This window comes from Tepidicaulis marinus (assembly GCF_000739695.1).
Taxonomy (GTDB): domain Bacteria; phylum Pseudomonadota; class Alphaproteobacteria; order Parvibaculales; family Parvibaculaceae; genus Tepidicaulis; species Tepidicaulis marinus.
Window position 1 is genome coordinate 55,861 of record NZ_BBIO01000015.1, and the last position, 41,064, is coordinate 96,924.

General features: G+C 55.9%; 32 protein-coding genes and 2 tRNA genes (1 of these 34 only partly in view). 26 read left to right on the plus strand and 8 right to left on the minus strand.

What is annotated here, in order from left to right; all coding sequences use genetic code 11:
- The 3 genes from M2A_RS13245 to M2A_RS13255 all read right to left on the minus strand — a co-directional run.
- On the minus strand, positions 1 to 181 hold the 5' portion of the coding sequence (locus M2A_RS13245; RefSeq protein WP_052379482.1) for a helix-turn-helix transcriptional regulator. It extends 557 nt beyond the left edge of the window; only the first 181 of its 738 coding nucleotides appear in the window; the start codon lies at positions 179 to 181; the stop codon falls past the left edge of the window.
- Positions 182 to 484: 303 nt separating this feature from the next.
- Positions 485 to 1,987, minus strand: a complete 1,503-nt coding sequence (locus tag M2A_RS13250) for an SLC13 family permease (RefSeq protein WP_081875624.1) — start codon at positions 1,985 to 1,987, stop codon at positions 485 to 487.
- Between the two features lie 79 nt (positions 1,988 to 2,066).
- Entirely contained in the window at positions 2,067 to 2,630 is a 564-nt protein-coding gene (locus M2A_RS13255; protein WP_197052937.1) for a MarR family winged helix-turn-helix transcriptional regulator, read from the minus strand.
- A gap of 140 nt (positions 2,631 to 2,770) precedes the next feature.
- Here M2A_RS13255 and M2A_RS13260 point away from each other — a divergent pair, with 140 nt between their 5' ends.
- Positions 2,771 to 4,042, plus strand: coding sequence for a cytochrome P450 (locus tag M2A_RS13260; protein WP_045448435.1), 1,272 nt, complete (start codon positions 2,771 to 2,773; stop codon positions 4,040 to 4,042).
- Entirely contained in the window at positions 4,032 to 4,451 is a 420-nt protein-coding gene (locus tag M2A_RS13265; protein WP_045448437.1) for a nuclear transport factor 2 family protein, read from the plus strand. The genes M2A_RS13260 and M2A_RS13265 overlap by 11 nt, the downstream gene beginning before the upstream one ends.
- A 72-nt stretch (positions 4,452 to 4,523) precedes the next feature.
- On the opposite strand, the gene M2A_RS13270 is transcribed toward M2A_RS13265, so the two are convergent.
- A tRNA-Gln gene (locus M2A_RS13270) sits at positions 4,524 to 4,598 on the minus strand.
- Positions 4,599 to 4,707: 109 nt separating this feature from the next.
- On the opposite strand from M2A_RS13270, the gene M2A_RS13275 reads away from it, so the two are divergent.
- The 5 genes from M2A_RS13275 (at position 4,708) to asnB (M2A_RS13295) (ending at position 9,604) form a co-directional block, all read left to right on the plus strand.
- Positions 4,708 to 4,784, plus strand: a tRNA-Pro gene (locus tag M2A_RS13275).
- 169 nt (positions 4,785 to 4,953) lie between these two features.
- On the plus strand, positions 4,954 to 5,619 hold the full coding sequence (locus M2A_RS13280) for a sugar transferase (protein ID WP_081875625.1): 666 nt from the start codon (positions 4,954 to 4,956) through the stop codon (positions 5,617 to 5,619).
- 8 nt (positions 5,620 to 5,627) lie between these two features.
- The gene (locus M2A_RS13285) at positions 5,628 to 6,230 is read left to right on the plus strand and encodes an acetyltransferase (protein WP_045448439.1); all 603 of its coding nucleotides are present in this window, start codon (positions 5,628 to 5,630) and stop codon (positions 6,228 to 6,230) included.
- Between the two features lie 23 nt (positions 6,231 to 6,253).
- Entirely contained in the window at positions 6,254 to 7,399 is a 1,146-nt protein-coding gene (locus M2A_RS13290) for a DegT/DnrJ/EryC1/StrS family aminotransferase (protein ID WP_045448441.1), read from the plus strand.
- Positions 7,400 to 7,615: 216 nt separating this feature from the next.
- Positions 7,616 to 9,604 (plus strand): asparagine synthase (glutamine-hydrolyzing), encoded by a 1,989-nt coding sequence (asnB, locus tag M2A_RS13295; RefSeq protein WP_045448443.1) that lies wholly within the window; start codon positions 7,616 to 7,618, stop codon positions 9,602 to 9,604.
- A 34-nt stretch (positions 9,605 to 9,638) separates the two neighbouring features.
- Here asnB (M2A_RS13295) and M2A_RS13300 read toward each other — a convergent pair whose 3' ends face one another.
- Entirely contained in the window at positions 9,639 to 10,622 is a 984-nt protein-coding gene (locus tag M2A_RS13300; protein WP_197052938.1) for a glycosyltransferase family 4 protein, read from the minus strand.
- Between the two features lie 691 nt (positions 10,623 to 11,313).
- On the opposite strand from M2A_RS13300, the gene tviB reads away from it, so the two are divergent.
- The 3 genes from tviB to M2A_RS13315 are packed head-to-tail and all read left to right on the plus strand — an operon-like array spanning position 11,314 to position 15,087.
- Positions 11,314 to 12,591, plus strand: coding sequence for a Vi polysaccharide biosynthesis UDP-N-acetylglucosamine C-6 dehydrogenase TviB (tviB, locus tag M2A_RS13305; protein WP_045448444.1), 1,278 nt, complete (start codon positions 11,314 to 11,316; stop codon positions 12,589 to 12,591).
- Positions 12,592 to 12,603: 12 nt separating this feature from the next.
- Entirely contained in the window at positions 12,604 to 13,674 is a 1,071-nt protein-coding gene (locus tag M2A_RS13310; protein WP_045448446.1) for an NAD-dependent epimerase/dehydratase family protein, read from the plus strand.
- Positions 13,675 to 15,087: a TgpA N-terminal domain-containing protein gene (locus tag M2A_RS13315; protein WP_045448447.1), complete on the plus strand. Its 1,413-nt coding sequence runs from the start codon at positions 13,675 to 13,677 to the stop codon at positions 15,085 to 15,087.
- On the opposite strand, the gene M2A_RS13320 is transcribed toward M2A_RS13315, so the two are convergent.
- The 3 genes from M2A_RS13320 to M2A_RS18055 form a co-directional block, all read right to left on the minus strand.
- Positions 15,023 to 16,459: a hypothetical protein gene (locus tag M2A_RS13320; protein ID WP_045448449.1), complete on the minus strand. Its 1,437-nt coding sequence runs from the start codon at positions 16,457 to 16,459 to the stop codon at positions 15,023 to 15,025. The genes M2A_RS13315 and M2A_RS13320 overlap by 65 nt on opposite strands.
- Positions 16,456 to 17,436, minus strand: coding sequence for an FkbM family methyltransferase (locus tag M2A_RS13325; RefSeq protein WP_081875626.1), 981 nt, complete (start codon positions 17,434 to 17,436; stop codon positions 16,456 to 16,458). The genes M2A_RS13320 and M2A_RS13325 overlap by 4 nt, the downstream gene beginning before the upstream one ends.
- 139 nt (positions 17,437 to 17,575) lie before the next feature.
- Positions 17,576 to 17,878: a hypothetical protein gene (locus M2A_RS18055; RefSeq protein ID WP_156101766.1), complete on the minus strand. Its 303-nt coding sequence runs from the start codon at positions 17,876 to 17,878 to the stop codon at positions 17,576 to 17,578.
- 403 nt (positions 17,879 to 18,281) lie between these two features.
- On the opposite strand from M2A_RS18055, the gene wecB reads away from it, so the two are divergent.
- The 16 genes from wecB to M2A_RS13405 all read left to right on the plus strand — a co-directional run bounded on the left by wecB (position 18,282) and on the right by M2A_RS13405 (position 40,721).
- Entirely contained in the window at positions 18,282 to 19,370 is a 1,089-nt protein-coding gene (wecB, locus tag M2A_RS13330) for a non-hydrolyzing UDP-N-acetylglucosamine 2-epimerase (protein ID WP_045448453.1), read from the plus strand.
- On the plus strand, positions 19,351 to 20,595 hold the full coding sequence (gene wecC, locus M2A_RS13335) for a UDP-N-acetyl-D-mannosamine dehydrogenase (protein WP_045448455.1): 1,245 nt from the start codon (positions 19,351 to 19,353) through the stop codon (positions 20,593 to 20,595). The genes wecB and wecC overlap by 20 nt, the downstream gene beginning before the upstream one ends.
- Positions 20,592 to 22,757, plus strand: a complete 2,166-nt coding sequence (locus M2A_RS13340) for a bi-domain-containing oxidoreductase (RefSeq protein ID WP_045448457.1) — start codon at positions 20,592 to 20,594, stop codon at positions 22,755 to 22,757. The genes wecC and M2A_RS13340 overlap by 4 nt, the downstream gene beginning before the upstream one ends.
- 92 nt (positions 22,758 to 22,849) lie before the next feature.
- Positions 22,850 to 24,850 (plus strand): asparagine synthase (glutamine-hydrolyzing), encoded by a 2,001-nt coding sequence (gene asnB / locus M2A_RS13345; RefSeq protein ID WP_045448459.1) that lies wholly within the window; start codon positions 22,850 to 22,852, stop codon positions 24,848 to 24,850.
- 73 nt (positions 24,851 to 24,923) lie between these two features.
- The gene (locus M2A_RS13350) at positions 24,924 to 26,933 is read left to right on the plus strand and encodes an alginate lyase family protein (protein ID WP_045448461.1); all 2,010 of its coding nucleotides are present in this window, start codon (positions 24,924 to 24,926) and stop codon (positions 26,931 to 26,933) included.
- Positions 26,934 to 26,936: 3 nt separating this feature from the next.
- Complete coding sequence (locus tag M2A_RS13355; protein ID WP_045448463.1) at positions 26,937 to 28,217, plus strand: flippase; 1,281 nt, start codon at positions 26,937 to 26,939, stop codon at positions 28,215 to 28,217.
- Entirely contained in the window at positions 28,214 to 29,896 is a 1,683-nt protein-coding gene (locus tag M2A_RS13360; protein ID WP_052379484.1) for a glycosyltransferase family 4 protein, read from the plus strand. The genes M2A_RS13355 and M2A_RS13360 overlap by 4 nt, the downstream gene beginning before the upstream one ends.
- A gap of 1 nt (position 29,897) precedes the next feature.
- Positions 29,898 to 31,382: a hypothetical protein gene (locus M2A_RS13365; protein WP_045448465.1), complete on the plus strand. Its 1,485-nt coding sequence runs from the start codon at positions 29,898 to 29,900 to the stop codon at positions 31,380 to 31,382.
- A 263-nt stretch (positions 31,383 to 31,645) separates the two neighbouring features.
- On the plus strand, positions 31,646 to 32,416 hold the full coding sequence (locus M2A_RS13370; RefSeq protein WP_280113606.1) for a class I SAM-dependent methyltransferase: 771 nt from the start codon (positions 31,646 to 31,648) through the stop codon (positions 32,414 to 32,416).
- Positions 32,410 to 33,276 carry a class I SAM-dependent methyltransferase gene (locus tag M2A_RS13375; protein ID WP_045448469.1) on the plus strand — a complete coding sequence of 289 codons (867 nt, stop codon included), beginning with the start codon at positions 32,410 to 32,412 and terminating at the stop codon, positions 33,274 to 33,276. Before M2A_RS13370 ends, M2A_RS13375 begins: the two co-directional genes overlap by 7 nt.
- Positions 33,277 to 33,342: 66 nt before the next feature.
- Positions 33,343 to 35,499, plus strand: coding sequence for a bi-domain-containing oxidoreductase (locus M2A_RS13380; RefSeq protein ID WP_045448471.1), 2,157 nt, complete (start codon positions 33,343 to 33,345; stop codon positions 35,497 to 35,499).
- Positions 35,500 to 35,678: 179 nt separating this feature from the next.
- The gene (locus M2A_RS13385; RefSeq protein WP_244444456.1) at positions 35,679 to 37,154 is read left to right on the plus strand and encodes a heparinase II/III family protein; all 1,476 of its coding nucleotides are present in this window, start codon (positions 35,679 to 35,681) and stop codon (positions 37,152 to 37,154) included.
- Positions 37,155 to 37,159: 5 nt separating this feature from the next.
- The gene (locus tag M2A_RS13390) at positions 37,160 to 38,416 is read left to right on the plus strand and encodes a glycosyltransferase family 4 protein (protein WP_081875628.1); all 1,257 of its coding nucleotides are present in this window, start codon (positions 37,160 to 37,162) and stop codon (positions 38,414 to 38,416) included.
- Positions 38,404 to 39,132: a class I SAM-dependent methyltransferase gene (locus tag M2A_RS13395; RefSeq protein ID WP_045448475.1), complete on the plus strand. Its 729-nt coding sequence runs from the start codon at positions 38,404 to 38,406 to the stop codon at positions 39,130 to 39,132. The genes M2A_RS13390 and M2A_RS13395 overlap by 13 nt, the downstream gene beginning before the upstream one ends.
- A gap of 30 nt (positions 39,133 to 39,162) precedes the next feature.
- On the plus strand, positions 39,163 to 40,164 hold the full coding sequence (locus M2A_RS13400) for an NAD-dependent epimerase/dehydratase family protein (protein WP_045448477.1): 1,002 nt from the start codon (positions 39,163 to 39,165) through the stop codon (positions 40,162 to 40,164).
- Positions 40,161 to 40,721, plus strand: a complete 561-nt coding sequence (locus M2A_RS13405) for a sugar transferase (protein WP_045448479.1) — start codon at positions 40,161 to 40,163, stop codon at positions 40,719 to 40,721. Before M2A_RS13400 ends, M2A_RS13405 begins: the two co-directional genes overlap by 4 nt.
- The last annotated feature ends 343 nt before the right edge of the window (positions 40,722 to 41,064 follow it).

The window sequence follows — 41,064 nt, forward strand, 5'->3', positions numbered from 1 at the left end:
CGGCTTTGTAATTGGTGGCGAAATACTGATCGCGCGTGGGGTCGCGTCCCGGAAGCACATAGCCAAGAATGGCGTGGTTCATACCCAGGTCGCGCAGGCCAGCCAGCCATATATCGAATGCCGATGCCGTATCTTCCGATTGCTGGATACGCTCGACAAACTCCGCGAAAGACAGCCCCATATGTGCCCCTGCGTTTACGCTGTGCCCCAACACTCCGTTCCAGAGCCGCTCGTTGCCGAGGCGCTGCCGGTACGGAACACACTGACAAGATTATCAGCAAAAGAAATAGAAGGGGAATAAAAGAACAGAAGCAGCCTTACCGATTTGTGGGATGCCGCAATATTTCGGGACAAAGTGAAATAATGCTCTCGTGAAACGCAAGAAATCGCGCTGTCTTCACGCATAAGTGAGCGTTTCATCTTTCGGTTGTGCGCGGGTGCGGCCAATCTCCCATGCTGAGAGGTTGGCGGCCCAAATGCGGTTTTAAAGGAGCATCCAGGCTCCGGCCGTCAATACGGCCATGGCAATCAGGTTGAGCCGCAGCCCGGCGCGCATCATGACATGCATGTCGATATGGCCGGAGCCGAAAACGATCGCATTGGGCGGGGTCGCGACGGGCAGCATGAAAGCGCAAGAAGCCGCCATGGCGGCGGGCAGGGCGAGTGCCTCCGGCGCAAGGCCTGCGGTGAGCGCCAATGCGCCGGTGATCGGCAGGAAGGCGGAGGCCGTGGCCGTATTGCTGGTCAGCTCGGTCAAAAAGACGATGAGCATCACCACGGCACCCGTCAGCACCAGCGGGCGGAGCAGGGCCGCGCCCGTCAGCTGTCCGCCGATCCAGGCCGCAAGCCCGGTGCCGTCCATTGCCTGCGCCAGGCTCAGCCCACCGCCGAAGAGAATGAGAATGTCCCAGGGCGCTTTTTTCGCCCAGTCCCAGTCGAGCAATCTTTCCTCCCGGCCATTCTCCCCCTTTTCCCCGTTGGGCAGCAGAAAGAGCGCCAGCGCGCCGGCAATGGCAATGCCGGCATCCGATATGCCCTCAAGGGGAAGAAAGGCGCTCAGCCAGGGATGCGCGATCCAAAGAAAGGCGATGAGCGCGAGCACCGCGCCCACCCGTTTTTCCGCTGGCCGCATGGCGCCGAGCGCGCGGCGCATCTGGCCGATCAAGGCGGCGCCTTCACCCGCGCTCTCGCCGGCTTCACGGGCGGGCACCTGAAAAGCAAGCCGGGTGAGGGTGAGCCAGGCAAGCGGCAAGAGCACCAGCACGGCGGGCACGCCCACCGCCATCCACGCGGCAAAGCCGATGTCGACCCCGTGATTTTGGCTGAGATAGCCCGCCGCCAGCGCATTGGGCGGGGAGCCGACCAAAGTGCCGAGCCCGCCGATCGAGGCGGCATAGGCAATCCCGAGCATCATGGCTTTGGCAAAGGCGGCGCGGCCCGCGCTTTCCGCCTCGCCTTCTTTTTTCGCGCCTTCGATGAGGGAAAGCGCGATGGGCAGCATCATCATGGCGGTGGCCGTATTGCTCACCCACATGGAAAGAAACGCGGTGGCCGTCATCACACCGGCGATGAGAAGGCGGGGCCGCCCGCCGGCCCGGGCGATGATCGCGAGCGCGATGCGCCGGTGCAGGCCCGCCCGCTGCATGGCGAGCGCCATCCAGAAACCGCCGAGAAAAAGAAAGATGATGGGATTGGCGTAAGGCGCGGCGGCCATGGCAATGGGCGCGATGCCGAGGAGGGGGAATGCCGCAAGGGGCAGTAGCGCGGTGGCGGCCAGCGGCACCGCCTCGCTCACCCACCAGATCGCCATCCAAAGTGCAATCGCCGCCGTCGCCCAGCCCGCGGCCTCGAGCCCGCTTGGGGCGGGCAGGAGGAAAAGGGCAAGTGCGGCGAGCGGGCCGGCGATAAGCCCGGCGCGTGATACCCAGCCGGATTTTTCCTCCGGCGTTTCAGGTTCGCTGTGTTGCATGTCGCGGGATTGAGGCATGGCGGATTGTGGCTCACGGGATCGGTTGGTCTGCTGCCAGCATAATGCGGGAAGGCGGAAGCGGGGATAAGTTGCTGGCCTAGCGCAGCGTATCGACGATTTCGGAGATGCGGCGGAAGAAATGCAGCCCCTGCACGATTTCCTCCTCGCTCATGTTATCGATGATCCGTTGCACATAGGCCTCGCCGCTGGCGATCATCTTTTCCAGATGCGTCTCGCCTTTCGCGGTCAGCGTGACGATCTTCTCCCGGCCCGAGCGCGGGTCTTCTTCCAGCCGCACCAGCGCGAGCGGGGGCTGCGCCATGGCGCGCAGGGCCTTGGTGATGGCGGCGCCGGAAATTTCGAACCAGGCTGAGAGCGAGCGCTCGATGGCCTTGCGGTTCATCGCCCTGCCGTCCCGGCCTTCGGAATGAATGAGCCAGAGGATCGCGACCTGATGGCGGCTCAGCGTGCCGCCGCGCAAGGCATCTTCCAGCGCGATCCCGGCCTTGTAGTGGATGGGATAGTAATATTCGAGGAATTGCAGCGCGGCTCTTTTCGGCCCGCCTTCTGCCCCGCCTTTTCGCCCACCCGGCTTTTTTGCCTTGGGGGCGGGGCCCGCCGCTTTCCCGCCCGAGCCTGAAAATTTGCTCTCTTTACCCATACTTGCCGCCTTTTCCGCCGCTGCTTGCCTGCTTTGCGCGGCCATTCTAGCGGCTGCGCGTCATTCGTCATCTTTCTTAATTGTTTACAAAAGAAACAATTTATTGAATCAATGGTACCGTCTTAAGGGAGGAGGACGATATGGAAAATGCAACGAGCGATCCCGCCGCGCTTCTGGCGGCCTTGCCGGAAGGCGACACGATTGCCGCCCCTTACGGGCTTTATGAAAAACTGCGACCCCATGCCCCGCTTTATGGCTATCAGGATTATCCGCCGGGCACGGTGCCCGATGCCGATGAGCCGGTAACCGCCTGGGTGCTGCTCGATTACGAGCATGTGGCGGCTGCTGCGCGCGATCACCGCGCTTTTTCCTCGCGCGATCCTTTGCAGGAGCAGTCGTCGGCGCCCACCCTCATGCTCGTTAATCACGACAATCCGGACCATGACCGCCTGCGCGCCATCGTCAATCTGGCGTTCTCGCGCAAGCGCGTCGAAGCGCTGGAGCCGGATGTGGCCCGCGTCGTCGAAAAAGCGGTGGCCGAGCTTGGCGCGGGCGAGCGGGAGATGATCTCGACCCTTGCCGCGCATATTCCCGCCCGGGTGATGGTGGACCTGCTCGGCCTGCCGGTGGAAATCGTCGAGCGCTTCAGAGGCTGGGCGACGGCCTTCATGCTCTCCGCCGATCTGAGCCCCGAAGAGCGCGCGGCCAGCAATCTGGAACTTGCCGGTTATTTCGCCGGGCGGGTGCAATCGCTCCATGCCAAACTGGAAGCCGGGGAAGAGATTCCCGACAGCCTGATCAGCGCGCTTTTGAAAGCGGATATGGAGGGCGAGAGACTCAGCCTCGATGAAGTGACGCGCTTCTGCATCACGCTGGTCGTCGCGGGCTCGGAGACAACGTCGTTCCTGCTCGGCAATCTGCTTTACAACCTTGCCACTATGCCGGAGCTGCGCGCGCGCCTTGCCGCCGATGAAAGCCTCATCACGCCTTTCATCGAAGAGACCTTGCGCCATAGCGGCCCGCCGCAGCGCCTGTTCCGCATCGCGCTGAAGGATACGGAGATCGGCGGCAAGCAAATCAAGGAAGGCGACTGGGTGGCGCTCTTCTTTGCCGCGGCCAATCACGACCCGGCAATGTTCGAGGCGCCGGAGCGGTTCGACATTTCCCGGCCCAATCTGAGCAAGCAGCTGACCTTCGGGGTGGGCATTCACCACTGCCTCGGCTCGGCGCTGGCGCGGATGGAAGCCCGCGCGCTTGTTTCGGCCATGGTGAACCAGATGCAGGATATCAGCCTTGCGGGCGCGCCCGTGCCCCAGCGCACCTCGCTCCTCAATCACGGCTTCGATGGGCTGACCGTCAAGCTGACGCCGAAAGCGGCCGGAAAAGAAAAGGAGAAGGCTCATGCAAGCTGAGACGCTGACCGGCGAGGAAAGCCGGAACCTGGAGGCAACGCAGGCCCTTTTCGCCGCCTTTGGCGAGGGGGACGTGCCGCGTATCATGACGTATCTCGCCGAGGACCCGCGCATCGAGTTTTACGGGCCCTCCCTCATCCCTTACGCCGGCATCTATCAGGGCCGGGAGGCGTGCGCGAGGTTCTTCGAAACGGTGCTCAGCTCCGTCGACATTCACATCTTCGAGCCGGAGGAGTTCATCGCATCGGGCAAGAAGGTCATCGTCACCGGGCGCCTGCATTTGACTGCCCGCTCCACGGGCCGCGATATCGTCTCGGATTTCGTCCATGTCATCGACCTTGAAGGGGCGAAATGGACGCGGTTCCGCGATTTCATGAACACGGCGGAGGCTGTCGCCGCCTTTTCGTGATTGGGGGTATTTGCAGGGGCTGGCCGAAGCTAGGGAAGTAAGCCGGGGAATTAAGCCGGAGCTGCGGACGGTTGGCTGGGGCGGCAGGATTCGAACCTGCGCATGGCGGTACCAAAAACCGCTGCCTTACCGCTTGGCTACGCCCCAAGACCGCTCTTTGAGTGGCCGGAACATAGCGAGTGATTTGGGCTTCTGCAACGGTATTTCCCCCCTTGCAGGCCCGCGCCAGCCCCTGTATAACGCGCCCTCGACAAGGCGGAGCGTAGCGCAGCCTGGTAGCGCACCTCGTTCGGGACGAGGGGGTCGCAGGTTCAAATCCTGCCGCTCCGACCATTTCCTAAAGAATTTCCAATTTCTTCTTTTATTGCAGGGTAACATTGAAAATGTTGCATCTGCCTCAACGTGTGAGGGGCCGATGGAGCAGCTAATGTTGCGCGTGCTAACATCATGATCTGTGATAATAATGGGCAAGGGAAACCGTAGGTAGGGCAGGGAGCGACGTTTGGCGTATCGTTACCTCAAGCGCGTCATCGATATTATCGGCGTTTTCACCGCGATCGTAATAGCTGCGCTTCCTCTCGCCATCATTGCGCTTGCGGTACGTTGCTCGCTGGGACGCCCTACATTGTTCAGGCAGGAACGCATTGGACAGCATGAACAGCCGTTCTATCTAATCAAATTTCGCACGATGAAAGACACATATACGCCGGATGGACAGCTATTGGCCGATGAAGAGCGGCTGACAGCTTTTGGCCGCTTTCTGCGAGCCAGCAGTTTGGATGAGTTGCCAGAACTCTGGAACGTTCTCAAAGGCGAGATGAGCCTTGTTGGACCCCGTCCGCTTCTTCCTGAATATTTGCCTTACTATTCCGAGCGCCAAGCACGCCGCCACGATGTGCGCCCAGGTCTAACGGGCTTGGCGCAAGTCAGAGGGCGCAATGCAATCTCATGGGAGACGCGGCTGGAAGCGGACGTCGAGTATGTTGAAAATCTCTCACTTGCATTGGATTGTGAGATTCTCCTGCGCACGATCGCTACGGTCTTTGCCAGAAAAGGTATTTCCGCTGACGGGCATGCTACGATGCCGCGGTTTGACGAGGAAGTTAAAGCAAGGAAGCAGAAATATTCCCGCCCGCAAACTGATGCCATAGGGCACAAGGAAGGTTAGTGACTTCAATGGATCGAATTGCGGTTATCGGTGCTGGCGGTCATGCCAAAGTCCTTGTCGCGGCATGGCTTGAAGCTGGAGGTCAGGTTGAAGTGATCTTGGACCGGGACCCGGCGCGGATTGGCGAAGACTTCTTTGGGCATAGAATTATGCCGCAATCCAATGATGCTCTGAAGGACCTTGCTGCGGTTTTAGCAATCGGTGACAATAAGACGCGTGCGCAGCTTTCGGGCCACCTGAGGCCAGCCAGCTGGCAGACCGTCATTCATCCCAGGGCATGGGTGCATGGGAGTGCTAAGATTGGAGCTGGGACGCTGATTTGTGCGGGAGCCGTTGTGCAGCCGGATGCAACAATTGGTGAGCATGCCATTATAAATACGGGTGCGATTATCGAACATGATTGCCGTATCGGGGCATTCGCTCATATAGGCCCGAGTGCCTGTTTGGGAGGGGATGTAGAAGCAGGTGACGGTGCGTTTGTCGGTCTGGGCGCCAAAGTCTTGCCGCGAAAGCGGCTCGGCGATTGGGCCGTTGTTGGAGGTGGGGCTTGTGTCACGAAGGACGTTGCCGAAAAAGAAACAGTCGTTGGCGTTCCCGCTGCTGCGATTTGACGTGACGATCGAAAGAATAAGAAATGAAAACTCAAACCCAGTCACCATATCGCATCTTGCTTTCCCCGCCTCATATGAGTGGCCGGGAACGCAAGTATGTTGACGAGGTTTTTGCGACAAATTTTGTGGCGCCGGCCGGCCCTATTCTTTCCCGCTTCGAGCAGATGTTCTGTGAAAGAACCGGCTTTTCCCATGCTGTCGCGGTGTCCAGCGGCACGGCTGCACTGCATCTTGCCCTTCGCTGCGCAGGAGTGGAGCGGGGCGATAGGGTGTGGGCGCCCACATTCACATTCATCGCTTCAATTGCGCCAATCATTTATCAAGGCGCAACGCCGGTTCTTTTCGATTGCGATGCGCACAGCTGGAACATCGATCTGGGTCTTGTCGAAGAGGAATTGAAAAAAGCCGCCCAGCGAAATGAGTTGCCCAAGGCAATTATTGCCGTTGATCTTTATGGAATGCCATGTGACCTGGAGCATCTAAAGGCCATAGCCGCTTCTTATGAGGTAGCCGTGATCGCCGACTCTGCTGAAGCAATTGGTAGCCGGCGGGAGGGCAAACATGCGGGTTTTGGTGCAGACTGCGCGGCATTTTCATTTAACGGAAATAAGCTGATAACGACCGGCGGTGGAGGGTTGCTGGCAAGTGAGGATGAAAAGCTTGTCGAATATGCACGTTTCCTTTCCCAGCAGGCCCGGGCGCCGGTTCTTCATTATGAGCACGAAGAGATCGGCTACAATTACCGCATGAGTTCTATCAATGCTGCCGTCGGGTGCGGACAGTTGGAAGTTCTGGAAGAGCGCGTTACCAGGCGGCGCGAGATCTTCGAGAATTATCGCAAGTCACTTGGCTCTCTTCCCGGTATTCGTTTTCCCGATGAACCTGCTGGGGCCAGAGCGAATCGTTGGCTTAGCGTGTTGACAACTAATGGGCGGCCGGATCTCGCCAAATTTATTCTCAGCCTCAACGAGCTTGGTATTGAAGCCCGCAGGCTTTGGAAACCAATGCATCTGCAAGGTGCGCTGAAGGGGGTGAACGTAATAGGAGGAAGTGTCGCAGAGAGACTTTTTGAAACAGGACTTTGCTTGCCCTCCGGAACCGATATGACCAAAGCAGACGAAGAGTTTGTCGCTACGGCTGTAAAGAAAATTGTATCGGAAATTGCGTAAGCAAGAGGCAGGCTGGCGCGTGTAAGAAGCTCTCTGAACGGCGGGCATAATCAAAATACTGTCTGCTCTTCCTCCGCTGCTTCCCGGAACCTCTCATGGAGAGTACGCCGGATGCCCGCTGCGATGGTCAGCGCTTAAGAGGACGGCCCAAGATAAGCGGACGGGGCCTAGCCGGGCGTTGATCGAAAAGACCAGGCCGGTTAGTGGAAAGTTACTATGTGCGGAATCGTTGGGTATCTTGGGGGAAGCGACCGGCACGGGATTGAGCCGGACGAAACCCTTCTCAAGCGAATGGCGGATACCATACGATCTCGCGGTCCGGATGATTGCGGTGTTTGGTTTGACGCGTCAGACGGTGTCGGGTTGGCCCATCGCCGGCTTGCCATTCTTGATTTATCTCCGGCAGGCCATCAGCCGATGCACTCGGCTTCCGGAAGATACGTCATTATTTTCAATGGCGAGATATATAATCACCTTGAGTTGCGCGAAGACCTGAAACAGCTGGGAACAGCACCTCAATGGCGTGGCCACTCCGATACGGAAACGCTGCTTGCCGGGTTCGAGGCTTGGGGCGTTGAAGGCACAATACGCCGCTGCGCCGGAATGTTTGCAATAGCGGTTGTTGATCGCAGGGCGCGTACGCTTACGCTCGTGCGTGACCGCATTGGTGAGAAGCCGCTTTATTACGGTTGGCAGCGGCGTGATGGGCGCGCTTGCTTTCTGTTTGGGTCTGAACTTAAAGCGCTAAAACTCCATCCAAGTTTTAATGCGGATATTGACCATGATGCGCTCTGTCTGATGATGCGCCACAATTATATTCCAGCACCATATTCGATATATCAGGGTATCAGGAAGCTCATTCCGGGCTGCCTGCTGACTATTCCTTGGTCAGCAGTGGAAGGTGATGGTGGGGCGTCGGCGCAATTTGAACCTAAACCTTATTGGTCTTTGGCGCAGGCAGCTGAAGCGGGATGCAGGGAACGGCGCCAAGGCGATGATGAAGAACTTGTCGGGGAACTGGACTCGCTGCTGAAGACCGTAATCGGTCAGCAAATGATTTCAGATGTGCCATTGGGTGCGTTTCTTTCCGGGGGCGTCGATTCATCGGCAGTTGTCGCGCTGATGCAATCGCAATCCTTGCGGCCGGTCAAAACCTTCACGATCGGTTTCGATGAGAACGATTACAATGAAGCCGTTCACGCAAAGAAGGTAGCGGAGCATCTGGGTACCGAGCATACCGAGCTTTATGTGACGCCGAAGCAGGCGCTGGATGTGGTGCCGCGGCTACCGGCGCTCTATGACGAGCCCTTCGCTGACTCCTCGCAGATTCCCACATTTCTGGTTTCGCATCTTGCGCGCCAGAACGTAACCGTCTCCCTGTCTGGTGACGGCGGAGACGAACTTTTTGGCGGGTATACCCGCTACCTGGTAGCAGCTGGCGTTTGGCAGAAGCTGTCGAAGGTGCCGGCGCCTCTTCGGGTGCTTGCCGCGAAAAGTCTTACAAACCTCTCTCCCCAAACTTGGGACGGTCTCGGCCGTATGATCCCCGGGCTGAAGAAGAGGTTAGGCGGGCGCATCGGTGACAAGGTTCACAAGGCGGCCGGTGTCTTTGGAAGCGACTCGATTGAGAGTTTATATAAGGGGCTGGTTTCTCACTGGGATGATCCGGAAAGCTTGGTGCTTGGAGGCAGAGAGCCGCCCACGTTCTTGACGGGGTGCGCACCGGAACTGGCCGGACTGAGTCAGGTTGAACGGATGATGGCCCTGGATATGCTGTCTTATTTGCCGGACGATATACTTGCTAAAGTAGACCGTGCGGCGATGGGCGTCAGCCTTGAAACGCGGGTTCCATTTCTGGACCATCGGGTGATCGAATATGCCTGGCAGTTGCCACAGACGATGAAATTCCGTGACGGGCAGGGGAAGTGGGCTCTTCGTCAGGTGCTCTATAAGTACGTGCCCAGGGAATTGATAGAGCGCCCTAAGATGGGTTTCGGGATCCCGCTCGACTCATGGCTGTCCGGCCCGCTGCGCGATTGGGCGGAAGATCTGCTGGATGAAAAACGCTTGCAGCAGGAAGGCTTTTTTCACCCTCTGCTGGTCCGGCAGAAATGGGAGGAGCACCTCGCCGGCCGGCGCAACTGGTCGTATCATCTTTGGGGCGTTCTTATGTTTCAGGCGTGGTTGGCCGAACAGCGCGGTTAGAAATTTGAAGTTGGAGGAGAAGTCTTCCTCGAATCTATAATTTCATGGCGGTAAGCATTGCCGCGTTAATTTTCCTCACATCGTATTTCTCGACGGCAATTCGCCGCGATTCCTCACCCATCGTCTCGATGATCTGCGGTGAGATGAGAAAATGTTCCATCGCCTCTTTGAGGGCGGAAATATTCTGTACCGGGACCAGGAAGCCGTTCACGCCATTGATGACTGTTTCCCGGCAGCCGGGAGCATCGGTGGTGATGATGGGCCGTCCCATTGCCATGGCTTCGAGTACTGTGCGCGGGGTGCCTTCGCGGTAACTTGGAAGCACATAGATATGAGAAGCTGCAATTGCTTCGCGCACATCTTCCAGCGATCCGTGCCATGTAATATGTCCGGCTTCTTGCCATTTGCGGACCTCGGCCTCGGGGATGCCGTCGGGGTTGGGGTCCAAGCCGCCAACCAAGTGGAATTCTGCTTCGGGCACAGCGACACGCAATTGTGCTGCTGCGGCAGCGTATTCGCGAATGCCTTTGTCGCCGATCAGCCGTGCAATCAACAAAAAACGGCGCGGTCCGCTTGGCAACGGAGCAGGGGTGAAGGTATTCGTATCGATGCCGGAACCGTTTACGATAACAACAGGAACCCCCGCAGGCAAAAGATTCATCCGGGCGAAATCGTCTTTGTCATCCTGATTCTGGAAAAATATCAGCGTTGCGCGGCGCAGTGCATGTTTATAAAGCCCGCGCAGAATTTTCTGAACGAGGGCCCGCTTACCGCGCGCTTCACCCGTAAAGGCATATCCCAGGCCCGTGATAAGGGCTGCGCGATCGGGGACGCGGGTGAGCCAGGCCGCAAGCAGTCCCCAGATGACGGGTTTGGCCGTATATCCAAAAAAAATGTCGGCCGGAGGTGGCGCAAAAGTCTGACAAGATAGAAAAGCGTGCGCAGATCGGCGAGCGGGTTCACGCCTGTCCGGCTGGCGGGAACCGAATGGCACGTCACCTCTTGTGCTTCCAGCCATGTCCGTGTGCGTGTGTCGTCCAGCAGGCCCGGCGCGGCGGCGTGAACGGTATGGCCGCGCGCGCGCAACTCCGCGATCAGAGTACCCCGGAAATTCTGAAGGGATGCCGAGTATCCAGCGAGGATGAATATAGAATGCACAGAAAGCCGCCAGTCGATGTACCAAAGGAAAAATATAGGGGATGTAGTAAGAAAAGAAGGTAATTCTTTTCGTGGTTTATCGCAGTGATTGGTGGCTGTGATGCATGGGGCGTTTCCAGTTGCTATCGGGGCGTTGGCGGATTCTATGGCAGGGCCGCAGGGTAAAATTGGAACTTGGCTCCATACCGCAGGTTGGTCTCACATGATCCGATTTTCCTCAACCAGTGCTTGAGGAAAATTGGCACAAACCGTATTGTGAAATAATACTTTTCGAGGGGATTTTCGATCACCGCCGGGCGGGAGGCCGGTTGAGCTCTGAGCCTCACTTTATCCATCGCATGTCATCAGTATTTCTTGCTAAACTCCCGCTTCTGAAAGACAAATTAGTTTCATGCTCAAATGGCCAGCGATTTCCACGCTATGCCGTCGGGATTGTTGCAGCGGCCTCTCCCGTAGAGGCTGTTTGTGTGTCGGGAGGGGTATGGGACGCACCTTCTGATGCGTGACGACAAATGCCTCTCTTGGAGGTGACTTATGGAAAAAGGCTCTGAATGAATACCAAGCAGGAAAAAATAGCTGTTATCGGGCTTGGGTATGTCGGGTTGCCGCTCGCGGTCGAATTCGGGAAGCGCCGCGCCGTCTTGGGGTTTGATATCGACCAAGGGAGAATTGCGGAGCTTCGTGCTGGACAGGATAGCACGCTGGAGGTCCCCCTTGAGGATCTCGCGTCAGCTAAGCGCCTTGAGTACAGCAATTCCGTCGAAAGCCTTACGGATTGCGGAATCTTTATTGTCACTGTGCCGACGCCGATCGATCAGGGGAATCGTCCGGACCTTACTCCGTTGCAAAAGGCCAGCGAAACCGTGGGCCGTGCCATGCAGCCTGGATCTTTGGTGATTTACGAGTCCACCGTATATCCAGGATGTACGGAGGAGTTTTGTGTTCCGATCCTTGAGCAGAGTTCGGGGCTCAAGTTCAACGAAGGCTTTTTTTGTGGGTATAGCCCTGAACGAATCAATCCAGGGGACAAGAGCCATCGTCTTTCGGACATTAAAAAGGTGACAAGTGGCAGCACTGCCGAGGTCGCGGAGATCGTAGACCGTCTTTACGCTGAAATCATTACGGCTGGCACCCACAAGGCAAGCTCCATCAAAGTGGCTGAAGCTGCCAAGGTGATCGAAAACACGCAGCGCGACTTGAACATTGCTTTGATGAACGAGCTCAGTCTGATTTTCCACCGCTTGGAAATCGATACTTTGGAAGTGCTCGAGGCAGCCGGCACCAAGTGGAATTTCCTTCCCTTTAAGCCGGGGCTTGTTGGCGGGCACTGTATCGGCGTGGATCCTTATTACCTGACGCACAAGGCTCAAGAGGTTGGGTATCATCCCGAAGTGATATTGGCGGGCCGCCGTATCAATGACGGCATGGCTGCCCATGTTGCAGATGAAACCATCAAATTGATGCTTAAAAAGAACAAGCCGGTGTTGGGTAGCCGGGTTCTGGTGCTTGGGCTGACGTTCAAAGAGGACTGTCCCGATTCACGCAATACCAAGGTAGTGGACCTGGTAGAGGCGCTTCAGGCGTATAGCCTCACAGTCGATATTTACGACCCTTGGATAAATGTAGAGGCCGCTCGGCGTCAGTATGATCTCAATTGCCTAGACCGGGAACCGTCGCTGGGAACGTATGCAGCCATTATCATTGCGGTCGGGCACAGGGAATTTAGAGACCTGGGCGAAGCAGGTATCAAGGCATTTGGCGAGCAAGGGGTTGTTGTTTTCGATGTCAAGGGCATTCTCCCGCCGCACGCTGTAGACGGCCGGTTGTAAGGGCAGTTCGGCATGAGCCGCTATCAAGAAATATTGCAAGACCTTCAACGGCAGCCGCGAACATGGCTAATCACCGGCGTTGCGGGATTTATTGGCAGCAACTTACTCGAGGCGCTGCTCAAGCGTGGGCAGCGGGTAGTCGGGCTGGACAATTTCCAGACGGGGCATCAGGCAAACCTGGACGAGGTGTGCTCTTTGGTGACGCCGGCACAATGGGAGCAGTTTCGCTTTATTGAGGGTGATATCTGCAATTTTTCGGATTGCGAGCGCGCAATGTACTGGGGGCGTGAGGTTCCCGTCGACTATGTCTTGCACCAGGCGGCCTTGGGCAGTGTGCCGAGGAGTATTGCCGATCCTATTGCGACAAATGCGGCGAACATCACCGGTTTTCTAAACATGCTTGTTGCGGCAAAAGATGCCGGCGTGACGAGCTTTACCTACGCGGCCAGCAGTAGCACTTACGGGGACCATCCCGACCTCCCGAAAATCGAGCATAATATCGGCAATCCGCTGAGCCCTTATGCCGTAACGAAATATGTCAACGAGTTGTATGCCGATGTTTTCGAGCGAACCTATGGGTTTAAGGCCGTCGGGTTGCGCTACTTCAACGTCTTCGGTCCGCGGCAAGATCCAAATGGCGCATATGCAGCCGTGATACCGAAGTGGACAGCAAGCTTGCTGCACGGTGAGACGGTCCACATCAACGGGGATGGGGAGACCAGCCGGGACTTTTGTTTTGTCGAAAATGCCGTGCAGGCAAATTTGTTATCGGCTACGGCAACATCTGTCGCAGCTCGGGGGCAGGTATATAATGTGGCTGTCGGTGAGCGGACAACCTTAAATGAATTGCTGAAGGCGATACAGGACGCGCTTGGCCGCAAAATGGCCATACCGCCGGTTAATGTGATTCATGATGATTTCCGGCCTGGTGATGTGCGCCATTCGCAGGCAGATATTTCAAAGGCTCGCACCCTGCTCGGATACGAGCCGACACACCGAATTTACGAGGGGCTGGCCGCAACGATGGAATGGTACATCCAAGCATCGTCGAACGATGACCGTCTTGGGCGACTAAAAAGATGAATGGAGCGGCTTTTGCCCGAACAGCGTAGGCATTCGGATTTCAGTTTTGATTTTCGGCGAACTTGGCCATTGTGGGCTTATTCACTTTGTATTGTGGCGTTAAGCTTCAAGCAGTTCCGCGGCGATGGAATGGCTGGCCCAATTGAATGGGTGGTTGCCACGGTTGCCTTGATTGTGATCATGGATGGCCTACGCCGGCGTGAGCTCCACAAGAATCCCTATATTTGGGGGGGAAGTATCCTCCTCGCTCTTCTATCGCTCGGCGGTTTCTGGGCATTGATTGTGGACCCTGCGCGCCTTGGGCTGCGTGATACGGCGTCCTACCTCTTCAGCTTTCTTGTTGTGATGGCCTTCCTCAATCTTGCCAGAGGGCGAGAGGTCGTGGCGCTGGCGGTACTTGCCGTCACAATTGCCACGTATCTAATCTTTGCTGCACTTGTGGCACTGATCCCCAACCCGTTCACGCCTTTGATGTGGCATTTTATTGCCAGCTCGAACGAGCAATTGATGTGGCATGCCAGCTCCCGGCTGCAGGGATTTTCGGACAATCCGAATCAGATTGCGTTCTTGGCCGTTTCCGGGCTCGGTCTTCTCGCTTATGTGGAAAACAGAGCTGCCCTTTCCCGTAAGGTCATCATTCCGCTTGCCATTGGTTGTGTGGTTGTAGGGGCAATGACCCATAGCGATTCTTTTTTCTTGGCACTGTTGACGCTGATGGTTGTTTTTTTTGCCATACATATTGTGGAGTTTGTTGGCGGAGGTCGTAACGGCGAAAAGAAAATTTGGAAGGGTAATCGCCCGCATACCATTACGTGCATCTTTCTTCTCGCTTTCGCGGGCGTGTTGTTCGTTTTGTTGGAGGGCGGGGAGGAGCGCCTGGTTTCCTTAGATACGGAGAGTAGTGGTGAAGAGGTGGCCGTAGATGAAAAGGTAAGCCCTGGAGAGAAGCCGCGTGAACTGAATGAGCTTGTGGACCGTGAGCTGCGCCGGGTAATGGCGGCGGATGCGCATCAGGGAACAGTACGTATAGAGCTTTGGAAGCGGGCGGTGAGTTTGGGGATGAAATCACCGTTGGTCGGCTACGGTCCTGGATACAAATTAGCGCCGGGTGAGCCTAATGCGATTCAGGAGGCGCATAATACGGTTCTTGATCTATTGCTCATCTCTGGGATTGTCGGTTTAGGCGGGCTATTGGCTTTGGTTCTCTTGGCGATCCGCGGGGGACTGAAAAACGGCCATCTAGCGATACTGATCGTAATGGGAACCGGCGTTTCTGTGTTCGCAATGTTTCATTATGTCGGACGGCAACCTGTCTTCTGGATAATAGTCTTTGCCATCATTTACGCAGCTAGCCTTGACCGGGTGTTGAAGTGGAGACCCGGCTTTCTGGCTCCAAACCGCGGCGCAACATAACAAGCAGCGTGGCCAGCCCAGCGCAAACGCCGGTCACGCAAATTACCAGAAAAATCAGTGGGCTTAAAACGCTCTCGCAACTGACGACGACAAGAATGGGCAACATCAGAATAGTTGCATCCATAAACGTTCGTATTTGTGTGGTCGTGATGGAAAGCAAAATCAGTTTCAGAAGAACGAAGAATAGCAATTGACCAAATAACCAAGCCCACCCCACCTCTGCCAGCGTGATTTCACTCGCTGACATACCGAGAACGATCGCAACGAAAGCGATAGAGACAAGGGTGGCAGCTAATACACGCCGGCCAAGTCCGTAAGCTTGTGCCGTCTCGATGAGGAAGCGGCTATATCCAAGAAGCGAAACACCTGCCGCAACGCCAAATGCGTAGGGAATGTGAGTGAAATAGCCTTCGAGAAATGACCGCTCGAGAACGATGAGGGCGCAGACGCCAAGGAAATACGTGAGGTGAAAAAGCGCCAGCCCTTCGGAAAAATATGGAGCGGGCTGGCTGGCCTTCGGTCGCTTGTTCTCCTCTCGCCCGGAAAGCAGGTAACTAAAGAGAATGGTCGGATAGATAGTGGCCAGAAACCATATCGCTGCGACCATGTCATAGAGCAAACGGTAGTTACCGAGCGCTTCGCGGCCGTAGGTTCGGTCGATGTGGAGCGACGGCAATTCCTGCATCACGATGATGGCGGCAGCCGCAGCAAAGAAGCTTAAGGTTGACGGAAGATAGGTCGGGCTAAGCCGAAACCGCATACTTTCTGCGTAACTGTATCGCTTTGCGATCCACCAGACAGATACGCCGCCAATGACCAATCCCTTCGCGGTAATGGCTATGACTGCCCAGTAAACGGACCCCGTCACCAGCAAAACACCCCAGGCGCTTGCATGTCGCAGAAGAGTTGCGGCGAGCCGGAACGCGTAAATCGTTCGAAATTTTTGCGCGACGGTAAGGTGGAAGACGAGCCTGTTGGAGGGATATGAGAGTAGATGCTCGATAGTTACGACAGCCACAATCAATTGCCCGCCTATGCCGGTCGCAGAATCAAGCGGGTAGAAGAAGTTCCCTAGTACCACGAGCAAGCATGAACCGAGGGCGAAGGGGAGCAGAGAGCCATTTATGCTGGCTAGGGCGACTGTATCTGCGTCCCTATCGCTCAAGCCATTGCGCTTTTCTTCCGAGCGGGCGAAGAGGGCTCCTTTGACCAAAGAGGATTCCCACAAATAATAAATCGCAAGAAAGACGATATAGATGCCGTAGCTGCCGTAGCCGCTAGGGCCGGCGAGGGAAAAAAAGACAAAAATCGCGGCGAGGTTTGATGCGAACGCGAGCGCGTTGATCCCATAGACGCTCAATAGCGTCTTCATGGGCGGGCTCGTTCAGAGTTGCTGCCGGTTAGCCGCTCAATCCAGAAAGGCGACTTTGTCGCGATGAGATTAAGGCCCGTTGCTTGGATCTGGCTTTTGTTGGCGTTTACACTGGTCAGTTCTTCAAGCGTGGACAGTTTGTTGAAGTGACCATCCTCAATGCTGAAAATTGTCATGCCGAGTTCATCGATGGCATATCGGACAGCGTCGCTGAGACCGCTCCGATCGGCATCCTCGATAATGAACGCCGTTTTACCGGCAACGGCTTTAGAAGCCCCCTGCAGTGCCCGCAGTTCAACACCTTCCACATCGAGCTTGATGATAACCGGTTTCTGGTCGGCATCAAGGTTTTCAAGTGCAAGCAGATCGTCAATGGTGACCGAGACGACATCGTTCACAACATTCTTCGATGCACCATACCAGTTTTCGTCGATCGAAAAACCCGCATGACGGCTGCCAAAAAGCGAAATTCTTTTGTCGCTTACGCTATCGATGGCTCGATGGTGGATATGGGCGTTCAGCTCGCTCACATTCAGTTTCAAAAGTTGAAAGCAAAATTCTGAGGCTTCGACGGCGACGACCGGATGTTCGCCATAAAGACCCGAGGCGACGCGCGCACTCCAAAAACCAAAGTTTGCGCCCAGATCGAGAAATATGTACGGAACGTCTGCGAAACGCGCCAACACCACGTCAATCTCAGGCTCATAGGACCATGACGGGTCAAGCAAACGGTTCCAGTAATAATCGTTCGAGGGGAAACGAAAGCAAAAACGTCCTTCTCTCACCATCGTCATGGTCGTCGGCCGTGTGATCTTGCTGATCATATTGTGAAGGCGCGAAATCCCTATATAGCCGAAGGGGCGTAATATCTTATGAGTTGTTTGCAGCGCGCGCACATGTATCAACGAGCGCAGATCCGGCGTCGATAGCGAAGCGTTGGTACGGTCAAAAATGATAGCTTCACTCGCTGCGTTCATCGTTCTTTGGCATCCGGTTGGGTAAGCGATTTAACTCATGTAGTGACCGATAGCCCCTCTAAGTGGGGACGGTTGCGGCGCAATGTTTGATTGTCAGTGGTAGCGGAAGATGATGTTGCTTGTCTTCTGAAAATAGGTGTCAGCGGAGCGCTCCTCGGAAAGTAAATTCTTGGATGCAGACAGTCAAAATCGGAACCGCGGCGGCTGCGCGAATGGCATCGTCCGCAGCGCTTGTGGAAAACTTGTGCTGAGCAGCATCGGAATAGGGTGTTTCTTGAGTTTTATATTTTTTCAGCAGGTAATACGGCGCCTGCCGTGAATATTTTATTGTCGTTACACCCTGATGGTGACGTAATACTTTCAAACCTAAAATACGGTTAGAAAATAAGTGGTTTTTTTGAAATAAAACGCTTCTATTCCACGGAATATGATCCCCGCCCAAAGCGTCCTTCCTGTACTTTTAGGCCATTACTGCTCCTCAGTAGGCCATTTTGACCGGCAATAAGGAGCATCCGCAAGCACAAGGCGCGGCACTTGTTGGTTGATCGGCAGAGCGATTCTTCGATCCGGTTTTTGGCGGGAAGCAGCCCATTTTAATCCTTCCAAAAGGCGCGGAAATTGGCGAGATTTTAGCGATGAACGCCTCGGATATCTCCCGAAAATGTCGGTATTGCCTCGGTGAGACAGCTCTGCTACTTAACTCGAGCTCTGCTTGGGGGGAGGGCATTGAGGGGTGCCCGCAAGTTGCACTTTGACGCTTCATTTCTATCAGTTATTCAGCTGAGGTCCTGATTTTGCGACCGAGAATCCTGACTGTGTTTGGCACTCGTCCAGAGGCCATCAAGATGGCGCCTCTGGTGAAGGCTCTGGATGCCGCAAATGGCATTGAGAGCCGGGTTTGCGTGACCGCCCAACACCGGGAGATGTTGGACCAAGTATTGAGCCTGTTCGATATTCGCCCTGACTTTGATCTTAACTTGATGCGCCCCGGGCAGGATCTGTTCGATGTCACCAGTCAGGTGTTGCTGGGTTTGCGTGACGTGTTGCGTGAGTTTCGCCCCGATAGGGTGTTGGTGCATGGCGATACGACCACCACGCTGGCTGCAAGTCTGGCGGCATTTTATGAAAAGATCCCAGTGGGCCATGTGGAGGCAGGGCTACGGACCGGCAATATCTATTCGCCCTGGCCCGAAGAGATCAATCGGCGCGTTGCTGGCTCCATTGCGGATCTGCACTTTGCACCGACGTCAAAGGCGCGCGATAACTTGTTGAGCGAAGGTGCGAAGCCCGAGAGTGTGATCGTGACAGGCAATACGGTGGTCGATGCGTTGCTCTCGGTGAGTAGCCGGCTCGACGAGGATAAGGCCCTCGCTGCGGAAATCGAAAAGAAACTGCCCCAAGTCGCTCCCGGGCGGAAGCTCGTCCTGGTGACGGGACACCGCCGCGAAAGCTTTGGGGGCGGTTTTGAGCGCATGTGCACCGCGCTGGCGCGATTGGCCGAAAGAAAAGACGTTCAGATTATCTACCCTGTGCATCTGAACCCCAACGTGCAGCAACCGGTCAACCGTTTGCTGGGCAGGCTTGAGACGGTAACGCTTGTAGAACCTATGGATTATTTGCCATTCGTGGCTCTTATGAAGAAGGCGCACATAATACTGACTGATTCCGGCGGTATTCAGGAAGAGGGTCCGTCCTTGGGCAAGCCCGTATTGGTGATGAGGGATACGACCGAGCGCCCCGAAGCGGTGGAAGCCGGTACGGTACGGCTGGTGGGCACTGACGTGGAGCGCATCGTATCGGAGGTCACCGCTCTTCTGGACGATAAGGAGACGTATATGGCGATGAGCCGAGCCCACAACCCTTATGGAGATGGCGCCGCCTGTCAGCGGATTGTCGAAAAGCTGGAGGCAGTTCATGCAGTTCAAGACTGTTAGCGTCGTCGGGCTTGGTTACATTGGATTACCCACCGCAGCGGTTTTGGCATCGCGCGGGCTCAAGGTCATAGGGGTGGATGTCAACCGGGATACGGTGGAAACCATCAATGCTGGCCGCGTGCCCATCGTTGAGCCTGATCTTGATGTGGTGGTTCAGGGGGCGGTGGCGACCGGCCACTTGCACGCCACTACGACGCCGGAACCGGCTGATGCGTTTTTGGTTGCAGTCCCGACGCCCTTCAAAGAGGGGCACGAACCTGATCTAAGGTATATTGAACAGGTGGCCAAAGCGTTGGCGCCGGTTCTGCAAAAGGGCAATCTTGTAATTCTCGAGTCGACGTCACCGGTCGGGGCGACCGAGCAAATGGCCGAATGGATGGCTGCTGCCCGGCCCGATCTCAGCTTTCCTCAGCACGAGGGTAACGAGAGTGACATCCATATTGCCCACTGCCCGGAACGGGTATTGCCTGGCCAGGTGATCCGGGAATTGGTCGAGAACGACCGTATAATTGGCGGGATGAGTGAGCGTTCGACCGAGCTCGCGACGGCGCTCTATGCTCTTTTCGTCAAGGGTGAATGTCTGCGCACTGATGCGCGTACAGCCGAACTCTGCAAGCTGGTGGAAAATTCCTTCCGTGATGTGAATATTGCGTTTGCAAACGAGCTTTCCGTTATCTGTGAGCGCCTGTCCATTGATGTCTGGCAATTGATCTCACTGGCCAACCGGCATCCGCGCGTCAACATCCTGCAACCCGGACCTGGTGTCGGCGGGCACTGCATTGCTGTGGACCCCTGGTTCATTGTGCATTCGGCACCGGAAGAGGCGCAATTAATTCGTACCGCGCGAGAGGTGAACGACGCAAAGCCGCTATATGTTGTAAGGCGCATTGCGCGCGCGGCAGAGCGTTTTAAGCGTCCGCGTATTGCTTGTCTGGGACTGGCATTCAAGCCCGATATCGACGATTTGCGCGAGAGCCCAGCGCTTGAGATTGTCGAGCATCTGGCAGAGACCAAGGCTGGCGAGCTTTATGTGGTAGAGCCGCATGTGGAAGAGTTGCCGCACTCACTGCAGGGTTACGAAGATGTTCATTTCATGACCGCGGAGAAAGCCATCGGCTCTGCTGATATCGTCGTCGTGTTGGTCAACCACAAAGTCTTTCAGAAAGTGGACACGTCGTTGCTCAAGGGTAAAGAGCTGATCGATACCCGCGGGATGTGGCAATGAAACAGGTGCTCATTAAAGACGGCGGGGTGATTGTCGACGAAGTGCCGGCGCCCGAAGCAGGTCCCAAGAACATTCTGGTGCAGGTCGAGTACTCTTGCATTAGCGCCGGCACGGAAATGGCGGGCGTCGCGCTTTCCGGCATGCCGTTATACCGACGGGCGCTGAAGCAGCCGGAGAACGTCAAGCGCGTACTCGACATGATGCGTGACCAGGGCGTGAAACGCACTATTGATCGGGTGCGGGGCAAACTGGCCGCAGGCAGTCCCACCGGTTATTCCGCGGCCGGTCGGGTGATTGCCGTCGGCGCGGAGGTGGAAGGCTTCGATGTAGGCGACCGGGTGGCTTGTGCCGGGGCGGGTATCGCCAATCATGCCGAGGTGATTGATGTTCCGGTAAATCTTGCCGTGCACATTCCCGAAGGCCTGAATACGAGTGTGGCTAGCACTGTGACGCTTGGCTCTATCGCGCTGCAGGGCGTACGCAGGGCCAATCCGACGCTGGGCGAGACGGTCGTGGTGGTGGGGCTTGGCATCCTCGGCCAGATTACAGCCCAACTGCTGCAGGCTAATGGCTGCCGGGTAATTGGCGTTGATCTTGCCGCCGACCGGGTTGCTCTGGCGCAGAAAAACGGCATGCAGCATGGGCTCGATCCCCAGGCAGAAGACTATGTCGCTCAAGTCTTGCGGTTGACTGATGGTTTTGGTGCAGATGCAGCTATCGTTACTGCCGCCACGCCCAGCGATGAAGTGATCAGTCAGGCATTCCAATCCTGCCGGCGCAAAGGCCGGGTGGTGCTGGTAGGCGATGTGGGGCTTCATCTTAAGCGTCCGGATATTTATGCCAAGGAGCTGGATTTTCTGGTGTCCACGTCTTACGGACCGGGGCGTTATGACCCGTCTTATGAAGAAGGCGGGCAGGATTATCCACTGCCTTATGTGCGCTGGACTGAAAACCGCAATATGCAGGCCTACCTCGAACTTTTGGCCGCCGGGACGATCAACATCGATGCGATGATCGGTGTGTCCTATCCACTGGAAAAAGCGGGTGAGGCTTATGCGGGACTTGCAAGCCCTGACCGCAAGGATCTCATCGTCCTTCTGGAATATCCGCCGCGGGGCGAAAGGGAGAGCCGCAAGGTCGTGCTGCGTACGGCACCCGCTGCTAAGCAGGGGGGCATTCGCGTTGGCCTTGCTGGGGCTGGCGGCTTCGCCCAAGGCATGCACCTTCCCAATATGGTCAAGTTGCGCAAGCAATATGCGTTGCAGGCAGTCATGAGCCGCACCGGTGCCAATGCAAAGGCGGTGGCAACCCAGTATGAGGCCGCTTACGCCACGACCGACTATGAGGCATTGCTGGCCGACGAAGCCATTGATTTGGTGATGATCACCACTCGGCACGATTTGCACGGGACTATGGTTTTGAAGGCGCTGCGCGCAGGCAAGAATGTCTTCGTTGAAAAGCCGTTGGCCTTGACGGAAGCCGAGCTTGCCGAAATCGAACAGTTTTACCGGGGACTTCCGGCGGATGGGGCGCCGCTCCTAATGACGGGCTTCAATCGCCGCTTTTCACCGGCGATGAGCGCTGCCAAGCAGGCGCTTGCTGGCCGTACCACTCCCCTCATTGCGAATTACCGTATGAACGCGGGCTTCATTCCGCCGGATCATTGGGTGCAGACCGCAGAAGGCGGCGGGCGTAATCTGGGTGAGGCGTGCCATATCTATGATACGTTCCGCGCGCTGGTCGGCGCGCCGGTCAGTGCTGTTTCTGCAGCTGCAGCGCAGCCCAAAGGCAAGCAGTGGAAGCGGAATGACAATTTCGTGGTGAATCTGACATATGCTGACGGCTCATTGTGCACGCTCACATACACAGCTTTCGGTGCGCGGGAACATGCCAAAGAACGGATGGACGTGTTCGCGGATGGCAAAGTAATCGAGCTTGACGATTACAAAGCTGTGCGTGTTGCCGGTACAAAAAAAGGGAGCTGGAGTGCGGCAAGCAGCCAAAAAGGGCAATTTGAAGAGCTTGTTGAGTTGGCTGAGGCTCTGAAAGGCGCTCGGCCTTGGCCGATTTCTCTCGAAGAACAACTCGAAACTAGCCGCGTTGCTCTCAAGGTTGAGCAGCAAATCCGTGCGAGTGGAGGCGGGGAGACCACAACGGATTAAGTGCGGGCCCATTTGGCAGCTGGCGAACAGAGTTGGTAGAAGATGCAGGCCCGAAAAGGCAATCTGAGAAAAAGTAAGGTAAGGTAACGCATATGTGCGGCATCGCGGGCTTCTACAATTACCGCAACACAGCTCCGGTGGATAGGGATGTGCTTTTGCGCATGCGCGATGTGGTGCCGCACCGTGGACCTGACGGTGCCGGAGCCTGGTTCTCTGACGAAGGGCGTGTGGCGCTCGGTCATCGGCGGCTCTCCATTGTTGATCTGAGCGAGACGGCCAATCAGCCAATGCTCGATGGACGCGATCTGGTCGTGACCTTCAACGGTGAAATCTACAACCATCGCGAGCTGCGCGCGACTCTGACCAATTCTGGATATAATTTCCATACTGACCATTCGGATACGGAGGTGCTCCTGCACGGCTACCGCGAATGGGGGCTGGGTGGGCTGCTGAAGCGGCTCGAGGGTGATTTCGCATTCGCTATTTGGGATGGCAGAAAGCGCCGTTTGTCGCTGGCTCGCGACCGTGTTGGCGTCAAGCCGCTATATTTCGCATCTTCTGGCGGCGCTTTCATATTCGGGTCCGAGATCAAGTCGATTCTGGAGCACCCGGCGGTGGTGCGCGATATCGACCCTATGGCGATGTACCACTATCTCTCTTTCCTGACCACGCCCGCGCCGCAGACCATGTTTGCGGGCGTGTGGAAGTTGCCCGCCGGCTGCTGGCTGGAAGTGGAAGAAGGGGCCATTCGGGCCGGGCGCTACTGGGACGCCGTGCCGGGCCAAGGTATAGACCCGGCCGAAACCAAGGGCTTGTCGGATAAGGCGTTGGAGGCCTTCTACGTTGACGGCATCCGCTCTCGCCTGGAAGAGGCTGTGGAAAAACGCATGATGGCCGATGTGCCGGTTGGGGTTTTCCTGTCCGGCGGCGTGGATTCCTCAACCAACGTGGCGCTGATGAGCCGCCACAGCAACGGGCCGGTGCGTACATTCACGATCGGTTTCAAGGACCATCAGCACCTTAATGAGCTGGATCATGCCCGGCGCATTGCCGATCGCTATCAGACCGAGCATCACGAGATCCTAATCGAGGAAGCTGACATGGTTGGCTATCTCGAGCAGCTGGTGCACCACCAGGACGAACCGATCGCTGACTGGGTGTGTATTCCCCTGCACTTTGTCTCAAAGCTTGCAAAGGACGCGGGGGTTACCGTGATCCAGGTAGGCGAAGGGGCAGACGAGCAATTCTGCGGTTATGCCAGTTACATGGGTTACCTCAGGCTCTATCATCGCTACTGGCATCCCTTTCGCAGTTACCTTCCGGGCTTTGCTCGCAAGGGCATCGCCGGCATGGCCATGGCGGCAGCACGGATGCGTCCATCGTTGATGGTTTATGCGGATATTATCGACCGGGCTGCGCATGACCGCGAACATTTCTGGAGCGGCGCCACGGTGTTCTGGGAAAACATGAAACATATCATCGTCAATCCCGAAGCCTTTCAGCCGGCGCCTGTTGACGCGGACATGCGGGCGACGGGGCTTCTGCCGCCAGATTACGAGGAAACGGATACTTTCAACATCATCCGCTCGTTTCTTGGGCCTTTCGATGCCGCCCATCCGGGACAAGATGCGCTCACGCGGATGATCCATAATGAATTCCGGTTGCGGCTGCCGGAACTGCTGCTCATGCGCGTGGACAAAATCACGATGTCGAGCTCGCTGGAAGCCCGCGTGCCTTTCCTGGATGACAAGCTGGTGTCATTTACCATGGACATTCCTGAGGCATGGAAAACGCGTGGCGGCGAGCCGAAATACCTGCTCAAAAAAGCGGTGGAAGATCTGCTTCCGCATGATCTGATTTATCGTAAAAAGCAGGGATTTGGCGCTCCCATGAGTGAGTGGTTGCGCGGTAGGTTCGGCCAGCAGGCACGCGATACGATCATGCAGTCGCAGCTCATGCAGCGCGGCTTCTTCAAAACCGACGCGGTAGAAGCCTTGATTGAGGCGCACCGCCAGGGGAGTGCCGACAATAGCCTTTATATCTGGACATTGTTCAATCTGGCGGCTTGGCACGATTACTGGATATCGAAGTAGGTGAGACCTCTTTTGCCGGCAAGCAGCTATGCAATAGATACCGTGATGCACATTCAGCGATGAGCCGTTCTCTATGAAACGCGATATTCTCGGTATGATCCGGCGAGGCCTGCGCAAACCGCCGCACGTGATTGCAGCGCGGCTTGCGGCGGAACTTTCGGCCGAGAGCGAACGGCTTGTAGCGCCGAGACTGGCCCGCTCCTTTGGCACCCGTGCATTGCTGCGTACGCTTGGGGGCAGTTCCATCGATCAGGTGTGGCATGATCTGGCCGGCCGTCCTTTCCCGCTGCCGCAAAAGGTGTCCTGGCCGGAAGTGGTGCCGGAAGACGAGCGCCGCGAAATTTTGGACCGAGCCGAGAAGGCTCTGGTGCGGCGTGTGGCGCTGCTTGGTTCCGGTGAAGTGGAGCTTGGCCGTCCCATCGACTGGCATGCCGATTTCAAGACCGGTCATCGCTGGCCGCCGGCCTTTCACCGTTCCATCGACTATAACAATCCAGAACGGCCCAGTGATGTGAAGGTACCGTGGGAACTTTCGCGCCTGCAATGGCTGATGCCGGCGGGGCAAGCTTATCTACTTACCGGTGAAGAGCGCTATGCCGAAGCTGTGCGCTCAGTGTTGGAGGAGTGGATCGAGGCCAATCCTTATGCCACGAGTGTGAACTGGGCCTGCACCATGGAGGCCGCGCTGCGCATTCTGGTATGGACGTGGTTTTTCCACGTTTTCAAAGGCAGCCGGGCTTGGGGCGATGAAGAGTTTCGTAGCCGGTTTCTCGCCAGCCTTTACCTGCATGGCCGCTTCACGGAACGGCATCTGGAAAAATCCGATGTCAACGGCAATCACTATACCGCCGACGCGGCAGGGTTGGTGTTTGCCGGTTTGTTCTTCGGCCAAGGCCAGGACCCGCACCGCTGGCTCGATCTGGGATGGCGTATCCTATGTGACGAATTGCCGAAACAGGTGACAGCGGACGGTGTCGATTATGAGGCCTCGGTGCCGTATCACCGGCTGGTTGCCGAGTTGTTTCTCCTGCCAGCGCATTACCGCATGCTGGCCGGACATGATGTGACGCCCGCTTATCGCGAGCGTGTGGTTGCCATGGGCCGTTTCACCGCCGCCTATACCCGGGAGGCGGGAACGGTGCCGCTGCTGGGCGATGCCGATGACGCGCGCGCCCTTCCGCTGGGAACTCAGCCAATCAACGATCACCGGTATCTTGTGGGGCTGATCGGTGAGATTTTCGCCGACGATAGTTTGCGCGCCCGCACCGGCGGGCCGATGGGCGAGGTGCGCTGGCTGCTCGGACCGCAAGCTGCGGAACGTTTGGAGGCGTATCCTACGGTAACGCGCAGCTCCGAGGCTTTTCCCGAGGGCGGTATCTACCTTATGGCCAATCCACGCGATCATGTGTTTGTGGATTGTGGGCCGATCGGGCTCGCGGGCCGCGGCGGCCACGGCCACAATGATTGCCTTTCTTTCGAAGCTGTGTTGGACGGGGTGCATCTCGTCTCCGATGCCGGCGCTTATCTCTATACAGCCTCATATGAAGAGCGGAACCGCTTCCGCGCGACGGCCAGCCACAATACGCCGCAGATAGACGCAGAAGAGATCAATCGCTTCATCCGTCCGGATTATCTCTGGAACCTTCACTATGACGCAGTGCCTGAAGTGCGGCTGTGGCAACCGGGTGACGCCAGCGACAAGCTGGTGGCGAGCCATTCAGGCTATCAGCGTCTTACCCATCCAGTGCGTCCGGTGCGCAATTACACGCTGGATCATGCCGCCCATAGTCTGACCATCGAAGATAGTTTCGAAGGGGAGGCCGCTGCGGACCACCTGGTGGAGATCCCTTTGTTGCTGGCACCCGGCGTTGCGGTGGAGATTATCGGTGCAGGGGATGTGTTGCTGCACGCAGCCGGACACGATTTTCGTCTTACTTGGCAAGATCCGCAGCAGTGGACGTTGAGCCTGGGGGAAGGGCGTGTCTCGCCTTCTTACGGTCTTGCGGTGCCGGCCGTGCGGCTGCTCTGGCGTCGCCAGGGACCGCTTTGCCCCTTGAGCATGACCCTGGCACCGGTGGGGTAGGAGATGAAACTGCCATCACCCACCAAACTTCTGCACAGCCTCGACCGAGAGGCGATGATGACCGTTGCCGCCCGCTTCGCTGTCATGCTCGCAGGTATTGTCACCAGTATCGTTACGGCGCGGCTTCTAGGACCGGAGGGGCGCGGACTCTATTTCTATGCCGTCACCCTGGCTGGCTTTGTTACCCAGTTCGGTAATCTCGGATTTCCTTCAGCCAACACTTACATCGTGGCGCGCGAGCGTGACAAATTGAGGGCGTTGACGATCAACAGTCTTTGGCTGTCCGGTCTCGTTTTTGCGGCTGGGGCGGGAATCCTTGTGTCCGTTGCGGGGCAATTGGATGTTCCGATTGCCGTGTTGCTGCTCGCCGCTGCGCTGGGCGCCTCAAATTTGCTGTTCATGCTCATGAGCAACCTGTTGGTTGGTCTGCAGCGCATCGCGCAGTTCAATATTTTCCAGATCGGTTACAATCTGCTGGTTCTGGTTGCTATTCTGTGTGTGGCACTGATGTTTGAGACGGTGGCCGCGTTCCTGACCGGCTCTCTGATCGCTACAGTGATTGCAGCGTTGTTGGCTTTTGCGGTGCTCGCCCGCGGCTTCGACTTGCAGTTGCATTTTGACGTCAGTGTACTAAGGCCTGCCGTGCGCTATTCTTTGCGCGCCTTTATCGTCACGTTGTTGGGCTTTATAGTTTTGCGCGGGAATGTGCTGATTCTCGGGCATTTCGCCGACGGCGATGAGCTGGGCTACTACTCAGTAGCGGCGCAATTAGCCGATGTGGTAGCTATTTTGCCCATTTCCTTCGCGTTGGTGGTTTTTCCCCGCTTGGTACGCCAAGATGTGGGCCGTTACGAGGCAACCTGGCGCCAAGCAAAGCTGGTAGCTGTGATCATGCTGTTGGTTTGTGGCATTGCAGCGCTTCTCGCCTCGCTTTTCGTTCGCATCGCCTTTGGCGAGGCCTTCATGCCCGCAGTCCCTATTTTTTACGTGATGCTGCCGGGTATGTTCTTTTTGGGGATGAGCACCATGCTCGCCCAGTTTTTGGGGGCAGTGGGACTGCCTAAGAAAATCATTGCTGTTTGGCTAGTTACGACGCTATGCCTGTTTGCGGTTGCCGGTTTGCTGGTGCCAACACACCAGGGAATTGGTGCGGCCGCTGCCCTTTCAGTATCTTATACAATCCTTTTCCTGTTGATGAGTTATGCAGTTGTGAGGCAGGCGCGCCAAGAACGTAAAAAATCTTCGTCGCAGACATTCGACGATTTACCGGAGATATTGAGTTGAATTACGCGCTGGTCGCCTATCCCCTTTCTCGCGATTATCGCCAGAAGTTGGAAAGCACACTTGGTTATGTGCCGCAATATCTGACGGTTGCCGAGCTGCGACGCGAACCTCTGGGGCAGTTGCTGCGGCGTTTGCGCAAGCTCAACGCTCGGTGCCTGGTGATGCCGCTGGAGGATGTGAACAGCAGGGCACTTTTGCCCATTCTGTGCGGCTTGGCGGCAATCAGCAATGCAAAGCACCTGGAGATCGTGCAACCGGACCTCAGTCGCAAGCCGCTATCACGGATGAGCGCGCTTGGTTCTCTCGTGCAGGGCGCTTTTGCCTCTATTAGCGGTTTCACCGCCGCCTTCCGCTGCAACCGTGAACTCGACAAGCTGCTGTCCGAATCTCGGCAGCAAGCTGCAAAAGGTGAAGGTGAGGTTCTCTACCTCAAGACCAATCTCTGGTTTGGAGTTAAAGCTGGCGGTTCCGTCGGTCATGTGGCCGGTGTGGTCAATGCGTTGGTACGGCGTGGGCGGAAAGTGAGATTTCTTTCCGCTGAGCCGCCAGTCATGGTCGATAGCAGTGTTGAATTTCAGCCCATTGCGCCGCCAGCCGTCTATGGGTTGCCAAGTGAGCTCAACCTCTATCGCTTTCAGCGGATATTTCAAAGTCAGGCTCTTGAGATCGTGAAGGGGCGTAAGATCGCCATGATCTACCAGCGCTTGTCGCTGGCCAATTATGCCGGGGTAGCGCTCTCGCGATTGCTCCGCGTTCCTCTGGTGATCGAATATAATGGTTCGGAGGCCTGGGTGCAGAAGAACTGGGGGCGGCCGCTGCGCTATCATAATCTGGCGGTGAAGGCGGAGGACGCATGCTTGCGCCATGCTCATGCTGTGGTAACGATCTCTGATGTTCTGCGTGACGAGCTGATTGAGCGCGGCGTCGCGCCGGAGCGCATCGCCACCTATCCCAACTGTATCGAGCCGGCTGTATTCGATCCAGCGCGCTTCTCCTCGGTGGAGAAGGACGAAATTCGGCGCAGCTATGGCATCGATCCGCAGGCGCTTGTGGTCACCTTCATTGGCACGTTCGGTCAATGGCACGGGGTGGAGGTGCTCGCTAAGGCCATTCGGCAACTTGTGAATGAATCTGCCGAACTGCTCGAGCGCAAAAAGGTACACTTTATGCTCATCGGGGATGGGCTGAAATTCTCACAGGTGCAAGAGGAGCTCGCGGGGGAAAAGTATCAGGCCTTCGTGACACTGACAGGTCTTATCCCTCAAGATCAGGCGCCATCCCACCTTTTTGCTTCTGATATTTTGGTTTCTCCGCATATACCGAATGAAGACGGCAGCCGGTTTTTTGGATCGCCGACCAAGCTTTTTGAGTATATGGCGATGGAGAAGCCAATCATCGCCTCCGATCTCGATCAGATTGGCGAGGTGCTTCGCGGCAGTCCGCATATATCGCGTTTGAAGGTGGGGGACAGTTTACCACGTGAAGCCATGGCTATTCTGACTCAACCTGGGAGTGTGGCGGAGCTTGCCGATAGCATTCGTTATCTGCTGGATAATCCGCAACAACATTCAATGCTGGGTATTGCAGCTCGAAAAGAAGCATTGTCGCGGTACACATGGGATCGTCATGTGGTGCATATTCTGGAGGTGCTGGAGCGATCAGTCGCGGGGGAAAGGTAAAATGGTATCGCACGCTGTTATGCAGAATGGGTGGTATCGCTTTGTGCCATTGCTGGCATTTTTAGCAGTTTATACGATCACCTGTCTTACGGGCGCTATTTTTTTTCTGCTGGACGTTGAGGCATTCGTTCTCCTTTACGAATATTTCTCCGGGGCGGCTGTGCCCGTTCTAGGTGGGTACGAGCGATTTGTGGCCATCTGTTTGCTGGTTGCCGCTCCCTGCTTCATGGCCGCCGGATATACATTTACGACGTCTCATCTGGTTTGCCGAATTTTTCCAAGCGCTGGCACAGAGGTGCAACCTGGAAAGTATATGCAAACCGGTGTCGCGCTGTTGTTTCTGGTTAGCGCTTCGATCACTGTTTGGTCTTTACTGAAGAGCGGCGCGTTCAATGAGCTTGCGGCCTGGACGGATTACGCTGCCTATGTCGGTGCCCGGTGGAAGCTCTTCCGGGAATTGGGGTATTTCGAGTTCGTCAATATCTATCTAGCCCTGCCCGTCATCGCGGCATGGCTTGCGTTGATTGTGCCGTTCAGGGGGCGCGCACGCTTCGCTGCTGTACTCGTGATCGGGCTGGTTGTTGTGCTGCTTACCTTCTTTTTGTTTCAAAAAAAGTCGATCATTGTTTCGGTCATTATTTTCGGTGGGGCCTTGTTGCTTGATGCGTCTGCATTGTTTGGAAGAGAGTGGGTCAAGCGTGCCGGATTGGGGATCGTCATTCTTACAATTGCCTATTTTCTGGCAGTTATTGTGCCCGTTATGTCTGACGGTTCTCGTACAGCCGAACAATCTTCCGAAGTGGCGGGGGGAGATTTTGGTGTACAATCAGCTGCGCCTACCGGGACATCGCAACCAGAAGTGAAGGGTGAGATGTCCGGGGAGGCATCCCAAGACTCGGAAGCGAGAATTGGAAAGCCTGGCACACTAACTGAAGAGGAGATCCAGCACCGCCGAAACTATATCGCAGACAGGATGGCGCTGCATGAATCACGCGCGAAGCAAATTTGGCTTTATACGCTCATGGCGCCGCTCACGCGCACATCCGCATCCGCCTTGTTTTATCCGGTAGTTTTCCCGGACGAACATCCTTATTACGGTATCGATTTAGGGCAGGATATTCTGGGTTTCGGGCATATGCCCGACGACACGATCGTCGTTTGGCGTTTTATGAACCCTAATATTTCCGGATCGGCGTCTGCTCCCTACCAATTCGTTCTATACAGCCAAATCGGTTTGATTGGTGCGCTTGCCGGCAGTTTGGTCGTGGGTGCTGCGCTCGGATTTGCGTGGGCCTGGAGCCAAATATCATTTGGGCGGGAAATTCGGGCGCTCGCTGGTTGCGGCGTGGTCTTGTTCGCGATTTATATTGCAATTGACGGTGTACGAAATTCGATTTTTTCAAGTTATGGCATGCTTTGGTACTTGTTGATGATTCTGGCTATATGGGCAGTGAGCAACATAGGGCGTTTATCGTTTTCGCGTTGATGAACCTTTGAATTAAGATTGAACTTGACCTCCCTGAAAAGGACCTGCATGCGCTATCGTTCGAAAAAGTCTAATATATCCAAGCTGCGCTTGTGCTCGTCAGCCAGGCGGAGAGCCAGTGCAGAAGTGGTGCGGGCTTTGTAAAGCTTCAGCGAGATGCAGCACGGACGAAACGGGCACCCGCTGTAGAGGCGCATAGAATTTCATGGGGATGTGAAACAGTGCAGTTCTTGGGAGAAAACATATATGGCCACACCAAGAAAGTGGCACTGTTCAGGCAGGCTATCGACGACGAACGAAGAAGGTTGGGGAGACCTTTGTCGATAATCGATATTGGTTGTGGGAATGGCTATGCCGTGTCCCAGTTCTTACCTTCTGAAGGGGATGAGTATCTCGGCGTTGACATGCATAAAGAGTCGATTCAATGGGCTAAGGATCATTACGAGCACAAAAACATCAGATTCGAGTGTTGCCAGAGTGAAGATCTGAAGCCCGATCGCCTTTATGATGTGGTCGTTTTTTCAGATGTTCTCGAGCATGTTAAAGAACCGGCCATACTGCTGGAAAAATCCCGCGATCTTATTCGTAGCGATGGGCTGCTTCTAATATCTATTCCGAACGGGCACGGGCCTTTTGAGCTCGAGAGCGCTTTTGCGAAAACACTTGTAGGTCGGTGGGTGCTTGCAGCTGTGGATTTTATTGCAGCGCTGCTTGATAAGACGGTTTTGAAAGGGGTGTGGACCCGGGAGATCGAAAAGGATCCCCCCAATCTTCCGTACAACATTGACGCCGGGCACATTCAGTTTTTCCGTTTGTCGGACATTTCCGCGATGCTTGACCGCAACGGATTTGCTGTCCATTCGGTACAGAATCTGAGCTTCTTATCCGGGCCTTATTCAAGTTACATTTTCGCACCATTTAAGGCGATGGTGAGGTGGAACGTGAAAGTGGCCAGTCGTTTGCCATTTAAATTCGCCTCGGCCTGGGTGCTTTTGGCAAGAAAGAAAGCGGATCGGGATGGAATGGGATGCTGACATACGGCGCATTTCAGAAAGTATACGAAGAGGCATTGTCTAGCTTAATTCGTCATCTAACTCCTGAGATGCAGGTTGAAATCTCTCGTCATTGTGCCTCCTGGCACCCGAAGGTTTTCGACTTCAACGAGTATCTAAGTCGATCGGGTATTAGAGCTTATTACGCATATAAAGCGCTGATCGAGAGCGGGGGAGGGGACAGTGTCTGCGATATCGGGGGGTTTGTTGGCGTTTTCCCGGTGACGTTGGCTAAGCTTGGCATGAAGGCCTTCATGACTGAAGCGCTGAAATATTACGGTTCCGCCTTCACACCATTGTTTGAGGAAATCGGCAAGAGTGGTGTTGAAGTGATCGATTACGATCCCTTTGAGGCTCCATTCGACGGGGATAAAAAGTTCGACTTCATTACCTGCATGGCGGTGCTTGAACATTATCCTCATTCTCCATTGCCGGCGCTGCGAAGACTGACGGGCATGGTGTCTGAAAGTGGTCGCCTCTATTTTGAAGTGCCAAATATCTGCTACTGGCCGAAACGAGTGGATATGCTGTTCGGCAAGAGCCCGCTGCCGAACATTAACGAAGTAATTTCCTCCGATGTGCCCTTTGTCGGGCATCACAGAGAATATAGCCAAGCAGATTTGCGTGCTCTGATGGAGGCAGCTGACTTGGAAATTATTTCTGAACGCGCCTACAACTACAGTCAGCCGCCAGACAGCCGGCCGCGTTGGCGGAAACTGGCAGGAGCCGTCCGGTATCCAGGGCGAACGTTCTTTAGCACTATGCAAAATGTAATGTCCCGCACAGTTCCCAGTAGCCGAGAGACAATCTCTTGTACCGTGCGTCCAATAGCCGCGAGTTGATTGTTGGAGGTGCTGTGTGGCGGTGAATATGAATGATCTGATCGGTGGTTCTTATCAGGAAACCTAATGCGTCAAATATTGCAAAGCCTGAGCACGGGTAAGATTGACCTGATTGATATGCCTCGCCCCTCGTTGCAGAAGGGGCAAATGCTTATCGCTACGCGCCGTACGCTGGTGTCCGCGGGCACCGAACGGATGCTTGTAGAGTTCGGACGCGGCGGGCTCCTGGCTAAGGCGCGCCAGCAACCGGACAAAGTGCGCGAGGTTCTGGACAAGATGCGCGCCGATGGTCTGCTCACCACGCTGGATGCGGTGCGTAGCAAGCTCGATCAACCATTGGCCCTGGGCTATTGCAGTGCCGGAGTTGTGTTGGATGTTGGGGAAGGTGTAACCGGCTTCAGGCCGGGAGACAGGGTTGCCTCAAACGGAGCACATGCGGAGCTGGTTTCCGTAGGTCAAAATCTTGCGGCGCGCATTCCTGAAAATGTGGATGACGACGCGGCCGCCTTTACCGTGCTCGGCGCAATTGCATTGCAAGGGGTTCGCCTTGCCGCGCCCACACTCGGAGAGTGCGTGGTGGTCACGGGGCTTGGTTTGATCGGGCTTATGGCGGTGCAACTTCTCAGGGCGCAGGGCTGCCGTGTGCTAGGCATCGATCCGGATCCGGCCAAGGTGGCCTTGGCCGAACGGTTTGGCGCGGAAACCGTTTGCCTATCGCGCGGGGAAGACTCATTGGCGCGTGCAGAAAGTTTCTCGCGTGGACGCGGAGTTGATGCGGTGCTTATAACCGCTTCGACCAAAAGCAATGAGCCGGTGCATCAAGGCGCGCAAATGTGCCGCAAGCGCGGGCGTATCGTGCTGGTGGGTGTGACGGGGCTAGAACTCTCCCGCGCTGATTTTTATGAGAAAGAACTTAGCTTCCAGGTTTCCTGCTCCTATGGGCCGGGCCGCTATGATCCGGTCTATGAAGAGAAGGGACAGGACTATCCGGTTGGCTTCGTGCGCTGGACGGAACAACGCAATTTCGAGGCGGTGCTGGATATGATGGCATCGGGGATGCTGGATGTCGCGCCCCTTATTTCTCATCATTTCGCTCTCGAGCAAGCAGCTGCAGCTTACGAACTTCTCGTGAGCGATGAGCCGAAACTCGGCATCGTTATAGATTACCCCAAACAGGCAGATGAAAGCCCGGCCATTGTGCCTCTTCTCGATGCGGGCCGAGAGAGAAGTGGTGAGGTTGCTTCTGTCCAAGGCGAGCCTGTGGTTAGTTTCATCGGCGCGGGAAATTATGCCGGCCGTGTGCTCATTCCCGCTTTCGCCAGGGCCGGGGCAAAGTTCGGAGCTCTCGCCAGCAGTGGCGGCGCCTCGTCGGTGTATCACGGGCGCAAGTTCGGGTTTGCTCGCGCGGCAACGGATGTTGAGGCCGTGCTGGCCGATGAGGCGGCTGACGCCGTGGTGATCGCTACCCGGCATGATAGCCATGCCGATCTGGTTTGCAGGGCGCTCAGCCAGGGCAAGCATGTATTCGTGGAAAAACCGTTGGCCCTTACCTATGCAGAACTTGAGACTATAGAAGCGGCAAGGGGACAAGCAGCCGCGAAGGGCGCTGCGCCTTTGCTGATGGTAGGCTTCAATCGCCGCTTTGCGCCACAGGTGGAAAAGATGCGCGAGCAGCTTCACGGCATTGATGCACCCAAGTCTTTTGTTGTTACGGTCAACGCCGGTGCGATCCCGCCTGAGCATTGGACGCAGGACCCGGCAAGAGGGGGAGGCCGTATCATTGGCGAAGCGTGCCATTTCGTCGATCTTATGCGGGCACTTGCGGGCGCCCCGATTACGAGTGTTGCTGCCAGCGCCTTGCCGCGTCAGGAGAAGGTGCCGCCTGACACGGTGAGTTTTACTCTGGGCTTTGCAGATGGCTCCATCGGCACCGTGCATTACTTTGCCAATGGTCATAGGGCCTTTCCCAAGGAACGTGTGGAAGTTTTCTGCGGTGGCCGAGTGCTGGTGCTGGACAATTTCCGACGTCTTGCGGGATTTGGCTGGCCAGGGTTCCGCAAGCACCGCCTGTGGCGTCAGGACAAAGGGCAAGAAGCGACAGCGCGTGCCTTTTTACAGGGAGTGCGTGCAGGCAAAGCGCCCGTACCTTTCGAGGAGGTGATGGAGATCAGCCGCGTAACCCTGGATGTGGCCGCTGTGGCAAGCGGGCGTAAGCAAGGATAAGCGCAAAGAACATGAGCTCGCCCAGACTTTATGCCGAGACTTTGCGACACCTGAAGGCGCAGCAGATATTAGGGCGCCTTTGGGTTCGACTTTATCGGCCGAGGCCGGACGCGCGTCCAGCGCCGTCACTGCGGCGCAGGCCGGGAAACTGGGCCGCCGGGCCGAAGCGGGCGACCTGCTTGACTGGGCCCGCGGATGCCTACTTTCTCAACCAAAAGGCCGATATCTCCAGTCCTGGCATTTGGGAAGATCCGGAGAAGCCGAAGCTGTGGCTCTACAACCTGCATTATTTCGATGATCTGGTTGCTGAACATGCAGATGCGCGGTTTGACTGGCATCGGGTACTGACCGACCGCTGGATTGTAGAAAACAAGCCCGGCCATGGCACCGGTTGGGAACCCTATCCCACGTCTTTGCGTATCGTGAACTGGGTTAAGTGGTGCTTGACGCAAGGTCAATGCGATGACGGATTGTTGCACAGCCTTGCAATTCAAACGCGTTATCTGAGCAAGCGATTAGAATACCACATTCTTGGAAACCATCTACTTGCGAATGCCAAGGCATTGGTGTTCGCGGGCGCTTTTTTCGATGGTAAGGAGGCCGATGCTTGGCTGGCCAAGGGAGGGAAGATTCTCGCTCGGGAGATTGAGGCTCAAGTTCTGGCCGATGGTGGGCATTTTGAGCTTAGCCCTATGTACCATCTCATTGTGCTGGAAGACTTGCTCGACTGCTACAATCTTTGTCAGACATATGCCTTGCCTTTGCTGCTGGGTCTGGAGGCTGCAATCGAGCGGATGCTAGTATGGAGCCGCACCTTGCGCCATCCTGATGGCGAAATTCCTTTTTTCAATGACGCGGCTTTTGGAATTGCGCCGCGCCCGGCGGAGCTTGACGCTTATGCGGAGCGGCTTGGTTTTCGCATGCCGAATGAAATAGCAGAGCCTGTAGTCCACCTATGTGCGTCGGGCTATGCTCGCCTGCAGGCCGGCGAAGCGGTACTCTTGACGGATATGGCGCCAGTCGGCCCCGATTATCTTCCCGGCCATGCGCATGCCGACACGCTGAGTTTTGAGCTTTCTCTGGCGGGGCAACGCGTTGTGGTCAATGGCGGCACGTCGGTCTATGGCACAGGACCAGAACGTCATCGTCAGCGTGGCACATCGGCGCATAGTACCCTGGTTATGGATGATTGCGATTCCTCCGAGGTTTGGGGCGGCTTTCGCGTTGCCCGGCGCGCGCGCATCCTTAACGTAATGACGGCTGAGACGGATGGCGCTGCCGTTGCGTGCGCGTCGCATGATGGGTATCGGCGTTTGCCTGGGCGGCCAATACATAAACGCACATGGCGGCTATCACCCGGCGGGCTTGAGGTTGAAGACGAGGTGAGAGGCAACGGCAGACACAAACTGGAGCTTATGTTTCATCTGCATCCGGATGTGGACGTGCACGAGGAGCAAGGCATGATGCGCTTGTGCCTGCCCGGTTCTGACACCGTGATCAAGGTTCTGCCCCCGGCGGAAACGCAAGCGAGCACTATTGAGAGCACTTGGCAGCCGGAATTTGGTTTGGCCATTCCCAGCCGGTCGCTGCGTTCCTCTGCCATTGCCAATCTACCGGTGCGGCTGGTGACACGCTTACATTGGCAGGGAGTGTAGGCGGTATGCGGATTCTTATACTTTCTTTCTATTATCCGCCGGATCTTAGTGCCGGCTCTTTCCGCACAGGCGCTTTGGTGGAAGCGCTTGCGGCACGTTTGGGCCCGCAGGATTCTTTGCATATCATTACGACCATGCCTAACCGTTATGCGAGCTATAAATCCGACACGCCTGCTTACGAGGAACATGGCAATATACGGATCGACCGCATTGAGCTGCCGACGCACAAGAGCGGTTTCCGCGATCAGGCGCTTGCATTCGTCCGTTTCGCACGCGAGGTATTGCGCCGTACGCGTGGGCTTGATGCCGACATCGTGTTCGCCACGTCGTCGCGGCTGATGACAGCAACATTGGGCGCTGTGGTTGCCCGGCGGCTGGGTGCGCGGTTGCATCTCGACATTCGCGATCTGTTCACCGATACGTTAACCGATATCCTGAAGGGACCTGCGCGCCTGCTGGTACCCGTTTTTGTGATCCTCGAGCGCTGGACTTTGAGGCAAGCATGTGCCATCAGCATTGTCTCGCCGGGCTTCGAGGCGCATGTAGGCGAGATATGCCCGAATCTGGAACTCAGCTTGCGGACCAATGGTATCGATCAGGAGTTTCTCGGTTTCGATTACAACCATGCCGGAAATGAGCCGCCAGTTATTCTTTATGCGGGTAATATCGGTGAAGGGCAGGGATTGGAGCGCTTGGTACCGGCAGCCGCCCGGGAGCTTGTTGGTCGCTATCGTTTCCGCATTATTGGGGACGGTGGTCGTCGCCAGGCACTCCAAACGGCTTTGGCAGCGGCAGAAGCGGAGGCAGGAAAGGCGCTGGACGTGGAACTGCTGCCGCCCTTAGACAGGAAAGCGCTTCTGGAACATTACGCAAGGGCAGATATTCTGTTGCTGCATCTTAATGATTATCCGGCCTTTCGGCGGGTGCTGCCCTCGAAACTATTCGAGTACGGTGCTACCGGCAAGCCGCTTCTGGCAGGTGTTGGCGGTGTGGCAGCGGATTTTGTTAAGGCACACCTGCCTAATGCAGCGATTTTTGCGCCTTGTGATGTGGAAGATCTGATGAGGGCGCTCGAAAGGTTTCCTCTTGAGATGACTGAATCTAGAGAGTTTATAGCGTGCTTTAGCCGGGACGGTATCATGGAAAGGTTGGCCGAGGATATTCTTGCGCTCGGTCAATTAAGGTCTTGTGAGTGTCCTGATAGTGTTGGGGCCATGGCAAGCGGGCAGAAAGTAAAAAAGGAAACGCCATGGATCAGTTGAGGCAGATGCTGCTACATAACTATCGAGCTGGCCAGGGGCAGATCAGCAGCGCCTCGGTTTACAGCGATGTTTGCGCATTCTGGCCGTACTATGAGCGCAATTACCGCACCCTTCTGCCGTCACGTGACGCGGCGGTGCTCGAGGTGGGAACCGGGCATGGCGGCTTGCTGGCATGGCTTCGCAGTCAAGGTATAGAGAATATCGAGGGCGTAGATGCCAGCCCGGGGGATGTAGAGTATGCCAATACTCATTTGGGTGAAGGCGTCGTAAAACATGGTGACGCGGTCGAATTTCTGAATCGCTCTGAGAAAAAATATGACCTGATCATCACCAAGGCCGTTTTGGAGCATATTCCAAAACATGAGCTCTATGAGTTCGTTTCTGCTATGTGCGCAGCGCTCACGCCGAAAGGCCGTCTCATTATCGATGTTCCAAATATGGATTGGGTCTCGGCTTCACATGAGCGTTACATGGACCTTACACATGAGATAGGATTCACCAAACAATCCCTTGAGAGCTTGTTGCAAATGTTTTTTGAGGATTTCGAGGTCATTGGTTCACAGCCTGCCTGCTTGACCCGAAGCCAAAAACTGTTTCGGAAACCGGTCATCTATCTCTATCGCAAGTTCCTCTATATTTTAGGGGAAGGCGGTGAGGATATAATGTTTGCAAGCAGGAGCTTGATTGGGAATGCCTCACGCGCAAAATGCCGGTGAGGTAAATGTTTGGCCAACATAGAGACGTCCATGAGAAAGCCAACAGGCAGCGTGCTCATAACCGGCGCGAACGGCTTCGTTGGCCGCCACCTAACGCGGCGTCTCGTTTCCCAGAATATTCCCTTGAAACTGATGGTTCGGGAGGCGGCGCGCCTTCCGGCAGCTTGGCGCAATAATTCGAACATTACAGTTCAGGAGCTGGGCGATCTTGGGGCCTGCGCAGACGGCGAGCTTGCCGATGCATTGGCTGGGGTGGATGCAATTGTTCATCTGGCAGGGATTTCCGCTTCGCGCGGCCTGGACCTGCATGAATACCAGAAGCAGAATGCGGAGGTGACGGAGCGACTCTGCTTACAGGCAGAAAACAGCGGTGTTTCAGCCTTCATTTACATGAGCAGTATTTTTGCCGTTTCCGGCAGCACGCATGCGGGCATAATTAGCGATGAGACTTCGGCAGAGCCGAAAACCGAATACGGGCGTTCGAAACTTGCCGGGGAACTTTACGTGAACAAACTTGCGCGTAAGGGAATATTCTCAGTTTCTCTGCGGCCCCCTCTTGTCATCGCCCCGGATGCCGGGGGAAATTGGAAGCAGTTAATGCGTCTGTCGGCCAGTGGTATACCATTGCCCTTCGCTTCGTTGGATAACCGGCGCACCTATTGCGGGATAGAAACGTTAGTTGACGCAATTATGGTTTTAGTTTTACAGAACTGGCCTGCTTCCAAGTCGGGCAGTTATGCATTGGCTGAAAGAGGGGCGGTGTCATTGGCCGATACCTTACGTCTGTTACGCAGTGGGATGAGCGTTCCAAGGCGATTGTATCATTTCCCCTCGTTCGTCTTCGGCTTGCTGTCCGGTGTACCGGGTCTCGGCGCGCGCCTTCAGTCTTTGGCGGGCGATTGCGAAGTTGATGCCTGTCGCTTTTATGAGACATTTGAGTTTGAGCCAGAAAACGAACTCGCTGATTTGATCTATCGGTGCGGAAAAGAATATGCATATAAGCAAAGGCTCGAAACTGAGGAAATGATGTGAAAAGACTCTTCGACATTCTGGCATCAGCAGCTGGCATTGTCGTGGCCGGGCCATTGCTACTCATATGCATGATCCTCATTCGCCGTGATTCCCCGGGCCCTGCGCTTTTCCGGCAAGTGCGGGTTGGCCGTAATGAAGTGCCATTCGTTCTACTGAAGTTGCGCACCATGTTCTCAGATACGAGAGAGTGCCCCAGTCACGAGGTTTCCTTCTCTGCGGTCACACCGCTTGGCAGAAAGCTTCGGGCCTGGAAAATCGATGAACTGCCGCAGCTTTGGAATGTCTTGAGGGGAGATATGAGCATTGTGGGCCCTCGTCCTTGCCTGCCCTCGCAGACGGAACTGATCGAGGCTCGCCGTGCTCGGGGGGTGAACGAACTGCGCCCAGGCGTTACCGGTATTTCCCAGGTGCAAGGGATTGATATGTCCGACCCCAAGAAGCTGGCGGAGGTCGATGCGCTTTATATTGAACAATCCGGGCTTCTGTGTGATTTGCGCCTCATTCTAGCGACGTTGATAGGCGCCGGTCGTGGTGACCGGGTGCGGAAAAAAGCCTGAGAATGTTGGTTTCACATGCTCCAAATCTTATGACGAGCGAAGGCTCTGTGTTCCAGCTTTCCTAAAGATTTCTATTTTGAAACGGTCACGTCAGTGCGTAGTGGTTGTACGCGTCGCAATGGAACGATGGGAAAGTAGGTTTCAGAACTCACCAATGAAACCAAAGGAATGCGCCCTGCGATGACGGCTTTGCTTTTTGCAACTTAAATTGTCGCGGGCATGCATCGCATTTACTTCCTTTATGGTGAATTAGTAATTTCATGAATCTGATGAGGCAGTCACCCTAAATTGGAAACCTGCGGATGACTGATTCAGAGATAAGTAATGCCGCAGCGCTGAAGGT

Bases quoted from the DNA above. Each gene is read 5' to 3' on its own strand.
- M2A_RS13250 (WP_081875624.1), bottom strand. From the start codon at position 1,987: ATGCCTCAATCCCGCGACATGCAACACAGCGAACCTGAAACGCCGGAG.
- M2A_RS13255 (WP_197052937.1), bottom strand. From the start codon at position 2,630: ATGGGTAAAGAGAGCAAATTTTCAGGCTCGGGCGGGAAAGCGGCGGGC.
- M2A_RS13260 (WP_045448435.1), top strand. From the start codon at position 2,771: ATGGAAAATGCAACGAGCGATCCCGCCGCGCTTCTGGCGGCCTTGCCG.
- M2A_RS13265 (WP_045448437.1), top strand. From the start codon at position 4,032: ATGCAAGCTGAGACGCTGACCGGCGAGGAAAGCCGGAACCTGGAGGCA.
- M2A_RS13285 (WP_045448439.1), top strand. From the start codon at position 5,628: ATGGATCGAATTGCGGTTATCGGTGCTGGCGGTCATGCCAAAGTCCTT.
- M2A_RS13290 (WP_045448441.1), top strand. From the start codon at position 6,254: ATGAAAACTCAAACCCAGTCACCATATCGCATCTTGCTTTCCCCGCCT.
- asnB (WP_045448443.1), top strand. From the start codon at position 7,616: ATGTGCGGAATCGTTGGGTATCTTGGGGGAAGCGACCGGCACGGGATT.
- M2A_RS13300 (WP_197052938.1), bottom strand. From the start codon at position 10,622: ATGGCTGGAAGCACAAGAGGTGACGTGCCATTCGGTTCCCGCCAGCCG.
- tviB (WP_045448444.1), top strand. From the start codon at position 11,314: ATGAATACCAAGCAGGAAAAAATAGCTGTTATCGGGCTTGGGTATGTC.
- M2A_RS13310 (WP_045448446.1), top strand. From the start codon at position 12,604: ATGAGCCGCTATCAAGAAATATTGCAAGACCTTCAACGGCAGCCGCGA.
- M2A_RS13315 (WP_045448447.1), top strand. From the start codon at position 13,675: ATGGAGCGGCTTTTGCCCGAACAGCGTAGGCATTCGGATTTCAGTTTT.
- M2A_RS13320 (WP_045448449.1), bottom strand. From the start codon at position 16,459: ATGAAGACGCTATTGAGCGTCTATGGGATCAACGCGCTCGCGTTCGCA.
- M2A_RS13325 (WP_081875626.1), bottom strand. From the start codon at position 17,436: ATGAACGCAGCGAGTGAAGCTATCATTTTTGACCGTACCAACGCTTCG.
- wecB (WP_045448453.1), top strand. From the start codon at position 18,282: ATGGCGCCTCTGGTGAAGGCTCTGGATGCCGCAAATGGCATTGAGAGC.
- wecC (WP_045448455.1), top strand. From the start codon at position 19,351: ATGCAGTTCAAGACTGTTAGCGTCGTCGGGCTTGGTTACATTGGATTA.
- M2A_RS13340 (WP_045448457.1), top strand. From the start codon at position 20,592: ATGAAACAGGTGCTCATTAAAGACGGCGGGGTGATTGTCGACGAAGTG.
- asnB (WP_045448459.1), top strand. From the start codon at position 22,850: ATGTGCGGCATCGCGGGCTTCTACAATTACCGCAACACAGCTCCGGTG.
- M2A_RS13350 (WP_045448461.1), top strand. From the start codon at position 24,924: ATGAAACGCGATATTCTCGGTATGATCCGGCGAGGCCTGCGCAAACCG.
- M2A_RS13355 (WP_045448463.1), top strand. From the start codon at position 26,937: ATGAAACTGCCATCACCCACCAAACTTCTGCACAGCCTCGACCGAGAG.
- M2A_RS13365 (WP_045448465.1), top strand. From the start codon at position 29,898: ATGGTATCGCACGCTGTTATGCAGAATGGGTGGTATCGCTTTGTGCCA.
- M2A_RS13375 (WP_045448469.1), top strand. From the start codon at position 32,410: ATGCTGACATACGGCGCATTTCAGAAAGTATACGAAGAGGCATTGTCT.
- M2A_RS13380 (WP_045448471.1), top strand. From the start codon at position 33,343: ATGCGTCAAATATTGCAAAGCCTGAGCACGGGTAAGATTGACCTGATT.
- M2A_RS13390 (WP_081875628.1), top strand. From the start codon at position 37,160: ATGCGGATTCTTATACTTTCTTTCTATTATCCGCCGGATCTTAGTGCC.
- M2A_RS13395 (WP_045448475.1), top strand. From the start codon at position 38,404: ATGGATCAGTTGAGGCAGATGCTGCTACATAACTATCGAGCTGGCCAG.
- M2A_RS13400 (WP_045448477.1), top strand. From the start codon at position 39,163: ATGAGAAAGCCAACAGGCAGCGTGCTCATAACCGGCGCGAACGGCTTC.